The organism is Glaciecola petra, assembly GCF_031846345.1.
Classification (GTDB): domain Bacteria; phylum Pseudomonadota; class Gammaproteobacteria; order Enterobacterales; family Alteromonadaceae; genus Glaciecola; species Glaciecola petra.
On sequence record NZ_JAVRHX010000002.1, the window covers coordinates 576,715 to 634,385 of the forward strand.

Here is a 57,671-nt window from a genome sequence, read left to right on the forward strand (position 1 = left end):
CATAAGTTAGGGTCTATGGTCATTTTCATGGGAGCTGGTATTTTTATGATGACGCTTATTCCCAACCCAATGTGGGGGAGAATAGTGTTTGTTTGTTGTGCGTTGGCGATACTAACAATGGGCATTTTGCTGAAAAAAAGCGCAAAACTTAAGTAAAGTTTTTATAACTAGAAATTTGAATGTAATACTTTATTGCGTCTAATTTGATGATCGGGTGGGTGATATGTTGTTAAGAAAAAGCGGACAATTTTTAATAATAGGCTTTGTGCTGTTGAGTATAGCATGCAGTAATACGCCTGATTCGAATAAAGTAGAGTTAAGTCATGGGATAGACGAATCAGCAGGTGGCCTTGACTCTTATATAGTGAGTATATCCAATGCTACTTTTTATCTTGAAAAAGAAGGCGGTGGCTTATCTAGTATGCTCGATGCTGATGGTGTTGACTGGCTTGGCTTCAATGACACAGTTGGGTCGGGATGGAAAGGTGAGTATCGAGGCTTTCCTAATGCTGTGCACAAACAAGACGGTAATTACTTTCACGCCATGAATGCTGGCACCGATAAGTCAACATCTGTTGTGACCATTGAAACTGATCAGCATGTGCAAATAATGGTGACCTCAGGTAATGGAAAGTGGCAAAGTCAGTATGATTTTTATCCGGATCGCTTGGACTTTACCATGACGCAAGTGAGTGACGGTTATCATTATTGGGTACAGTATGAGGGAGTACCGGGTGGGGGCATGGATGATACTGATTTTTGGTATGCATCTATTGATGATAAAGCTCACCCTATAAATGAATCCTTTTTAGGCGACTTACCGGCGCCAGAGTGGTTTGCATTTGGAGATGCAAACGCAACACGTATGATTTACATTTTGCATCACGAAAATGACCAACACCCAGACAATTACGTGAGCAGGCCGTACATGACAGTTTTGGGTTTTGGTCGTAGTGAGAAAAACAAATTTCTCAATACCCCCCAGACATTTTCTTTGGGCTTTGCAGAATCTACCGATTATGGGGATATTGAAAAAAAAGTTATGGGCCTAATCAATTAGGTTTCGGACATATCTTCGGCTGCGTAGCCTACTCTAAATCCACCCCAATGCGCTCCATTTACATAAATTGGCACAGATAAATCGTGCATAATTTCACCGGTATCACGTTTATAAGTTTGCAATAAAAATGGCGTAGTGTTTTTACCGCATCTTATTCCAGTAGGGTCATCAAAAATTCTTTTCGTTCTACTCTTAGCCAGGTCGATATCATAATCGCCTGTAACCGGGTGACTAAAGCATTTGTTATGAGTGGGAAAGTACCCATTTGTATCAACCGCTCCAGCGTAAATAATAAAACTATTCTGATTTAAAACCGGTTCTTGAATAGTTGGGAAATTAGCATCAGAAAAGGTATCGTATTGAGTATGATACTTAGGCGGGTTGGTGTTGTTAATTTCGACATAATTTTTATCAAAAACCGCACTTTGGCTTAATGTTCCTGATTCAATAGCTTCTTGTAAACAATCTCCAATCTCTCTGGCAGCTTGCTGAGCTAGTGCAAGCACTTGTTGGTGTTGACTGTTAGTTGGCTGAGACCCCATGCTTGTGAATATTGTTTCACTGTGTTCACTTACTTTAAATGCTTTAACCGCAACATCTTTAAGCTGTTGAGTATGTCCATCAATCTCATGATATAAATTATCAGCGATTGATGAAATCCCTGTATTATCTTCTTTAATCATATCTATTTTATGGTTCAGTTTAGCCATATTCTCTTTAGCTAAATTCACAGACTCAATAGACTCGTTTAAGCGCAAGCTAGTATTGTTAACTAGCCCACTCATGATACTGCCAGCTTCAGAGACTTTTTCAATTGCGTTTACAGAAGCTGCACTTTTTATTGTTATTTGATTTAATACGTCTTCAATACCTTGAGTTGCATCTGTTGTTCGCTTTGCTAAATTTCTAACTTCGTCAGCCACAACGGCAAAACCACGTCCTTGTTCACCTGCTCTGGCGGCTTCAATAGCGGCGTTTAAGGCTAACATGTTAGTTTGTTCAGCTAGTTGGTTAATGGTTTCAACAATAGTGCCGATCGCGCTAGCATTTTTCTTAAGATCTTCTAACTGCTCTTTCGTATTTGATATTGTCATGTCTAACTGAGTTTGTTGCTCAGTCGCATTATTTAACTCAGTTATTGACTGATCAGCTAAACTTTGTGAATTCGTAATTCCAGATAAAACATTGTCGCTTAAAAAGAGTACATCTGTATTAGCGGTTTCTAAATTCTTTACTCGTTGCGCAATTTGTTTTGTTGCGTCGGACTGCTGTTCAAAAAACAATGCCAGTTTATCGATAAAGAATGAGACACTAGCGCTGCCAATTGCAATTCGACTAGACGCCTCCTCTATATTTCTTATCATTGAAAGACTATCAGCTTCTGCATTAGAGTCAGTATGTTTGATTTTTTTGTGTTGTAGCGCAACATTTGCCAAAGCCAGTTGAGCAAAAATTAGGATTGAACCCCAAGCAAAAAGCCCCCAAATTGACCATTGGGAGTCCTGCGCCAATAACAATAAGCTACTAGGTATTAACCATAGAGAAGCCACAAGTATGAGTTTTTTCATGCGATACCTGTTAGTTTTTTCTTTTATTCTTAAAGTAATCGGCAGTTTTTTCATTAAATAAAACAATTTTTACTGCTTATGTGCTTGACTAGCACAATACCTATCAATGAGCTTGTCCTTGTTGCAATGACAGGGTTAATACACTAGTCTCAATCTTCAAGAAAATAATAATCATCTTATTGTTGTATTAACCTTGTTGGATTTTTTGTGGAAACAGAATTTAATCGACGAAAAAACGATGAAGAATCGTTGGGCTCCAGCGGTGTAAACGTCACGCTTTTTGGGCATTTTGATGTAACAGATGAGGTTCAAAATACGGTTCATATTGCCGATAAAAAGGCTAAGGCTATTTTTGCCCTTTTGTGCCTTTCTCCGCAACATACTCTCGATAGAAAAACCTTAACGGAATTGCTTTGGCCAGGCCGCTATGCCGCTCAAGCAAAATCAAGCTTACGCCAATGCATTTTAAAACTGAGTAAAACTTTCGAAACTTTTTGCCCCGATTTGTTGTGCGTTTCCAGAGACGAAATTAGTATAAATAATACCTTGATTGAAAGCGATTTAAAGGCGCTTCTAGATCAGATATCAAAGGGTGACTCGGATAATGCTTTAGCTTTAGCTAAACAAAATAAAAACCTCAATTTTATTGAAAACATTAGCATTAACCAACAATTCGATGCTTATGTGGCGAAAACTATAGAGCAAGTCGAAGCGAACATTGAAACAACAGTTAATCAGCTTAAAACTAATGCTAAAGATGAGCATACCTTAGCTAAAGCGCATATCTTGCAGAAGCTTTGGCATGCCCGTATTGCTGGGCGCAGCAAAATACCAATCGCTGTATTGCCATTTAGCCTCATGCCTGACAATGCCGAGCAAGCCTACATTGGTCAAGGCATGACCGACGAAATTATTTATCTATTGAGCCAAATTCCACAGCTACAAATGATAGGACGTCGCTCGTCATTTCTAATCGCAAATTCAGGAAAATCGGTCCAAGAAATTGCCAGCACTTTAAACGTGACTTATCTGATAGATGGCACAGTTAGGATAAACAAAGATGCGATTAAGATAGATGTTCAGTTAATTGATGGTAAAACCGGTTTTCAAAAATGGTCAGGGCAGTATCAAGGTGATGTTCATAAGCTCTTTTCTTTACAAGAAAATGTTGCTGTCAATTTAGCCAACGAATTAGAGGATGCGCTCGGGCTAAGCCTCATAATTCCAAAAATTAATCAAATGACGATAAGCCAAAAAGCTTACGATTTATATTTGCAAGGTCGAGCTTTAACCAAACGAATATTCGGCGAAGGTGTTTTAGAGTCGGCAATTAGCCTATTTGAACAAGCCCTAGAACTAGATGCTAATTTTTCAGAATGTTGGGCCGCGCTTGCTGAAGCAAATGCCTATGTGATGGTGTTTACGCCTTGTTTAGACAAAGCGCCATACATGTCTCGACTAGCCAACTGTGCTGAAAAAGCTTTAAGTATTGATTCTAAATGCGGACTGGCCTTAACCATGAAAGGAGTTTGTTTATGGGACCAAAACAATCCATGTGAAGCGATTAAACTTGCCTACCAAGCCTATGAGGTTGCGCCTAATGATGCGGCTGTTGTATCTAGGCTAGGTTCGTTTTTGTTGTATATTGGGCTTACTGAAAAAGCCTTTCCGTTTGTCGCAAAAGCGGTCGCTTTAGAGCCACTCGATGGCAGGCATCTAATTCACCTTGTTCCTGCCTTGCTCAATCTTGGCAAAGTTGATGAAGCGATTGACGTTGGTCAAAAAGCTACATTGGTTGGCATGCCATCAATTACCTTAGCTTATGCCACTACAGTAAAAGGCGATCATGATTTAGCGGTTAAGCAATATTCGCAAACTCGACTAATGATGAACGCCATCATGAATGTACCTTCTGGCGAAAGGCCCATGACCGAAGAAGAACTAGACAATTATTGGCATGTTACTGCTAACGGGGTCTGCAGCGGTCGCGAAGATGCTCGCCAAACCTATTGCCAACTGCTTGATCACATGTATGCAACCATTCCAGATAGGTATGATTTATCTATTGTGATGCCAGCTGTGTGGATGGGCTATGCTGAAATGGTATTTAAAACCTTAGAAGAAGATATTAACCCTGCTAACTTCGCGGCCTTACCTTACCTTTGGGGCCATCATGCACCCGCCAGCAAAATTAGAGAACATCCTGATTTTGAACAATTTTGCGATAAAATAGGCCTGATAAAAGCATGGGAAACTTTTGGTTGGCCGGAAGTATATCAACAGAAACAGTCTGATTTTGCATAAAAACTGATTTATTCTCGCTTTTGCGAAATAACGTTAACTCCTGTCAACCGATAACTTCGTTGGATGGGCCTTCAAAAGTAGGGTAAACAGTCCAGCGACAAATATCAGTGCGGCGCTAGCGCCGAACATGGCTTGATAGCCGCCGAAATCCTCAAGGAATGGTAAAATGGCCGAAGCTATGGTAAAGCCAATCGTGGAGACGGCCATGAACACTGCAAAACTGGTTGCGGCCACTTCCTGCGCTGTCACTCGCATGGCCAACACAAGATTAGCTAAATAAAATAAGTAATAGGGTATGTTTTTGAAGGCATACCAAAGGATAAATAGTTGGTCATCATTCCATAGCGTGGTGTCAATAAGATACCAACCCATAGCCGGAGCGGCGACAAGCCCAGACCAAAAAGAGATACGTTTTGCGCCAAAGCGATCCACCGCCCAACCGCCAAACATAATGCAAAAAATGCCGGCAACAACATTGGAGATGGCCGCAAAATTGGCAAACTCGGATTGCGTCCATCCCAATTGACGAATAGCAAACAGCGAATTGCTGGTGTCGCTAAGGCTTTGATGGATACCATAGGTGAGAAGCACTGCGACCACGACAAGGCTTTGCGGCTTGAGCAAATTACGCAAGGTTGTGGCTAAGATGGTCACCCAATTTTCAGCCTCGATGACAAGATCAGGGGACCGTCGTCCTCGCGTCCATGGCAAGAGCTTTTCGCCCTGGCGCTCACGGATTGACGCTCCAATGCCGGCAGGAATAATAAAGAAGGCCGCCATGCCGATCATCGCAGTGGCCAAGCCATAATGCTCAAGAAGATAGCTGGTGAGCGCCATTCCTATGGCAATCCCAAACACTTTGCCCCCGAACATGAAGCCGTTCATTCGGCCCATTTCTTCATCCGGGGTAAGATCAACCACCAGCGCGTCGAGCGCGACATCTTGCACTGCTGTAAGAATTGAAAGCGATAGAATGATTGCGATGATCATCGTAGTTTGACTGGGCAAAGGATCGAGGACCGCAACTAAGATCAACATTGCAAAAATCCCGGTTTGCGAACCCACCAACCACGGTCGGCGGCGTCCCATGGGGAGCCATGAAAAACGGTCCATGAATAATCCAGCAAGAAATTTGAAGCTCCACGGAAGGCTGGCGGCGGCAACCGCCATCGCGACCACTTCGGTCGATTGTTCGTTAGCGATTAGCCAAGCAGGCAAGGCAAAAAAGAAGATCCCCTGTGGAAAACCTTGTGCAAGATAGAGCAGGGTTCCAAGCAATAAACGTAGCTTGGGATGATCCGCAAAAGCCGGTAGGCTAGAACGCTCGAGCCAATGGGCGGCTACTTTCTTCATTCTATGATGTCCTTAATCAAAGACAAAATGTAAAGAGATGAAAGCAATAAGGGAGAAACTAAAAAGACGACTTTTAACTGAGACCTTGACTGAATTACACATAGTATTCATCTGTGGTGATTTGATTAACTTAAGTTACAGTAAGCTAAAAATAAAATGTAAACCATGCACCGATCGTTAATTTATCGTTAATATTGAGTGTGAAAGGCTTATTACACCTGTATTTCTTTAAAGACAGCGTGGATATCTATCATACAAACAAAAATCTTGATGTTGCGCTTTTCACAATGCTCGCACTTTGGCATGTTTATTCTATTTTTTCGAACCACACGTTTCTAACTCTAGCGTTGCTGGCATGCATACCAAGAATGTTCCCAGACTCATCTCGACTAAATGTTAAATCTCGCATTGGATAAAAATTCACTTGATAATTATTACCCTGAAGAAACGTTATTTGATGTTCGCCATGACGAATATGAGTAAGTACTAACTTATTTTCTCGATTATATATACGATAGTAAGTGTCTAGTTCTGATGAAAAATAATGCCCTTGGAGTAAAGATAACTCCTCAACACTTTGAGCAATTGGCATCTCTGTAGAAGACTCTTTCTGTTGATTTTCTAATTCTTCTGGGTCTAGCTTCAGCAATATGTCTTTGATGCTATCTGCCAAAGACACAACCATACTTTGATTAAAGTTTGTAAGCACGGCAATTTGAATATCATGTTCAGGTAAAATATCTAAACGACTCCTAAATCCTCCTATTGCACCTCCATGTTGAATTAGTTTATGACCGCGGTAATCCTCTGAAAATACACCCAAGCCATGAGCGATATTTTCTCCAGAATTCAGTACTCCATTTTGACTCATTTGCTTAAACAGGCTTTCGTCATTCAAATTACCTAACGTGAAATTTTGAGCCCACTTAAGTAGGTCCGTCGTAGTTGTGTATATATTGCCTGAACCATAGTATGCCCAGTAAGGTGCAACGCGTTGAACTTTGCCGTCATCAATAATATAAGAAGAAGCTGCATTTAACAGTACTTCGTCGATATCATCAGACACAAATGTGTTTTGCATATTAAAAACTTGAAAAACGTTTTCCTGCATCCAAGTTCGGAAAGCAGTCTCAGTTACCCTTTCGATTATCATTGCAGCGAAAATAAACCCCGTGTTTGAATACATATATTCTGAACCGGGTTCAAAATTTAGCGCATTGCCCTGAGTGATAACACGCATTAAATCATCATGCGTTCGTCGATCGTCTGCACGCCAACCAGCCATACCAAGTATTGCATGCAAACTTCTTAGGCCATTGGTATGCTGAATAAGGTGTTTTATAGTAATATTCGCATCATAATCTGGGACTTCAGGTAGGTATAATCGTATATCATCATCTAAAGATAATTTGCCTTGTTGTTCTAATAAGAGAATTGCATAGGCGGTAAACTGTTTTGAAACAGAAGCGATATTGAACCTAGTTTGCAGAGTATTTGGCACATTATATTCTATGCTCGCTAAGCCAAACGCTTTGTTGTAAATAAGCTTACCCTCTTTGTATATCCCAACGGCCCCTCCTGGGTGGCTTGGGGTATCCCATTCCACAAATAATGCATCTATATCATTTGTAATATCTGAAAAGTCAGAAACTGGCTCAGAAGACGGCTTGTCTTGAACGCAACCTGCGTTTAGTAATAATAAAACACATAAGATGACTGAATAAAATTGATGCATTTTTACAACTTCCTTTCTAACAATATTTTATGTTTGTTGGCGGTTTCTATAAATGTTGGGCTATTTTACAAAGTCAGTCATATATATTTCGGCTTCCAATAGCCATGATTGACTTGCATTGTTGAAGCGCCATTTAGCCGAGTAAGAACCTGAGAACAGCAGATTGTCGCCTCTGCTTCCTTTCCATTCTCCATACTCCATTGCTAAAAAGCCTAAGTTAGAAATAGTCACACACTGAGTGGTTCTAAGGTATATGTCTCGTTCGTCACCCTTATCAAAATCAGATTGCCAAATATCCAATTGAGCTTGCTTTCCAGTAAACAACACACTGTCGCTACCTGTAACTAAAATCACTGACTCAGACAAGATAGCAGCAATTGCGTCAGCATCAGCCTCTTTAATCGCCTTATTGAAAAGATCTCTCTGCTGGACAATCTTTTCTGTTATTTCATTTGTGTGGCATTGAGGACTTGAAGCACTTGATGTGGCAAAAGATACTAAAAATAAAAAGAAAGTAAGGGAATAACTAATCTCTCGCACGGGGTATTTCTCCTTAAGATGAAAAACTCATAATAGTCTCGCGATTATTATGAGTATAAGTTTTATAGACTCTTCAAGTTGGCTGTCTCAAATGTTCGATTAATTGGCGTTTTAACACTATCGCGAAATACTACTGGCCGTGTTTGGGCTGTTAAGTAAATCTGTAAACACTTGCCAACGACGTTCTGGGTTGTCGGCAATTGCTCCTTGTCTTTCCATATAAGCCGCTACTGTATCTTTACCCATATTGTAGTTGATTACATAACTTCGATAGCTGTCGACAAAACTAAAAAAGCTCTCAGCATGCTCTGGGGAGCGCATAGTATATTTTATTACAAGAGCCTTTGTTTCTTCTCGCGTATGTACTCCGTTTAAATAGGCTCTGGCAATTTCATTGCTGGCATAATTGAGCTTACCCACTAACGCGAGGATTTCATAATATAAATCAGCATCCTCAGGATTTAATCCGGCTAATGGAAATAATACGTCTTTTTCGTAATTGATGCGCTTGTCACCCGGGAAAGCGATATCTATACCATAGTTTGCAGTGCCTTCGGCGATGAATGCTTGAGGTGAAAATAGTGGCAATATAGAAAATTCAATCCAGCCTTTTTCATTGACTAAGTCTTGTTCCAATAGAAGATTGTAAACGTGATGTCCAGGGTAACCTTCGTGAGCTGCTAAATCGATGACGCGCTGAATAGGAATAGGAAAGTCAGTATTTACTTGGATTAGGCTTTGTGCGTTTCCTTGATAATAGTTATAACCTCCCCAAGGTTTATCTTTTACAAACTCCAAGACGAAGTTTTCATTCGCTGGTAGCTCGATATACTTTTTGGTGCGAACACGCGCTTCTTTGATTGCTGTTTGAAACACCTTCTCTAGTTTGTCTTCTGGAATTTCAAACGCTTTGCGATAAGTATTATACCGTTGTGTTAACGGCCCATCACCGGGCACCTTCGCGTCAAGTTCTGCCAATAGTTGGTCAAAGTGAGACCATTCAAATGAAGGGGGTTTTGCGTCATATAATAACAGCGCTTCTTCATCAAAACTGTAGTTATTACCCGCGATAATATTAATTTTGGCGCCAATAGCAGTTAGCTGTTTAACTAGCATATTGTGTCGTGCTTGTTGCAAAGGCGTATTGCCAGAGATATCCACCAAGGCTATCTGTGCTGACAGCTCAGATACGCGCGTTAACAGCCGTTGATGAGGAAATACTGCATCTTCTTTTAACTTAGCTGGGCGCCATTCTTCCGGGCCATAATAAGCATCTACAACATCTTTATCGTATAGTCCTACTTCTAGCACTAGTTTGACGTATGACTCCGCTATACTATCAATGCTAGCCGTGGTTTCAGCCTCATTTTTCAGTGATTCAGTATTTACCGAATTACCGCATCCAGTCAAAAAGATAGTCAATATCAAACAAACGATTACTTTGGTTAAATTAGTGGATGTATGAGTCATTTTGTTTCCAAATTTATAGTATTAAACATTTAATATCCTATCCTTTAATAGCATCAAATAATATCTTGGCTAAGCGCTGTAAGATATGTGTTTAGCGCTGACTTGAACTGGCCTAGGTAGCTCACGTATATACTCTGTAGTACTGCAAGATTAGAAGTGAGACCAATGAGCTCGGTATTGCCACAAATTTTAGCTGGCGTTAGTAACTCATACTGATTGGGATCGTAGCTATCTGAGTCAACCCAATTTATAGTACCTTGGCCAGTAAATGCAACACCGGATGCTCGGTGCGCTGCTTCATTGGTATCTTGTTTTACCCGAACATACCGTTGCCATTGTCGATCGATGAATCTCATTTCATTGGTTATCGTCTGAATGCTAGCGCGAACGCTGGGAGACTGAATAAGTGACAAGTTTCCTGTATTCACGGCTTGTTCAGCGTTTGACAATGAAAACCGGGGCGGTGGGAAATCTGCAATACTAACAATCAGGATCTTAAGCTTATCACTCATCGCAATACACGTGTCTTTGTTTTTCAGTGCTAGTGTGAGTTGTTCTGCGTTATTCTTAATAAGTTTATGAACTATTATGTAGTCTGTTAACTGTTCTTGCGTTTCTTCAGCCTCAGAAATCATTCGCCCTACCAAGTCATTTGCGCGTCGCTGGTCAGCCTGCCCCTCATTCCAATTGGCCACTTGAATACCGATAAAAACACCAATGACAACGATGAAAAAATCGATGCTAACAGCGAACCAATTCTGTTCTTTTACGTGTTTTGTTATGCGACGTAACAGCATTTTGATCAATATATACCCATGTTAGGCTGATGTAATCAGCACATTATCGTTGAAACGTCCCATTCTCAATCACTTAAGCGTTAATAAAGCGTTAATTATGCAAAATGATAATCAAACACCATTGTGTTTATCTGCGTAATTAATACTCAGCAGGGCACATTGATATTTAAGATTCGGTTAAATGGATTTGGTCACAAAACATTGCAGGCATGCCGCCCACTCTTTTCATTATTCGAAATTTTCGAGTTCTTGTTGCACATTTTCTCTCAGTTCTTTAGCCGTTTTTATGTTGGTAGGCAAAAACTGTAAAGCGCTGGTTTGTGTTGAATACCAAAACCGCAATGTCAATAAAATTTCTTGGTCAGATTGAATACTATCTAGAATACGTCGGTTTTGGTCTTCGCTTATTGGCGATTCACAAGTTTTCAGTTTTTGAGTACTGATGTTATTATTGATATTGTCATTCGAATAGCAATTCTTCCAAATATAATCTGTCACTATTGATGGCATAAACCCCCTAACTCTTTCCCTATATGCAGGAACGTAGCGCATTAATTCTGTACCAATATCACTACCATTAAACGAATAGTATTCAGCGAGTTTTTGGCGAAGGGCATGATTCTCTAACAAAGATAATTGACCCGCTTGTTGTAATTCGTTGTAGGTAATATCGTTTACCTGAAATGGGTCAATTTGACTGGCCTGAAAAAAGCCAAGGACTGCGTTCCATGAGGTTTGAGTATTTTGTTCAGGTTCTTCAAGATAGCTTAACGACTGTTCAGTGTAGTTTTTAATCGTATGCCAAAAGGCTTCTGTATGGCGCATTCTATCTAAGTCATCTTGCAAGTCGCTGCTGAGTCTTACAAGGTACTTTTCAGCCGTTTTTTGCTCGGTAATAGCAGCTTGCCAATTAGTAACCTGAAGACCGAGGAATATACCCACAATAACCACCAATACATCAACACTTACTGCAAACCAGTTTTGCTTTTTTACGTTTTGGGTAAAGCGGCTGATAATCATGAATTTATTTAGTCTCCGTAATGTCTAATTGCAACTCAATTTGTTCCAGCAATGGCTTCGCGCTGATGTGAGCCGCGCCCAGCATTTGAGCCCAGCCAAGCTGAGTTCGTAAGTCGCCAAGAGTTTTGGGTTATCCGATACTACACGGAAGAACTCTGCCTTATCTGTGCCATGATAAGGGGTAAGGCCTTATTCCAATTTTCATTATGAGGGTGCCTTAGTTATTTTATTATTTGTTGTTGGTGCAAGACTGAAAATGCTAGTTTACGGAAGGATTGTTATGAATGGACAAGTATTAACAAGTTCGCTTCCTATCACAGCATCAGAATTGAAAATATCAGCATCGATTAACCATTCACCGCTCTCCTGCTTTTTTCGAATTTCAAGAAACTTTCCAACATCTACCCCAAAACCACCTTTATCGTCAGGGATAAAGACGCAAGAACGCCCCCTGACATAGGCAATATGGTTGCTGCCAGCTATTTCTTGGATCTCAAACGCTATACGAAACCCACTTTCATACTTTTCTTGCCATGAAGCAATGTTCTGCCTACCTATTACGGCAAGGCTGTTGGGAGGCATCAATGTGGCGTTTAATGTAAATAAATCGGCGAGTTCTTTCCAATCATTTTGGTTATAAGTGTTAACCCATTCTTTCGATGAGGCTCGAATGTCATCTATATCCTGTTGCGATAACTCAGCAGACTGTGATTGAAACGCTAAACCAAAAGAAAATGTAAGTAATAGAGTAGTCCTAACAAGGACAATGTTTTTTAATAAAACCTTGACTGAATTACGCATGGTGTGCACTTTTTTACTTTGACATATGTAAACAATAATAAGCTAAATACAGACAGTTAACCATGCACCGATCGTTAATTTATCGTTAATAATGCATATTGATGACCCATCGCTATTGTGTTTATCTGCGCCAATTACTACTCTTATTTTACACATTAGTTAACTAAAGAGAGCGCGTAGTAAAACACTTACGGTTCGCCTCTTTGGGCACAAGACTTTGTATAATTGACATGGTTCGATTAACAAAAGGATAAATCATCAGTGACTAAGAAGACGCGTGGGCGAATTACCCTTGAAGCATTGAGCACTATTGGCGTAGTTATAGGGCTTGTATTTGTTGGCCTTGAGTTGCGACATTCAAATAATCTATCGCAGGCAGAGGCCTTAATCTCTTTAAATGGCTTAACCATCACGATGGAAATGTCGAAGTATGAAATGCCTACTTCAGATGATCTGTGGATTCGTTTTCGAGATGGCAAACTCGACAATGACGACGACATATCACCTAAGGATGAAGAGATTTTGACAACCTACTACGTTATGCAAATAAATCTGACAGAGGCTGCTTGGAAGTTTCGCGATACCGGAATACTTGGTGAAGCAGAAACACAAGGTTATCTAAAATCTGCCTGTAACAGTTTTACACGCAATGACCTAGGTATAAATTTTTGGCAAACGTCACGTGGTAATTTCACATCGGGCTTTATTGCAGAGCTTGAAACTATTTGCGTTGATTTAAAACCTATTGATTAAGGTCGTTTTACGGCGGAGAAAAGTACTGCACACAAACGACAAGTTCTTCGATAAGCCAAGCAAATGATCCGAAAAATTGGCGTATGGAACAGAGTAACTTTAGTGTTCATTGCAGGGTTCAGGCTCCGTCGTATCAAATTTGGAAGTTTCAGCTTCAGATACTACTACTACCCGATTTTTCGGCAGTCCCTCTGGCTGCCCCCAACAGTTTCTTCGCGCATCTATACGCGCCATCGGTGCGTGAATCATCACTTCAGCATCGCCATTGTTCAAAATCCTATTAGCTCTTAATAAAACATTGTATTCACTTTTTTCAGCCCAACCCTTAGCTAGTAAAGAATGATCGCCAAACTCTAGTCCAGAACGACCTGCACCTTCAATTCTGCTGTCGGTGATTTTAAGCTCATAAGAGCCTACAGCAGGCATTAGGTCGGCTTGAAACTGTGAACCTCCTAGCCAAATGTTTGCGGCCACATCCTCAAAACCTTCAATAGCTCCCGCATTTCGAATTGTACTTCCATCTATTTCGATTCTGATTTTGCCCTGGTTGGGTCTTGCTGGATCAGCGGGCTCAAGATTAACTAGAGTGCCTTCAATATTCATTTGGCCCGCGTCCTCAATTATTGAATCATGAATGTAGAGGTCTATCTGAGAGGGGCTTTGCATGACAGCGGCCACTATTCCGTCTTGTCCAGTAGCGCCGCTGAAAGATTTTTCGACGCGGGCGACAGCGCGAGCTCCGCCACTAGCAACAATCATAATGTTTCTGCCAGAACGACTGAATCTTCCCCAAACTTGAGAATCAAATACTTCCAAATTTACGTTTGCGTTAGAACCTTGAACAAGTGCAGAAATACCTGCGTCGAAAAATCCAATTTTAGAACCTCCCTCTACTTGGGTGTTGCTCACTTTAATGGAGCTGCGTGCAGAATTAGATGTTACCGACACGATGCCGAACCCAGCGGCCTTACTGATTAAAGATGAAGTCACAGAGATCTTGGTTTCTGTCTCAGACTGGACAAAAACCATGGCGCCATGAGGTAATGCTCCGGGAAGAGTCGCATACTTTTCTTCTATGAAAGATTCAGACCGATTCGCAGCATGAATATCAACACCATCAATACTGATTGAAGCAGTATTGAATCCGTATATACCGCTAGCAAAGGTCTCTTCAATCCTTAGGTTTGAAACACTGCCATTATCGGCAAGTACGATTCCGCACCCAGCATTTCGCGTCAAATTAGAGTTTGTTATACTAGGTTTGCGACCTGCCTCTGTTAGGCCTATTAGGCTTTGTCGGCTCTTGAGAGCAATTCCACCGTCTAAGCTTGAGTCACTTGGTAATACAAAAATTGTATCTCCAATATTACTGATATTTTCAATAACAATTAATGAGCCTGTTGGACTCGCAATACTTCTACCATCGCCGTCGGCACCGGCTTTTACGAACCAAATATCAGCCGATAACTTTGCTTGAACGGACGCCGAAACTAGGAAAATCACCAACAATAGCAATACGGGAATACTTCTAAAGATAGCATTGCTGTTCATAACTGCCATAGCCTTAACTGAATCGGTCTGTACAATAGTATTGCACACTGCCCAAGATCAGGTATTTTCCTTTTCTTTTATTGCCTTTTCTATTGTGAATTTACTTGCAAATAATGTAAGAGGTTTTATCATTTTCAACCTTTACTTGATGAGATACAAATCCAACTTTTGTAGCCGCCAAAACCTCGGCTTCATTTTCTCCTTGGAAGTAGACAATATTGTTTGATTTCTTACTAGCATTATAGGCTTTTAAAAACATGCTGGGATTGGGCTTATAGTCTTCCGCTGTATTTGGCAAAATTATGAGTTCAAAGTCATGCCAAGGAAAATCCGTTAAGTTTGAATTAAGGTTTGATTTAACATTTGCCTTCAATACAAATAACCGTTCATCAAAATTGTTTCCCCAAGAAACAGGGATATTTGATATTAGTCCTAATTTATATCCACTTTTTTTAAGCATAGCTAAGTAATTTAAAGCGCCAGGTAAATAGGAAAATTTTTTCTCTCCTTGAGTTGTATCAACCAAAGTGTTTCCTAAATCAAAGAACACCCAATCATTATTATTTGAGACGTTCGTAGATAAGAAACAAGATTGATCTTTATGAACCTCATCAACAGAAGTGCCTGAGTCTGAAGACGTCGCTGTAGTCGTGATGCCTAATTGCAACTCAATTTGCTCCAGCAATGACGTCGCGCTGATGTGAGCCGCGCCCAGCATGGTAAGATGCCCCTGAGCCCAGCCAAGCTGAGTTCGCAAGGTCGCCAAGAGTTTTGGGTTATCCGAAACTACACTGAAGAACTCCGCCTTATCTGTGCCATGATAAGGGGTAAGGCCGTATTCTAAGCCGATTTCTATCGCGGTGCCTCTGGCTGGTCGAAAGGTGACATCTTGCGCTTTGACCAATGATTTTGTGAGATAGCGGTAATTCTGTAAATCTTTCACCAGACCGTCGTCCCGAAGCAATCCTAGCTCTCCGCCGCTCGCCAATGCGTCAAACGCGGTGGTGCTTGGTTGAACATTGCCCACGAGCACAGAGACCCCCCATAATTCGCCGTCGAGACTCTCTACCCTGTCCTCAAACTCTTTTGTTAGGTCGCCAAAATACGCGTCAACAAACTCCTCGTATTTCACACCATCGATGTTAGCGTGCGCAATGAAATTGTTTGTGCCTAAGAGCGAGGTATTTTTCAGAATGTGGTTAATGACTATAATTTTTGCATACGCGCCGTCTATTGCGACCTCATAACTGGCGATGTCGGATCGTATGTCATTCGCAATATTTTGCAGAATAAGCGTTTCGCGGTGGCGATCACCTTGCTCATCATTCCAGTTTGCGACCTGAATACCGATAAAAACACCAACTACTACTATCGTGAAGTCAATCACAACGGCAAACCAGTTCTGATCTTTTACGTGTTTTGTGATCCGACGTAACAGCATTCTAATTCTGAAATTCCTGAAATATAGGGATGATAAATATCCGCCCAAATACTCATTATCCTATCGTTGAAATACCCTATTCTCAATCGCAAAAGCGTTAATAAAGCGTTAATTCTGTTGTTTGGCGTTGCGTGTAGAGATGGTTGTTAGTAGTGTTACTAACAACAAAAGGTGAACAAAAAACAGCCTGAGCTTGGTCGAGGAAAGAACATGACAACACACATACCCCTGCGATGTATCGCGTTATTTTCATTAATCTTATCTGTAACTTTTATCGCAGCATTTAGCCAAGCACATGAGCATTCGAGCAACACTAATCTCGATCCTGAAATTGACAAAAGGTTTGAACAACTTAGCGCCTTTGTAAACAAAGAAATGACTGAAAAAACAGTGCCGGGTGTTGCTATTGGCGTTTTGTTTAATGGCGAACATAGAACCCGGGCATTTGGTATCACCAACATTAACAATCCGCAGCTTGTCACGGACAAAACCTTGTTTCAGATTGGCTCGATAACTAAAACCATGACCGGAACCATTATGATGCGGTTGGCCGAGCAAGGAAAACTGGATTTAGATGCCAACGTTAGACAATATTTGCCTAATTTTAAAGTGAAAGATGAACAGGTTTCCGCCAATGTGAAAGTCCGTGATTTATTAACTCATATGAGCGGCTGGGTTGGTGACCATTTCAGCACTAAAGCAGGAGCAGGCGATGATGCTCTGTCGCGCATTTTAGCTGAAATGACAGAGCTCGAACAATTGGCGCCCTTGAATAGCGTTTATTCTTATAACAATAGTGCTTTTTATGTTGCGGCGCACATCATTGAAGTTGTGACTAAAGACACTATTCAGAACGTAATGCAATCAATGATCTTTGATGACATCGGCATGCATGATTCATACATTGTGCCAAGTGACGTGATGACCAAACCTTACGTTGTTGGCCACAATAACGCTGCCAAAGGCATATCAGTTGCCCAGCGCTGGGCTTTATATCGTGCAGCCTGGGCCGCTGGGGGTGGCATCATGACGGCAGGTGATATGCTTAAATATGCCGCATTTCACTTAGGTGATGGTACCAATAGCGATGGCGATCAAGTCATGCAGCAGGCATCTCTGTTGGCTATGCAAGCCACTCAAGCGGCCAAGGTTGGTACAAAAGACGCAATAGGTATTACTTGGCATTTAAGTTCAGTCGGAAATCTGAAAGTTGTAACACATGGCGGTGCTACCAATGGCCAACAGGCATACTTATTACTCATCCCAGAAAAAGACTTCGCAATTACTGTATTAACGAATGCGGGTAATGGACGAGCGTTACATCAAAAAGTGATTGCCTTCGCACTTGAACAATACTTTGATGCCAGAAACCCTGAACCTATATTACAGACACGGACACATCAAGAATTAGTAGAGTACGCAGGATTATATAGCCGTCCGTTTAGAGACTTAAAAATTACGGTAGTGGACGGACAGTTAATGATTCAAGCTATTCCAAAACAAAGCTTCTTGGGCAATGAAATTGCACCACCGTCGCCATTACGGGCGTTCAACTTCTTTGAAACAGATCGCATTGTAGACAAAAGCGGTAACTTTAAAGCCGAATTTATACGCAATGAAGATGGCTCTATTGGCTGGATAAGAAGTTCGCGCATTTTTGTGAAGCAATAATGAGCAACATTATCTCTGAACTAAGGCGCCGTAATGTTTATCGATTTGCTGGCACTTATGCCAATCTCGACCGTTCCTTAATTCAATCTCAACTCGACGATCCACCAGACATTTGGTGGAGCCCAGATGAATTACTAAAGAGTGATTACTGATGTTATTACGCTCGATTTCAAAACACGTTAAAGATCAGAACTGGTTTGCAGTGGTGCTAGATTTCCTCATTGTAGTCGTGGGAATTCTGATTGCATTTCAAATCACCAGTTGGAATGAGTCGCGGCAAGATAGAGATGCAGAGCAGCGCTATTTGGCCGAACTCGCCAGAGACCTCGAGGCAGATATTGCTGAAATTCAAGCGGCAAAAAAATTAAGTTTATCGAGTCTGGCGATAAGCGAGTTAGTATTGGAGATCTCAGCACCAGGTTATAAACGTCCTTCGTTTTGGCCGGCGATTGAGGAAGTTGTGGCACCGCAAGAAAGTTTACTGTCATATCCTTACTCCGCCTTAGTTACTCGTCCTTACCTAATAAGCACTAACAGCACATTTGAAGAGCTGATTCAGAGTGGCAGCATAAGCGTTTTGACTAATAGGACGTTAGTTAGTGATCTAACTAAGTTTTACAAAGACTTGCGAGAGAATACCAATGATGAAAAAGCCTTACACAATCAAACCAATATCACTATGAATTATTTTAGTGATTTAGGTATCGGACTCGGAGATAGCGCCACACTAGAAACATTGCAAGCGCTTGCCATCAAGGATACTCGGTTCTTAGGTAGGGTAAAATCGATAGCATTCTTTTCTAATTGGCAATACCTAAGACTAAACAGGATTGAATCCGATGCAAACGCTTTATTATCCACTGTCAACGCTGAGCGTGACAACAAACACGAGGCGCCAAAATGAAGATTAAGGCTATTGTTACAACAACGCTCTTTGGACTGAGCGGATTGTTGAGTTTTGCTCTTGCTCAAAACAACACCAAACTTATTGAGTCTACTTCGACAAGTGTCAAAGCTGCCATTTCATGGCCGGAAGAAAAATGGCAACAGTCGACGCCTTCCGCCGAAGGGATTGATAACGAGGTGATCAAAACCTACCTTGAACGCATGCGTGCTGGCTATTTTGGCCCGCTAGATCATTTCATGTTGATCCGTCATGGACGAGTGGTCGCTGAGGCTCAATTTGAGCATGATTATGCCGCTATTTATAAGACTCTGGGGCCGGATGTGATCCAAGTAGGTGTCAATAATGCCGACCTACAATACAATTATGATCATCCCGATTTTCACCCCTATTACCAACAGAGCGAGCTGCACACGCTCCAGTCTGCGACTAAAAGCGTGACCTCTGCAGTTTTGGGTATTGCCGTTGATAACGCCCTCATCGACAGCATTGATACCTCTGCAATGCACTATTTTAAGGACTACATTTTCGATAAAAGTGATATCAGGCGAGCAAAGTTGACTATTGAAGACCTGTTAACCATGCGTTCGGGAATCAATTGGCAAACAGAAGGTGGCTATGATGACCCGAACCACAGCACAAATGCGTTGGAGTCATCACAGGAATGGATACAGTACACTCTTAGCCGCCCAATGGACGCAGAGCCTGGTACCGTTTTCGAATATAACGATGGGGTCAGCGTACTGCTTGGAAAAATCATCCGTGAGGCAACAGGAAAAAGGATTGATGATTATGCAAAAGAGCACCTATTCACGCCTATCGGCATTAATGATTTTCATTGGAAAATCACACCCGACGGCGAAGCGGATACCGAAGGTGGATTATATTTAAGTACCCATGATTTTGCTCGTTTTGGCTACCTTTTCTTGCGTGATGGTCAGTGGAATGGCATGCAAGTCATCTCGTCAGATTGGGTCAAACGGTCAGTCGCCCCAACAGTCACCGATATTGCACCAGACAACGACCAAATCAATGACGCTTATGGTTATCAATGGTGGGTAATTAAACACCAAGATGGCAAACCTGCTATCTATGAAGCCAAAGGTTTTGGAGGCCAGCGACTCGTTATCGTGCCGCATCTGGACTTACTTGCCGTGTTCAATGCGTGGGACATTCGAGGTCGCCATGCGACCCCTGCCGTGAACGCTTTTATCGATGAGATTATTCCTGCGACCAAGACAATTGGTGTTATGCCATGATCCTGCGTCGTATTACCCAACACGTGAAAGACCAAAACTGGTTTGCTGTTGGGCTTGACTTTCTCATTGTGGTGATTGGCATACTCATCGCATTTCAGATTACCAACTGGAATGAAAATAACTCGCATCACAACGCCTACCTTCAAGCATTAGAAAGACTCGACAATGAAATTTCGAGCAACTTAACGGTTCTCGAGGTGTTAGATAAGACCATTAATAAGGAGTTAATGGTTGTGCAATCAGGTCTAGATGCACTCATTACCTGCACATCAGGTCAAGACAGCATTGAAGCTGTCAATGCAGCTATGAGTGAAACTAGAGGTGTTCGTGGACTTTACGTACGTACAACGGCTCTAGCTGAATTGACCACAAATCCAATCTTACTGTCTGAACAATCGAACACAGTACGAGCACGTTTTGCTGATTTGCTTTTTTACCATCAAATTGCTGATGAGACTTTGACACCATTTCAGCCAAACCCCATTGTTACAAGGCCAGCACCTTCGTCGACTTTAGCGATTAAATCAGCAGAAAAATACACAGGTGAATATTTTGGAATAGATTATGAGGTTTTTCGCTACCCCATCGCGCTAAATGTAGCAATGGAAAAAGCTTGTCAAGATCTCGAACTACAAAAATGGCTACATTCATGGGAAGCTTGGCACACAAATGTGTTGATTCTAGTCAGTAAATTGCAGCATGAATACAAAGAAACACAAGCATTGTTGCGGCAGTTGAAATAGTACTGATGAGATACTTCTGCTACGCCAATCAATTACCCTTCACCCATGACAGACTGAGATGTCGACTGAATTATTTCAACTTCTATACCCGGAAATATTCTACAGTTAACCGTTGCACTGACTGATTGTGATAAGGCATTTTCAGCATGTCCTACATATAGCATTGTGGCTACACAAGTGGTACGAATTAAACTGGCATAAGATGGTTTTGTTGACTAATAACTCGGTACTCCGCATGCCTGACTCTTCATCTCCAGTAAACGCAATGATCAAGTCACGAGTTGGCACAAAAACTTCGGCTCTTAGTCTTAAAAAAATAGTCGTTAGCGCGGTAACTCCCAACTTATTGTCAAACGTACCTCGACCAAAAATGAAACTTGCCCGTGACTCGCTGCCGTTCGGTAAGAAATAACTTCATGATAAATTTCGAGAGCTTTGCGCTGATAGGCCTTGTCAAAAGATACATTTTGTTGGTTACCAGAAGCCTGATTCTGCTCGTTTTGTTAATACATCGCAAAAGCAAACGGGAAAAGAACACTCAGCTTGATATATGGACATGATGTTTACATTTTTACCGAAGTGGATTAGTTTGAGTGTTTTAATCGCAGAATTGAGCCTCGGCACCTTTCAGTTGATGGATACACAACGATGAATATTTTGACCAAGACCTTTGTTGCACTAGCGGGCCTAATGCATGTAGTGTTTTTCGTGATGGAAAGCGTTTTATTTAACAATGAAAAGGTGTATACCCGGTTTCAGCTTGCCACAGCTGAACAGGCAGCCCTTGTGGACCCCTTCATTTATAACCAGGGTTGGTATAATTTGTTTTTGGCTATCGCAGCATTTGCTGGCATTATGCTAGCGGGGAAATGGCTAAAAAACGTGGGTGAAACCTTGGCTATCTATGCATGTTTATCGATGTTGTGCGCTGCACTCGTGTTGTTTTTCAGTGTGCCAGACATGCTACGCGCTGCCTTTATTCAAGGAGCGTTTCCTTTTTTAGCGCTCATTACCTTTGCCATCGCTAAGCGAAATTTAGAACCGGCCAATAAATAATTGTCCCATTTTCGGTTTAAGTATTACTAAATCAGCCGAGTAAGATTGCTTCATTCATGCTTAGTATTGCTAGAGAATAATTAATCTATTGCCATCAAGCGCTTCTGAATTTGTTCTAATACGACTTTGTCTCCAAAATTCTGACAATGGCCAGCCATGGGCGTAAATTCGACCACTGCGTTAGATACTGGATTAACCGTTGATTTTAAAAATTGCGAAAATTTTCTTGTGGCTGGGTTGAGGAAAAAATGGTCCATGTCGCCCATCCAAATATAGATTTTATCTTGTAGTTTTGGCCCAAGCTCAGCCCAATTTTCTTCAGTGTAGAGTTTTAAGTCATACTTTTTCCACGCTTCAGCTACTTCTGGGTTAATTTTTCCAGTTTCTGGATCAAACAGTGCAAGGGGTAAACCGTCTTCGCCTTTTGGGCTATACAAAGCGGTGTGCGCACTAAATTGGCCGCCAGAGGTTCTGTAGTCATTTGACACGCCTTGCACATTTTCAATTTTTATAAATTCTTGTAAGGTCACAATAGGGTCGCCAAAAACAGTCCTTGCCACCGGTCTTAAATTATTCCATTTATTGTAAAATATATTCTCGTCTTCATAGATGTTAGCCAATTGATAGGCTGAGAAATCTATCGAATCGGGGCTGTATGAAAATACTCCGTTGAATGAATCGGGGTAATACAGTTGTAGCGCCAAAGACACCCAGCCACCTGTTGAACAGCCATCAGTAAAGCGATATTTACCACTTCCTTTTGCCCTGAATTCTGATTCTATAGCAGGAATTAACTCGTTAATTAAGGATTGGCCAAAGGGACCATTGTTAGCTGAGTCTAATTGATAGTTATCACCAAATGGTCCAGCGCTGTCTAAATACACGGTAATAATTTGCGGAGCGCCATCACTTTCCCACCACTGCATAAACTCTTCGGAACCAACTGGCCTCTCCACTCTTGTATATCTGCCGCCATAGCCAGCAACATTATAACGAATGGGGTAGGTGGTTTGGGAATTTTCATAGTACGAATGAGGCAATAAGACAGAGGCAGTAATCGAATATGGGCGCCCCCAAAATTCGCTTAATACTTTACTTTGAATAGTGATTTTTTTGACTAGAGGATGGTCGACTAATTGTTCAGCTTGAATACTTTTCGAGAGTTCTATATTTTCGACAAAGTCGGCAGTAATGTTGATGGTTTTGACTTCACTGTATAAGTTACCTGGCGAGTTTATATAAGGTTTAGATGTGTCTTGATGCCACAGTGCTTGCAGTGAGTACTCGCCTACCGGTATGGAATCCAGATCAAAAGATGCCGTGCTCATTAGCTCGGAATCATTGTTTAAGATCATGCCATTAGAATGAGAGGAAAACGCAACATTTCTTGCAAATATATAGTTTTTATGTTCGCTAAGTGGCCACAATTGTTCGCGTGGTTCGCGGCTGTCGTTTTTGCTTAAAAATAGAAAAATTCTTCCTTCTGTTGCAGCAGTATCTTGAAATGATGAGGCCACTTTTATCCCAAATTCACCTGAAGCAGTATTTGAGCTTTGTGTTGTTGGTTGCAAGGCATTATCTGTAGCTGTGCAACCTGCAAATATCACTATAAAAGTAAGTGCTAAAAAGGTTCTCATTTTTTATCCTTATTCTGAACGTTTATAACTGAGCAATGCACTCTACTTCTACTTTTGCATTAAGCGCCAAGCCATTTGCCCCAAAAGCACTGCGAGTGGGCAAGTTGTCAGTAAAATATTGTTTATATACAACATTAGCTTTGGCCCACTCATCGATATCAGCAAGCATCAATGTACACTTAACAACATCGTTATAATCCAAATCGTAGTCTTTTAATACACTACCGATATTCTTTAAGGTTTGGTGCATTTGCGACTCAATAGTATCGCCAGCTAGAGTCATGGTGGTGGGTAAATTGCCGATTTGCCCTGACATCCATAGCGTACCATCGACCTGTTTTGCATTTACAAAGGGTAGGCCAGGCATGTCTCCACGAAAAACAAATTGACCATTTTTAATCACGTGCCTTATCTTCTTTGTATTCTCAATGTCAGCCGATGGGTCTTCATCCAGAATGACTAAGTTTGCTCGTTTTCCAGCCGCAAGATAACCATGAGTTTGCTCAATACCTAAAGCCTGAGCATTAATCAAGGTGGCACTTTGAATAGCTTGTAATGGAGTCAGTCCACCTTCATTTACTAATAAGCTAAGTTCTTTAAATAAAGGTGGCAAAGCATCGTTTTCTAAATCTGCAAAAGCATCGGTTCCTGCGCCAATTTTTAAGCCTTCTTGGGCAGCTAAACGTAATAAAAACTTAGCTTGTTGATAGTTCTTTTTTCTCACATCGTTGGCGCTTTTGGATCTTTCAAAGACCGACATGGTTGCGTCAAGTATCACATCATTCTTTTTAATAGCATCGAAAAGTTCATCGTAACTGCCAGCATCCATAGAACGTTCGAATAAATCATCCGACAATTGTTTTTTACCTATTCGCCAATCACGGAAATTAGCAATAACTTGACCAGCTAAATCAGGGATATGCGACATCACTTCGACACCAGCTTGCACAGATTCAAGCGGAGTGGCGGGCGAAATAAGAGTATGTGCCCAAACCTTTAAACCGTGTTCTTTAGCGCTGGTGTATAATGGAGGTAACACATCCGCTGGCAAATCCGCATATACCTTTATACCAGTTGCGCCAAGCCCTTTTGCTTGAAGAACAATAGCATCAAAGTTTGACTCATTATCAACTGACCGCATCCAAACGGTGTTACCTGACTGCCTGCCTTTAGCCGACGCTATAGTGCGTGGGTCATCAAAAAATGTTTGGCCGCCAATAATTACAGAAAAATAAATATCTGGCGATTGAATTTGATCAATTTCGGCTAAACGTTTTAGGTTTGCTAGCGTTCGCCCGTCACCGCCCATATCTCTTACGCTAGTTACACCACCACGCAATAAGTGTTGTAAACGCGCCTTAGTCGTTGAGAACTTGTCCCACGTATCTGGGTTGGTAGCATGATGTACATGAGCGTCTATTAAGCCAGGTATCGCATATTTGCCGGTCATGTCGATATAAATTGCATTTTCTGCTGTACTTTTGTAATCACCTTTTTCAATAGATGAAATTTTAGCGTCGGAAATGACAATCGTCATATTTGGTTTTAGCGCTAGGGTTTTAACATCAATAATATTAATGTTATGTAGCACCAATTCATTCACTTTAGCTATGCTGAAGTTAGAGATACAACATAGGGTTATGGCAAAAGTAACAAACAGCTTCTTCATCGCTTTTCCTATTTTAATTTATAAACCGTAGATAGATGCGCCTATCAAATTCCAGTGATATAACAAATATACTGCAAATACTGAAAACATTGCATACATGGTATAGGTGATTCGTCGCCAAATAGGCCATTGTGAACCAAACCATGCTGGTATTACGCTCAGTATATGGAGCAAGGCAACAAGGCAAAGCAAAACGCTTAGCGCAAAAGCGACTTTAACACTTGTAGGTGGAAACGATGTGTCGTCTATAGTGGTAATATCTAACTCGGAAAGTGACATGGCCGCGAATGCCAAACTAGCGAAAAAAGTACTCCATGAGACAACCGACGCGATGTTTATCCATGCTAACTTTTTACCAATCGGAGTGAGGGTTAATCCTCTTCCATATCGATAGTACATGCCAAGTAAACTCGTCATTGATAATAAAACTACACCACCAAAGCCCAGAAATAAAGCGCCACTTGTTGAAATAAAAGAGATCCGTTCAAGCGTCGAAGAGCCTAAACTGCTATGTAATCTGAGTACTTCACCTGCTTCGTTTGTTACAACACGTATGCGTCTTCCACTTTTACTTACCCAAATTTGGTCGTTTAGTGGCGCATAGCGGACGCTTGGTGTGCCAGGAAATACCAAATATCCATCGTCCGTAGCAGTAATTTGGATGTCGCTAGCTAAAGAAAACATTGCAGCGCCACTGGTAAAGTCTCTTCGATTGTTTAAATAGTTTCCGGCAACTAGTTTGGCCGCTTCAGGATTTCCTTCAATCGCTAAAAATTTATCGATTGTGCCAGTTTTGCTTATTTGTCGCGCAATTGACCACGCTAAGCCTTCGCCACGAGCACCAGACGAATTCATGTTTGAGGAGACAAACACACCCATATCTAGCTCAGGTATTATAAACATCCAGCTTAAAAACTGTGTCGCGCCACCGTGGCCCACGGTAGCAAAACCGTCAACATCATTGAGCATGAAGCCCCATCCCATGTCGTCGCCGCCTATTGCATCTTCAAACGCAGGCTTTTTAATCCGCTCCCAAGATTCTTGAGAGAGTAATCGCCCGCCTTTATATTGAGTACCATCAAGTAACATACGCATAAAAATAGCCGCGTCTTTTGCATCCATGGCCACAGCGCCCACAGGCTCTTGGGGGCGAACCGCCATATAATTGATCACTACAGGAGTGCCATTTTCTATTTTGTGTGGCTTAGCCATGCGTTGCTCAAGGGCAAGAGGATTACGCTCAATACCAGGGTCTCTTAAGGTGGTAGATTGCAGACCGACGGGTGCTAATATGCGTTGTTCTACAAATTCATAAAATGACAATCCGCTAACTTGCTCTACTACATAAGCGGCTATATTGGTGCCTGAGTTTGAATAACTAGTGCGTTCTCCTGCTGGAGCAACTCTGTTGGGAATGCCAGTGGCGACTGCTTCTTCAATCGAAACATTGCGATTAGGATCGAGAAAGTCCTTTAAACTGTCTTCAAAACCAGGTCGATGTGACATCAAATCGCGCATGGTAATTTGACGATCAAAAGCATCTTCTATAGCAAAACCATCGAAGTAATTATTAACCGGCGCATTTAAATCCAACTTGCCTTCTTCGGCTAGCATATGTGCCGACAACCACACAAATAGTTTTGATATAGACCCTATTCTAAATAAAGTTTCGTCTGTATTTAATGCGCCTGTTTCGGCATTTGCGATGCCATAACCTTTAGTAATTTGTTGCTCACCCAACACGACTGATACCACCATCCCAGGTGGGTCAAAGTCGTTTATGGATGCGTCGACATAACCATCGATAAAGTGGCGTAAAGCATTAATGTCAATCTGGGAGCTATTGGTACTTTCTATCGGTTTTTCAATTGTCGTTTCGTTTTGAGCATTTAGCGTAAAACAAAAGGTAAAAAATAGGCTTATAAAGCAAAATATGTTGTGTTTTTTGCGTGATATTATTGTTTTATTGCAAGTCATGTTCACAATCCTCTGCCTGAACTAATAACACAGACTAGCAATTATTGAGTGGTATATAAATCCTAAAAACGTCAATAAAGCGTTAATAATGTTTGTTCACCTATTACATATTCTGTAGTGTCGCTCTTGCTAGAGGAGTCTTCGCAGCGTAACCCGCTATGTTATGCAGTTGGATGCTCATAGCCTGTCATGAAAGACCGAATTGATAAGCGCTTCAATTATTGTTGTTAAAACAAATCCACATCGCCAAATTGACTGCTATGAGCAGGTTGTTTTTCAGATTCATTTTGCAGTATCGCTATTTTGTCATAAATAGCTTGAGCTGATTGTTCCAACAATTCAAAATCAACCCCTGATTGCTCGACCAATAGTTCTGTTTCGATCAACTTTAAAAAGAATTGTTCTTGGGCTTCAGTTAATTCTAATTTATCAAAACTTGTATTGATATTACCCGCAACATTTTGGATGATTTTATCAGTTTTATCTGTTTGTAAGGTAAGCGCCGTATGCAGTTCTTGGACTATATTTTTAGTTTCTGTTTGCAGCTCAGTTAACAGTAAATGTTCACCTATTGAAAATATTTGTTCTTCTATACATGGGATGAGCTTAGCGCCGATATCTAATACACAATCGTAGGCGGTATCTCCCATATCACTCATCGATTTTACAAAAAGTGATGCATGGTCGTCATTAAATACTAGCCTTCTTCCAAATCGAAAAACCCGGCCTTGATCTCTAACAACACTAAATACTTGTAAGGTACGTTCACCTACAACATCTTTGTTTTCTTCGAAAGTACTAATATTACCTTGCGTGTCGGTTATTTGGAGTGCGCAGTGAATGCCTCGGCTGGAGAGTCCGTTTAAAACAGTTTGTGCTAAGGATTCAATACTTTTTGAATGATTAATTTCAGACAATAAATCAAATGCGAAACCATAATATGATGCTTGAGACATAGCAACACCAAGGACATCACGAGAATCTTGGTCGTTTTTTTCTAGCGCTTGATAGTTGTTTAAGGTGGCAACTATTCGTTGTAAACTTTCGAAAAATAAGACTACATTGTATGGTTTTACAAAGTAGTCGTATGCGCCGGCCGCAAAAATATCACGAATATCGTCTTCTTTAGATGTTTCGCCTATTGCAATAACAAGCGGTGGTGACGACATTGATTGGCTTGATATAAGTTTGCAAAGCGACAAACCGTCATACGCCTTTGTTTGCACATCCATAATGATAATGTCGTATTCATCAGCAAGTATTTCAGCCTCAGCTGTGTGTAGATCCTCTACAACCTTTAAGCTGAATTTTTGAGCCAGCATGAGTTGTAAAACTTCACGTGAAATTTTGTCTTCTTCGATGAGTAAAATATTGGCAGACTGCACGCATACATCCTTATGTCACTGACAATCCTCAGGTTATATCATAAGCTTAGGTCTATGTGTAGGCGATCGCTTATAATTTTTTACAATATTAGTAACTTGGAAACATATATAATTTTACTCTTCAAACTTAACGGCTGTTCCATATGCGAGCAACTCAGCGGCACCTTGCGCTATCATAGACGTTGTAAAACGAACATTGATTATTGCATCGGCATCCAATGCTCTGGCGTCGTCTAACATTCGATCGATAGCTTGTTCCCGGCTTTCAGCCATTAACTTGGTGTATTCGTTGATCTCTCCACCTAAAATATTCCTAAAAACGGCCAAAATATCCTTACCCAAATGACGGGCTCTAATGGTGTTGCCTCTCACCAATCCCAAGTGTTGTTTGATAGTTTTACCCGCAAATTCATTGCCAGGTATAATTGCTATGTTTTTCATAGTTTTACTCCTTTGTACTTATCTGTTTTTCTAGCGATTAATTGTTGCCTTAAAACTGAAATGAAAACGCCAACCAAGCCGCCCCATATCAGACTATTCACTAGCTTTTCACCAAGCCCAATACTAGGGTTAGTCATAAATGTGAATGTAGCAAATGCTAAAGCAATACAAACGCCGATTATCATTGCACTAAAACCTATAATTTGTAGTGTCTTTGACTTTGGGTCATTTAACATGGCATCAATTTTGTCTTGCTCTATTTCAGGCATTGCAGTGCCTTTTACCGCTTGCTTGAGTATGTTGATATTGGCCAATGCCTGTTTGCACGATTCGCAATTTTCAATATGCACTTGCACCAGTTGACTTTGTTGTTGAGTGAGTTCGTTGTCGGCATAACCTGACAGTAACTCGGCTATATGTTCACATTTATTAAGATGACTCATGCAACACCTCTTTAGGATGATAACGTAATTAATTTATTGCCAAGTGCAGCTCTCGCTCGGTGTAATCTCGACATTACAGAGCCCTTTGCTATACCAAGAATTTCAGCAATTTGTTGGTAGGAAAAATCGTGGTAGTCCTTCAACATGATTATTTCTCGATATTTAATATCAATGTCTTGTAAGGCCTGGTTTAGCAGTGCTTTTTGTTCTTCAATTATTAAGCCTGACTCAGGATTAAATACCTTCGAATTAAATGCCTCTTGTTCAGCTTCGTTGCTGATTTTATTTGCTGCTTGTCGTTTGTTTTGTCTAAGCTTATCTATGGATTTGTTACGAACTACTTTATAAAACCAAGGGCGAAAATCAGGGCTTTGGTGACTAGGAGCCGTTTTGTAGCTTAACGCTAACGCTGCAGCATCCTGAAGGATGTCTTCTGCGTCAGCAGGCTCACCCACAATTTTAGTGGCAAGCTTAAAAGCATCTTTTACCAAATCAGCTAGTTCTTTCACTGTTTATTCCCTCAATCTTGAGTTTCGTCAAATCGGCTTGCCAAAATTACTGGCTGAGCAAGAAAAACAATCGATATACTTAAATAACGTTTTACCCTTGGTATTTATTCCATATTTTTTTCAAAATTAGGCAATTTGATATAAATACATACAAATTCCCTTTGGTTTTGTACCCAAATGATAATGAAATTTGCTATCTAACTTACCTTAGTCGTTTAAATAATGTTAACAAGTTGAATAATAATTGTGAGTTATATAGTCTTTCTGTCAGTTAAATTTAAAGGGATCACCAAAATGAAAGGCATACTTGCTTGTTTATCAATTTCAATATTGCTGAGCTTACTTATAGCGTGCAACGAACAAGACAACACTGATTCCTCTGCTACTACTATAAAGCGTGTACTCATTTTTTCTAAAACAAGTGGTTGGCGACATCAATCTATTGAACATGGCACAGAAAAGCTGAAACAAAGTTTGACCAATAAAAATATAGCAGTACATAGCACAGAAGATCCTTCTATATTTAATAATTCAGACTTAGCTAGTTTTTCGGCTCTAATATTTTTGAATACCACTGGCGACGTATTGAATGAGGCTCAGCAAATCGCGATGGAGCGATACATACAAGCCGGTGGGGGCTATGTAGGGATTCATTCGGCCAGTGACACTGAGCACTATGGTGACTGGTATTGGTATCGTCGTTTAGTAGGTGGTGTATTTGCCGGTCATCCATCTGTACCTTCCAATGTGCAGAAAGCACGCATTAATGTGTTACGTAAGGATCATCCTTCTACCCGTCTTTTACCTGACAATTTTAGTATTGCAGATGAATGGTATGACTTTAAAAGTTTGTCTGAGCGACGTATTGACTTACTGAGTGTAGATGAAAAGTCTTATAATGGCGGTGCTCATGGGGTTTATCATCCCATTGCCTGGTATCATGAGTTTGATGGAGGCAGGTCGTTCTACACAGGTTTAGGGCATAATAAAGACAACTACGACAACCCACTTTTTATGCAACATTTATTGGGTGGGATAGACTATGCGATTGGCGAAAATAAAAGAGACTATAGTTTGTCTCGACCAGAACCCAATCGTTTTACCAAAGAAGTATTGCTCGATAATTTGATTGAACCAGTCAGCTTAGCCGTAAGCAATGATGGCGCTGCAGTCGTTTTTGTTGAGCGGAAAGGCAGTGTTAAGTGGTTTGATACCCTCGAAAATTCTGTCAGTGAAATTGGACAAATCGAGGTTTATTCGGCTGAAGGATTTGGTGAGTTTGGTTTGTTAATGGTCGCGCTCGATCCCAATTTCACCACAAATCAACACCTCTATTTAATGTATAACGCAGCGCCAACTGATCCTGAAGCAAATGGCCCTTTGCAACGATTGTCGCGATACACGCTAAAAGATGGTCGCCTGGATTTAAGCAGCCGGGTGGTTATGCTAGATTTTGCTAATGATGATACTTGTTGTCATACCGGTGGTAATCTTGAGTTTGACCAACAAGGCAATCTATTCATCGCGATAGGCGACAATACTAATCCTTTTGAATCGTTTGGAGTAGGACCAGGTGATTTTAGGGATGGAAGAGCTGCCCATGATGCTTACCGCTCAAGCGCTAATACTCAAGATTTACGTGGAAAAATTTTACGCATTACCCCTCAAGAAGATGGTTCTTATACGATTCCTGAAGGTAACTTATTTAGCGACCCAGCAGATGGTAGAGCTGAGATTTATGTCATGGGGACACGCAATCCTTATACTATTGCCTTTGATGATAGTGAACAAACATTATACTACGGTGATGTAGGCCCTGATGCGCCGGCTTTTGAGGCGGAGCATGGCGCTCGAGGTCATGATGAAATTAACAGAGTGCGTCAAGCGGGTAATTTTGGATGGCCTATGTTTATCGCCAATAATAAAGCGTATAGACAATACGATATGCAAACGCAAACTGCGGGTGCTTGGAACAATCCTTTACAGCCCAATAACTTATCGCCACGTAATACCGGCACTGAAAAGCTACCACCCGCTCAAGGCGCCTATGTGTATTATCCTTATGCACAGTCAGATATTTTTCCAGAGTTAGGTTCAGGCGGCAGAAATGCTTTAGTTGCGGGTGTTTATCGCCATGACCCAGAAAAAGTAGCGCAGAACACACAAGCCTTTCCAGAATATTACGAAGGTGGCTTGTTTATTTCAGACTTTATGCGGAGATGGATTAAAGTTGTATTTAGTGATGACCAGGGTGATATTTACAAAATTGAAGAGTTTATGCCAGATGCAGAATTTGCCGCACCGCTTGACTTGACGTTTAGCAAACAAGGCATCTTATATGTTCTTGAATATGGGTCAAAGTGGCATGCAGGAAATATTGATGCACGATTATCGAGAGTTGTTTTTAATGGATATGGTAATCGTTCACCACAGGCTATTGTAAACTTGTCTACGAGACAGGGTGCATCGCCATTGAATGTTGTAGCGACTGGCGAAATGTCGAGTGACCCAGATACCGACCCTCTCACGTTTACATGGCAAGTGGTTAAATTGAGCGAACAAGAAACCCCGCAAGATGCCGATTATGCCAAGGCGATTATGAGTGCCGATGATAAACACGCTGAGTTTAGCTTTGATGAAAAAGGGCGCTACGGTGTCTTGCTAAGTGTGGCTGACGATAAGGGGCAAACTAGTCAAGCATTCGATACTATAGAAGTGGGGAATGCTCCACCTGAAGTGAACATTACCATAAACGGAAACAACAGTTTTATTTGGCCAGAAGCAAAAAATGCTAGCTACACAGTGAGTATAAATGATTTAGAGGATGGTGTTGTTGATGAAGCGTCTGACGCCAAACAAAGGGTATACATTAGTTTGCTCAAACAACAAAGTGAAAGCGCTGATCAGGCCCTTGGTCACCTAGCAAACGATCCACTTGGTCCGGGTAGAGCGTCTGCCAAAAAGCATTTATGTTTAGGTTGCCATCAGGAAAAAACTGCATCCGTAGGACCTTCATTTCAAGAAGTCGCCGACAAGTACCAAGACTTGGACGATCCGGTAGCTTATTTGGTCAGTAGCATTGCTAAAGGCAGCTCTGGCAAATGGGGTGAGCATCAAATGCCCCCCCATGATTTTTTAGCGGATGACGTTCGAGCAGGGCTATCGACTTATATTATGCAACTTAAATCTAAACCGCCGAGTTTGGCAATGCAGGGTGAATTACCCACGGTCGAAGAAACTGCAGACTATATTTTAACCGCCAGTTATATAGATAGCGGCGCCCCGGGGCTATCTGTGATTGAGAAGCAAGTCTCTCATAGGTTTTGGTCACCCACTATCACTGCTAAGCAAATAAACACAAAAGAACAAAAGAGTGACAATATAAGTTTTTCTGGGGGCAATATTGCAACCATCTCTATGACCGGTTCGAATAGCTACATTTTGCTGGGGGAATACGATTTAAGGCAAGTAAAAGGTATTAGCATTTTGCAAAAATTTCAAGATACGCTTGACGAAAATGCTCTGTTTGAATTGCGATTAGATGAACCAGCCGGAGAAGTCATAAGTTCTGGCAAATTTATTTATGCTGACGGTTTAGAAACGTATAATGATGTGAGTATTAATTTGAATTTTGGCGCGATCAACCAAAACCGAAAGATTTACTTAAGTGTAGTTAACGCTGAAGCACCTGACGATCGCTTAAGCGCTTCAATATACTCAGTTACTTTTTTGCAACGATGATATGACAATGCGTCTTGCGTATTAAGGTTGACAGATAATTGCGACCTGATTATACAGGGCGTGTTGCACGCATTGTATTGCTTATGTGATTCGGGTGAGCATCCAATTATTGCTATTTGCATTATGAGCTTGGATGTTTAGGAGGTTCCCGCTTTCGCCTCACAGCATCCGGTTGTCAAACTTTTTTCCAAGCTCAGAGTGCGAGTAACCCTAATTAGTTAAACAATTTTTAGGTTATAATAAACTACATACATAAAAGAGCACCAACTAGGCAAGCGTTATGAAATCAATCTATCATCTTTTATTTGCACTGTTTTTTATCAGTGCATGTGGCGGAGGCAGCAACGCTAACAGTCCTGAAACACCAGCACCAACGCCTATACCGCCAACTATAGAGCCTCCCTCACAGCCACCCATGCAAAACGATACAAGTATTTATAACAAACCAACAAATTACAATGTCACCGCTATCAGTATAGAGCATTTGAAATCGGAAATTTCATCTGCTTCAGCAGGTGATGTTATTGCTTTGGCGAATGGAACGTACGTGGATGTTGAGCTGGATATTACAAAAGATGGCGTAATAGTGGTTGCGGAGACGAGTGGTTCTGTCTTTATTGAAGGTTCATCAACAATTGAGTTGAGTGGTGACGATATTATTTTTGAAGGCTTTACTTTCATTAATGGTCAACCTAAGCAAAATAAGGGCGCCATTATTATCAATGGGCATCGCAATAGGGTGACTAATTGTAAAATTGACCATTTTGATAATGAAGGAAATGATTACAAGTGGATATCATTTAATAATGATGCAACTTATGGCGAAATTGACCACTGCACATTTACAGGTAAGCAAACAGAAGGCGCATTATTAGTCGTTTGGCGAAATAACGAAAATGCTCAATATCACAAAATTTATCGCAACATATTTTCTGATCATCAATATAATCCAATAAATGATGTTAATAACGACACAAATGGTTGGGAGGCAATTCGCGTAGGCACAAGCGCTCAATCACAATCATCATCTTACTCAACGGTAGAATATAATTATTTCTTTGATATTAACGGTGAGATAGAAATTATCTCAAATAAATCAGGTCACAACACCTATCAATATAATACCTTTGAATCTAGTTCAGGTATGTTAACCCTGCGTCATGGTAATAATTGTGTAGTAGACAGTAATTACTTTTTGATTGATAACACAAGTGGTGGTGGGATTAGAATTATCGATAAAGGCCATACTATAACCAATAATTATATTGAAGGTGCAAAATCCAATAGTAACGCGCGCGGCGCGATCGCACTTAGCTCAAGTTTAAAAGACGGGGTATTAAGTGGTTATTGGGAAGTCAGTGATGTGACGATTGCCAACAATACTGTTATCAACTCTGCACAAAGTTTGCACTACGGCTCTAATTCCAAAAGGTATCCGCCAAAATCAGCAACTATCCGTAACAATTTGATCAGAAATAATATTGATGGCGATGGAGAAGCTGATTTTATTAAAGTGGCGGAAAGTCGTGACGAGAATAATGCAGGTGAACTGTTAAATATTGTCAATCCGACCTATGAAAATAATTTCTTTTTTGGTTCACCTAATCTTGGTTTACCCGAGGGGACTCCAGCAGGAATTGAGCTAATTGAAGTAGAGTTGAGTAAAAATAATAATGGTCAGTACTTTGCAAGTGAAGACTCATTGAATGTAGGTGCACCAGAAATAGAAAGGCTTGGCTTTGATAGCTCGGTAGGAAGCAGCTTTTAGTCGGCTAGCCAGGGTTCGTTTTGTACTCTTAGCATTACTTCTATGCGGTTATTGACTGAAAGCTTGTTTAATATCGAAGACACATGATTTTCAATTGTTCGCTGCGACCTAGACATGGTTGTAGCAATCTCTTGATTACTGGCTCCAGTGACTAATAGTCTTAGCACATATTGCTCTTTTGAAGTAAGTTGTGCAGGGTGTTGACGAGTTTTACTGTAAGGGCCCCGCTTAGCTTTGCTAAGTGACTCATGAAGTCCACGATGATTTGCTAATTTTCTCAACTTTTTCAAAGCAGCATGGGCACTAATAGGTTCAAGTAAATCGATAGCTTTTTGCATAAATTTATCGCTTTCATCTATTTGCATATATGCCAGCGCGGCATGATAAGGCATGCTTAGCGAATACCAATGTTCTGCGGCACTTACAAATTCACCATCAAATTCTAGTTGATAGGGTTTTGCTGCTCGTAGATAAAGTGTCTGTTGTTGTTCTTCGCTGATTATTTTTAAGCCAAGACGTTTGTGCCATGTGATTAACTCGCCTATTTGCCAAGTATTAAGGACTTCGTTAGCGATTTTTGAAATTAAATCGATATGCTCAGCTACAGAGTTAGGGCTATCAAACAACCATGCACGCTCTATAAATGCAAAGTGTATGGGGACAAGGTATTGATATTCATTTATCGCGTTCGCATTTTTTAAGGCTTCTTGCAGGTTATCGACACATTCATCTACCCCCATGCGAAGTTGTGTTTTAGCCAATACTATAAGTGAAGGTAGTTGCATTAATACGGTCTGGTTTTTTAGCGATTTGACGCCTTTGGCAATTGTTTCTGCATTAACAAGTCGACCTTGTTCAAGTCTTAACTGTGCCTGCAAACCAACTAAATAATACGTCCAAGCATCGAGTTCGTGAGCAATGTCAAACTGTATACCTTGCGTGGTCATTTCTTCGGCTTTATCGAGAAGCTTAAATCTAACACAGTAGTCTGAATAGTTGGTGTAGACTCTTGCTGCTTCTTCATGAATGCCGTTCTCAATAGATACCTCAAGACTTTCTTGTAACAATGCTTCTCCACTCGCATCGCCATGCATGACGAGCGCTGAACCGACATTAGTAAGGGCATGTGCTCTTACTAGGGGATTAGCAAATTGTTTTTCTATTGCTAACGCTTTTTGTCCCCAAAAAATTGCGTTTTGGGTTCTATCATTTAGCATATCTAGTTGCGAGCGCATTGAATATGCCATAGCTAATTCGCTAGAAGCAGGTAGTTTTTCAAACTCACTAATTGCCTGATTTGCAAGTTGCTCTGCTCGCTCAGATTGACCTTGGTACCAATATAAACGCGATAAATTGCGTAGATTTTCAGCCACTTTTTCTTTACGGCCTAGTGCACGATATAAGGTAATAGCGGTGCGGCGAGCATCTATAACGGATGTATCGGTTTGTATGGTTAAGCCAGCTTCATATGCCCAACTTTCATATAACTTAGCAGCCAATTCAGAATCGGCATATTCAATATATTTGATAGCCTTTGAATAATATGATGCCGCCTCTTTATGGGCACCCAATTTTGCTGCTTGCATGGCAGCTTCTGGCGCATATTCGAGTACTTTTACGTGGTCTAGGGCTAATTCTGCATGGTGAACCAACCATGCTAGATTGTCGGTTAATTTAAGTGCCTCAATAGCTAATAATATGTTTGCATGGGTTTGTTTTTGAATATGAATAGGCACTGTTGATAATATGGCCAAGCGACTAAGCTCGTGGTTAAATCTAAATTCATCGTCGATGTCGGTATTGAGAAATTTTCTCGACAAACAGCTTGCTAATGAATTTTGGTTGTCTTGTGGAAATAGATGTTTAATAAGGACTAACGGAATACTATAAGGAATAAAGCAAAGTGTGGTTAACAATGATTTTTCGTCATTATTGAGTGAATTAAGTCTGGCTCCAACAGCGTCTCTTACACTAGAGGGAACATCTTTATTAAGCTGTTGGTCAGTCGCTAATATTTCAGATATAAAAAACGGATTACCAGAAGATATTTCATGCAGTTTTTCAGGATCACTATGCTTCCCTTTTGCAAGGGATTTGACGCTTTCTAAGCTCAAGGGTGTTAATTCAACTCGCCTAGCATGTGCAGAAGGTACTAAGTTTATTACTGTCGAAAAAGGATGCTCTATGGTCACCTCATCAACACGATAACTTAAACATAGTAAGCAGGGCACAACACTTATACGACGCACAATATATTGCAACATATCTAGCGTTGCATTGTCCGCCCAATGTACGTCCTCGATGATAAGCAAAGTGGGCTTGTCGAATTTTTCTAAGCGATTAAAAAAGGCCAATATTATTTGACTTGCGGTTTTTGCTGTTTTGTCATTGCTGTTTAATACGGGAAAAAGTTCAGGTGCGAATTGCCTTGCGAAATCGTGAATCGGCGCAAAAGGGCGAGGCGTAAATAGAGGATCACAACCGCTCCAATATACAGTGTAAGCATCCTTGGATATTTCACGCATATGTTCAAGCAAAGTAGTTTTACCCATGCCTGCTTCAGCACCCAATAACAGCACTTTACCGGCGCGTTTGCTTTCAGCAAGCGCATTGTTAAAAGTGTTTATGGCGGCTTCGCGCTCTAACAGCATAGACGTCCTTTTTGAAAACATATTTTTAGCTTGCGAAATACTACTACGGAAGAGCACTGATTTGTATAAAAAGCCGACAGCAGTTTAAAAATCTATACCTATGTATTTATTTTACTAATCGACTCAACGATATTTTGATTAAATTATTGTTGCCATAGTTGTTTATTCGGGTTGTTCTTATCAAACAAAATTTTCAAGGTTCTAATTCGGGGTTTACCCTAGTTGAACTCATAATAGTCATCGTTATAGTGGGTATTTTGGCGGTCACGGCGGCGCCAAGGTTCATTAATTTCAGTGAAGATGCCAATATTGCGGTAGTCGAAACGGTGGGCGGTACATTTGCAACAGCAATAAAGCTAGCGCATTTTAAATGGCAAATTGCAGGTGGTTCAGGCCCGATAGACAATTTGGACGTATATGGCACTGGCGAAAATACTCTCGACATCAATGCAAATGGTTGGCCAGCTCAATCCTACATCCCGTTTGAAACAAACCCGCGTTTAGATAATACAAATGATTGTATGAGTGTTTGGCGAGCAGTTTTAGATGATAATTCACCCACGGTTAGCACCTCAACTAATATGGATTTTCAAGTGTCATATTCAAGTAACACATGCACTTATGCTCTTGTTGACCAACCAGAGCTTTCTATTTTTTATGATTCAAACACGGGGACAGTGACGGTGGATAGCACGCCTTAATAAATTTTGGCAATATCTCCAACTTGCATGGATACTCGACCTCGACCCAAATAGGATAAAAATAGAGCTATGGCAGCAAACCTAAGACAGTCTCTAATATAATATTGATAGGAGCCTCGGCATTAATTGGATGCAAGTTTTCGTTTGCCTGAGCTGGCTCCATGGCGTCAAATTGACTGTTAATTAACTGAGCTGGAAAAAAGTGTCCTTGCCTAGTATTTAGTCGCTTAGTCGCTTCATCGATAGACAATTGCAGATTGAAAAAAGATACATTAATAGGCAATGTTAGAAAGCGCTTTCGATGCTCTGCTTTTAGACCAGAATAGGCTAAACAACACCCTTGCCCAGAGCGTGTTTGTATCAAAACTGCTTCTAACAATCTATCTACCCAAGTTGTTCTAATTAACTCGTTTAAAGGTTCGCCCCTTTGCATCATTTTCTTTGCCATGTCACTGTGATAATCGTCAGCATCTAAAAAGGGTAGTGCCTTTTCTTGCGCAAAAAGCTTCGCTATCGTCGATTTTCCAGAGCCACTAACGCCCATAAATATATATAGATTAGGCTTGGACATTTTCAGCTCGTTGTGGACTGTCTTTTATTTCTGTTGTTGGAATATAAACGCTAATGAGCGCCTTGTTTTGACTACCATCAAGCATAATTTCCGGTGCTGACATATGGTTTGATATCGAAGCATTTTGCAGGGTAAATTCGAGATCTTCTATATCAGTTCTGCTTTCGTAGTGAATGTTTACCGCCTGTCCGAATGCTTTAAATTCGACGCTACAAGGCAACATATGTGAGGGTATACAAGGATTAATTTTTATACTTGTAGACGTTTTAGTGATTCCGTACATTAATTCGACAACACAGCGGAAAAACCAAGCACATGTGCCAGTATTGAAAAGATGACTACTTTTACCTGCAACTTCAGGATATTGATAATAAGCACCACGGTAGTAGTTTGGAATAAAATTAGGCAACTGTTGTTTGACTAATGCATCGTCATTATCTACAAGCATTGACCGCAGCACTTCATACCCTCTGTCAGCAAAACCTTCTTTGAACAAAGCGAAGGCGTAAAAGCTTGCAGCATGGTTATAAACAGATCCATTTTCTGCGCTACCAGGGAATTTTTGCGTGACCCTGCCAATATCCGCGTCCATCTGTGTATAAGCAGGTGCAAGCATGGCAATGCCGTAAGGCGTTTTCAATTTGTTATCAATTGCTGTAAATATAAGATCAAGATCTTGTTGCTTGCTAGCGTGTGATAGCATCGCCCACGATTGGGGATTTAAAAATATTTGTCCTTCTTTGTCTGCAGCAACTCCAAATATACGGCCATTGTCACAAATGCCCCGGGCATACCATTGTCCGTCCCAACCCTGTTGATTAACCGCATCATTGAGTTGTGTTTTTCTACTCAGCCAATGTGCGTTGTCTGCTAATTCTCCTTGTATCTTAGCAATAGAAGCAAAAATACCAAATGCATAAGCGCTGGCCAAACTTAACCAAAAAGAAACGCCTTTGCCTTCTTTACCGACCATATTCATTGGGTCACACCAGTCACCCTGTTGAATAAGACTCAAGCCTCGATGGTCTAACTGCGAATACAAGTATTCTGCGGCAAGTTTCAAGTGTTCATAAACTGAATGCGCGGTGGGTAGATCACTAAACCCAACTTGTTCATTTAATATATTAACGTCGCCACTATGTTGTAAATATGCGTCTAAAAATATAAACAACCATACATTATGATCACTGTGGGGAATTTGGTTTATGTATTTTAGTTCAGCGTCGGGGTGCAATAAAATGCCATCGGGCATCGCACCGTTTGAATGCTGTTGTGCTAAAGCGAAAAGAAAATGTGTTTTGGCGTGCGAGGGTGAAATGAGTACGCTAGCCATGTGATCTTGTAAAAAGTTGCGTGTTTGTGGATCACGAGTAAGGCGATTTGATTGACTGTGATACTGAATTTGACGCGGTAGCCATGTATTCACAAAATTATCGAAAACCTTGTCTTGAGTAGAAAACAAATAGGCCGGTGGTTTAACAAAATCTTGTTTGTCTGAAGAGGTGTTCGATAAATATGTTTTCTTTAGCGTATTGGCATGTTCGACATTTTTGGCTGGGCCAAATAGCCACTTTATATTGTGTTCCTTAGCACTTGGCAACACTATTTGGTGATGTAAAACAGCAACAGGCGTTTGATACAAGGCAACTGAGTTTGCTAGTTTCTTTTGTTTTAAAGCGCTAGGTGCATGCAATCCGCCTTCGCCTTCAAAGGCTTTCAATTGCGCTTCATAACCCAGCACCGAGGCATTTGTCATAAGCACAGTAGTGTCTAAAAAGTCTTTATTTTTGTAATAATCTTCTACTTTTTGATACGGCGTGACGTAATTAGCAATAATCCCGTTTATACTTTCATCGAAGCACGCTGACTGATTCATCCAAGAGGTATAACCAATAGAAAAGCAAGGGTAAATGTCGACTTTTATTTGACTATGACTTTGGTTTATTACTGACATTTCCCAGCATTCAATGGCATCGTTTTCTGCTAATTTCACTTTAATTTCGACGTGTAAACCGCGCTGTGTAATGCGCCACCCTATATTGTTAGTCCCTTGAAAAAATTCAAACTTATCTAAGGATACTCGCATAGGCTCGTAAGGAAGTGAAAACAAGTGCTGATCGTCAACTTTTATATAAAAGAATCGACCAGGATGGCTAGCGTGATAATGATGCTCTGGTTGCATGAAGGTTTTGGCTTCAATAGATTGGCCATATGAATATTTAGCAGGTTCAGGTTGCATATGCTGGGCGCTAGCATAACCCCGACAATTCATTTGTAGCATCATATTATTGTTCCACAAGAAGCCCGATGCATCGGGCATACTTATTGGACAATGTAGTTTAATTTCAGATGCATCTTCGTCTAGGGTAAATAGTGCTTTGTTGTTACTTTTTATATTGTTGTTCATCGCAAACTCACCCTCAATAGTTTGGGTCACTGCGACGTTCATCGAGTACTTTTTGACATCGAATTAACTCGTCGTTAGACAAGCTATACCGAGTAATCATGAATACTGAAAGTAATGCAAAAAAACCGGGGATAATACTAATTAGCAACACAATACCTAGCAAAGAGTCGGGACTTTGCTCAGCGTTTGCAACATAACCTAAACTAGAAAGCACATATCCGATAGTCGCGCCCGCAATCGCGCCCCCTAATTTTTGCGAGAAAGCTGCTGCGGCAAAAATCATAGCAGTAGAGCGCCTTCCGTTTTTCCATTCTGAATAGTCTGCTGTATCTGCGTACATTGAAAATACCAACGGTGACTTTGGACCTAAGCATAAACCAATAGCAATCTGTAGTATAAATACCAACACAGTGTCGCCTGAGGGGACAAAGTAAAACAAGACTGAAAAAAGTGTCACCAAAGACATCAAAATAAGTAGCAGCCGTTTCTTGTCGACGTATTTAGTTAAAATAGGGGTGATTGCTGCACCAACCCCAAAAGAAATTAGGAATACCGCCGTAAATGTACCGATTAAGTCCTCTCGCTCAACCACATATTTGAAGTAATAAGTGCCCACACTGCTTCTAATTGAAATGGTAAGCATAATGATAAGTGCGAGACCAAATAATACTAACCACGGTTTATTTTGTGATAGATCTTTAAGATCTTGCACAAAGCTAACAGTTTGATTTTTGGGTGGTGCAATGCGCTCTTTTACTGAAAAGAACGTTGTTGAAAATAGTATTGCTGTAATAAAACCATACAAAGTCATAGTTAGTTGCCAGCCCAAAATTTCGTTTTCACCGCCAAGATAGGCTACTAGTTCTGGTGTCATGAATGCGACCAGAGTACCGCCTAAACTTGCGCCGATGAAACGGAAACTACTCAATGAAGTTCTACTTTGAGTGTCTTGTGTCACTACCCCTAATAACGCGCCATAGGGCAAATTAATAAAGGTGTATGCCAGCATCATGAAAATATAAGTCGCATATGCCCAGACAAGTTTTCCACTGTCGTCTAAGTCGGGCACAGTAAACAGTAAAACGCCGGCCGCAGCGATTGGCATTATTCCCCACAATAAATAGGGTCGAAATTTACCAAAACGTGTGTTGGTCCGATCGGCCAAAGTACCCATTAAAGGGTCAGAAAAAGCATCAATTAAGCGAGTTACCAACATAAGTGTACCTACTGCAGCAGGTGACAAGCCAAACACGTCGGTGTAGAAAATAAATAGGAACGCATCAAATACGCGCCAATAGAAATTTGAGGCTACATCGCCCATGGCATAGCCGATTTTTTCTTTTATTTTTAATTCTGACATTATAGCCTCTTTATTATTGAAAGCGCTTTCAAGTAAAGGTCAAAGAAAAAATAATAGATCAATATAAATAGGACTTATGCGCATATTTTTTGTTTTATTATTTTTAGAAAGCGCTTTCAAAAATAAGTGATTATTTTTTAAAAATCAACTAATATTATTCCATGGCAACTATATATGAAGTATCAAAACTCGCTGGTGTGTCGCTTGCAACTGTGTCTCGCGTCATGAATAAAACCGCTAATGTGAGTCAAAAAACAAAACTAAAAGTCGAGAAAGCAATGCTTGATTTGGGCTATAAGCCCAACTCTGTGGCTATATCACTTGCTTCCAAACGTTCCGATTGTGTGGGGATTTTAGTCACACAATTAGATGGCATGTTTTTTGGCAGCATGATGAATGGCATAGAGTCAGAATTAACAAAGCAGCGTAAACATTTAGTAATTACTGCGGGTCACAATGTCGAGCATGATGAACGTGCAGGTATAGACTTTCTGAAGAGCCGAAACTGCGATGCTTTAATTATTCATGCAGAAGTGCTCAGCGATGAATACTTAATTGAATTAAGCCAAGGTGATACACCGATTTACATACTCAATCGTCATATTCCTGAAATTGCAGAGCGCTGCATACATCTGGATAATCAATATGGTTCTTACTTAGCGACCAAGCATGTTATCAAAGCTGGTCATACCGAGGTACTTCACATTAGCGGTCCGCGTTATCGCAAAGATGCGCAAGAGCGCATTATTGGGTTTAAACAAGCAATGTACGAAGCAGGTTTGCCGGTCAACGAAAGTCACATTTTTGAAGGTGATTATGGGCACTCAGGTGGCGCTGCAGCAATTGATTATTTTATGCAACAGCGGCTCAGTTTTACCAGTATAGTGTGTGCTAATGACCACCTTGCGGTGGGGGCGATGGCAAGATTGCGAGATTTTGATAAAATTCCGGGTGAGCAAATTGCAATTATGGGGTTTGACGATATGCCATTTGCAGACTGTACCTACCCTAAATTAACCACCATCAGATATCCTATTCGTGAAATGGGTAAGTTGGCCGCAGATTATGTGTTGAAAGATGTTTATAAAGTTCAACAAAAAATTCCACCCAGTTCATTTGAACCAACCCTAGTTATCAGGGACTCGGTGCTTAACCTGAGCAAATAGCTTACGGTGTATTGGTATTATTTAAACCGTCGATACCCAAAATTTCTTCTTTTTTATATATCTTCCCTACACCATTTTGTTGGGCTTCAAATAATAAGTCGTCGGCGGATTGAAATAATTGTTCTGACTCTCCGCCTCCAGCCGGCGCAGCAACTGCTACAGCGACCGTACAGTCAATACTATTAGCACCCACCTGCTGATTGACAATAAAATTAGGGTGTGCAAATTTAGCCATTATTTGCTCAGCTTTTAAATTGGCACCTTCCAAACTGCAGTCTGACAACAATAAGGCAAAGCAATCTGATCCTATTGATGCAAACAAATCACCAGGTCTGCTGCCGATACTAGATAAGCCGTCTGCGATACTAGCGGTTAGGCTATAATATTCATCTTTTCCGTAGGATTCTCGATACAGCGTCATATTTTCTACTTTAACTAAGATAAGAGACAAATGATGCCAATACCGCGAACATCGTGACCATTCTTGCTTAAGTACTTCTCTAAATTTACTGGCATTAGGTAAGTGAGTGAGAGGGTCTATAAAAATTAGAGATTCTAAACGTTTAGTTTTTCGATATACCGCGACATGTCTTTTAATTCTGGCAATCAGTTCACTGACTATAGGTGGCTTAGTTACAAAATCGGCGCCGCCTACTTCAAAAGCTTGTGATTTAATTGTTGGGCTAGAGAGAGCTGAGAGAAAAATAATCGGTATATCGCGAGTGAACCTATTTTCTTTAATACGATCACATAACTCTATACCATCTTCGTTTGGCATCACGATATCTAAGATGATTGCATCAGGTAGCGGTGCTCTGTTAAGCAAATCCCAAGCTTCACAAGAAGACTTTGCAAATACCATAGTGAAGTGTTTTGATAAGCCATTCGCGTAAAGTTTCAATTCGATTTCGTTGTCATCGACAACCATCACACGGCAGTTGTTATGCTTTTCATCATCTTCTGTTAGTGCTTCCATCAATTCCACGAGCCTTTGCCTCTTTGTTTCGCACTGATCGATGTAACAAACCTAGCCACTGCTTCTGCTTTATTCCCGCGGCTATATTTGTTGTCGAAACAGGCCTTAAAGCATTTAATCAACGCGTAAAACCAACATCGACAAGTATAAAATCAGCATGGTGTTTATATTTATAACACTTGTATAGCGGAAAACAACTAAATAAAAGTCTTAATTTTACGTAATACATAAAGTCCTCTTTCTATCTGACAAAAAGGCGACCATAATATTTTTTCATTATCTTTTATTTACTTATGAAATTTCGAGATATAATAAAGTCAGACTAACACTAAAATTTGCTCACAAAGGCAGATTTTCAATAAACGAGATTTGCGAATTTGTCTGACTTAATTCCCGCAATAAACATAAGTGCTGACCAATGGACGATTGCCGATGCAGAAAAAGTATATGGCGTGTCTAATTGGGGCGGCGGTTATTTTAAGATTGGTGCCAATGGTAATGTGCACGTTATACCCGATCAGCAACAGTCGAGTATGAAAATAGACTTTTCTTCTGTAATAAAAGAAATTCGTGAAGAGAATATCCAATTTCCGGTAGTGATTCGCTTCCACGACATACTGCGCTCTCAAGTTATGAATCTAAATGAATCTTTCAATAGTGTCATTGAAGAAGCTAACTATAAAGGCACTTATAAGGGTGTATACCCGATAAAAGTAAATCAAATGCGAGAGGTGGTTGAAGAAATAGTGGATGCTGGCGCACCCTATGATTTTGGTTTAGAAGCGGGTTCTAAGCCCGAATTACTTGCTGTATTAGCCTACAATACAAACGAAAATGCACTCACTATTTTAAATGGTTATAAAGACGAAGAATTTATTCGCTTAGCCCTTTTAGGTCGAAAATTAGGGCGTAAAGTTGTTGTCGTTATTGAAAAATATAGTGAACTTTTAATGTTGGTTAAAATAAGTAAAGAGCTCAACATTGAGCCAATTGTTGGTATCCGTAGCAAAATGAGAGCAAAGGGGCAAGGTCGCTGGCAAGGCTCAAGTGGAGATAAGGCAAAGTTTGGGCTGACTGTGGCTGAAGTGATTAAATCTGCGCGTTATTTAGAAGCACAGGGTATGGGTCATACGCTAAAACTATTGCACTTTCACATAGGCAGTCAACTACCAGATATTAGAGCTATTAAAGATGCAGTCAACGAAAGTGCTCGGATTTATGCTGAATTACATAAAATGGGATTTAAACTAGAATATGTTGATGTGGGTGGAGGCTTAGGCATTGACTATGATGGTAGCCAATCAACTAACGACTCTTCTCGTAATTATAGTGTACGTGAATATGTAGCGGATGTGGTGTATGGCCTACGCGAAATGTGTGATCTTGAAAATGTGCCCCATCCACATATTGTATCGGAAAGTGGACGAGCCCTTACGGCCCATCATAGCTGCGTGATTACTGAGGTGGTTGGCGAAATAAAGCCAGAAGGGGCTAGCATCAGCACTGAACTTATTGAGGGAGAGCATATATTACTGTCCAATATGCGTGCACTGCTTGTTGGAATGGATGACAATATAAATTTGCAAGAAACTTTTAACGACGCGTCGCAATGGAAAGAGCAAGCTGCAGAGGCATTCAAACTGCGTGTAATCGGCTTAGAAGAACTCGCCAAGATAGAAACACTTTATTGGCAAATATTGCGAGATGTACAAACAAGAAGCGCTGAGAAAACCTTTACCCCAGAATACACAAACGTATTGGATTCGACATTGTCTTCTCAGTATTTGTGCAATTTTTCGGTGTTTCAGTCAGCTGTCGACAGTTGGGCAATTGGGCAGCTTTTGCCGGTTGTGCCGTTAACTGGTCTGGATACACCGCCGGTCAAAAACTGTTCTCTTGTAGATATTACATGCGACAGCGACGGCAAAATAGATCAATTTGTAATTGACCATGCAACCAGTAGCGTCCTTCCAATGCCAGCGGTGTCAGAAGACGAAAAATGTTATTTGGGCTTGTTTTTAACAGGCGCATATCAAGACGTAATGGGTGACATGCATAATTTGTTTGGCCGATTAAACGAAGTACATATATTTAGTCATGATGACGACCCTGAAGACTTTTATATCGAAGAAATCATCAAAGGCACAACAGTAGAAGAGGTTCTGTCGATTATGCAATATCATCCGCGTAGCATGGCGCTAGATATGAAACGCCTAATAGATAAACAAGTCGCTAACGGAAAGATTCGCCCTCGTGAGGGCGTTAAATGGACAGACTTTTATGAGGATTGTTTAAGTGGATATACTTACTTAAATACCGATTAATGCTTTGTTAATAAAAGGCTTCAGTTACTAAGGTCATGACCAAGGCCATTATTTTCTTTGTGGTGAACGCGGTTTCGCCCTTCTCTTTTTGCAATATACAAAGCTTCGTCGGCTGCGCGTATAAGCTCTTTCGCTTTTACTTTTTTAAATGGAACTAAATTAGTCACGCCTACACTTACTGTCACACTCTGCAACGTAGTCAGTTTACTTGCTTTGTGTGGTAGCCGTTTGTCTTGAACGTGTTGTTGTATTTTGTTGGCAAAGGCTAACGCGCCAGTGATATCTATATTGGGTAGAATAATGGCAAACTCTTCACCCCTGTATCTTGCGCACAAATCACCTTTCCGGTTTGCAAGTTGTTCCACTATTTCCGCAATAGAGATAATACAATTATCTCCAGCTACATGGCCGTAATAATCGTTATATTCTTTAAAATAGTCGATATCAAACATGACTAAACACAATGGACTATGGTTGCGATGCGCTCTGCCAATTTCAACATCTAATACTTCGTCAAAATAGCGTCTATTAAATAAGCCTGTTAAACCATCGCGGCGAGAGATATCTTGCAGTTGCTTCTCAATGAGTTTTCGCTTTTCTATTTCTTGGCTATATTGAAAGTTTAATGAGACGGATTTTTTAAATATTTCATTCACTTTTTTGAGAAGTGACAACACAATAGCCGAGTAAAAAAACAGCATGACCGCAAATATAGTACCAATATCTCCAGCGGCTAATAAAAAATACAATGTAGTAGGAACGGTAATTGGGATAAAAAAGCTAAGAACAATATAAACACTTGCACTATATAAAAGCGTTGAAACTGCACTCAGCGCGATGATTGCCATGCCAACCGAAAAGACATATTGTTGTTCACTAAGTGGTGTAAAATAAATAAAAGCAAAACTATACAAACATGCCATTAACGATGTCATACCTGCTAACGCATGCATCCACAGTCGGTTATTTTCGCTGTTATTATAACGCTTGAATACGCGATGTAAGGCAAGCCTAGCCGCAACAAAAAATACAACTGCCGCACCCCAAATTAACAGATGTTCTAAAGGGATGATTTTGGCGTACCAAACTATGATAATCACCGCTGTTAACAAGTGACTTATGGCAACACGATTAGACTGGCCATAAAGTAAGCCCGTTATTTCATGATTGGATTGTTCGGCCACACTTAATTGCATAGAAGCAAATTCCTTTATTTACTGTTTTTTGCTGTTTTAATATCGGCAAAAACATAAAGTGTATGATAGCGTTAATCTGAATTTTTTACAGCTTGTTCCCAAAATTGCGCACTTATTGTATTAATTACGTTACTCTCAGCGTTCATCAGAATCGCGACACCAATATCTAGGCTTGGAGCGAATGCCACATCTGCGCGATATCCCTGCACCCATCCACCATGGTAATTTAATTTGATTCCCCTAAAATTATATATTCGCCAACCCAAACCATAATGAGCGGTTCTTAGGTGTTTTCGCCATTCTCTGCGCCGCAACTCGTTGCGTGTTTGTACTCTTGGCTGAGTCATTTGCTCGACCATCACAGCATTGAACACCTTTGGTTTTTCTAACAACAAAGCGCGTAACCATTTTTCCATATCTTCAAGACTTGCATTAATACCTGCGGCCGGCGAAAAGCGATAATAATCGTCTTTTACTTTTACTTGTCGCCATTTTTTGCGAGAAATCGCAGCGTGGGGTCTTGCCCAATTGTTGGACGCTTCGAGGGCTTCTCTACCCACTGTGGATTGCATGCCTAGCGGTTCAAATATGTTTTCTTGTAAAGCCTGAGAATATGAAGAATTTAACTTGTTATAGTATTCTTCAATCACGCCAAATAGTGCATTTTGATAAGTGTAACAATAACCGGGCTTACAAATACTTTCTAACTCTCCAAGTTCGCGCAATATTCTTGGCCGTTTATAGTTAGCTTCTATTAAATTATCGTATGCATTGGGCATAAAGCCTGCTGATTGACCAATAATATGCCTTAGCAAAATAGGTTGCTGATAGTTATCAAAATTATACTCTGGGGTGAGTGTAGAAAGTGGCGTTTGCCAATTTAAAAGCTTGTCTTTATTGGTATTGCTAGTTTTTGCGACTAGTCCAGCAGTGAATGTTTTGGAGACCGAGGCTAGCCTGAATTTTGTTTTTGCATTAATAGCATCGTTGCTGCTGTTACCTGTTTGTTTGGTTTTGCCATAAAACCTAAATTCAGGCTCATGCCCCTTTTTAACAATGACAATAGCCACACTTGGAATATTATGATCTTGAGCTTGTGAAAACGCATTTTTAATGTAGGTGTTAATCCATTGTTTGTCTTTAGAGTTAAGGGCTTTTTTTTCCTCGTTTTCGAGGCTTTCCAAAACTTGCGAGGTATCTGGCATAGCGTTAACAGGCATTAGTAAAAACGCAGACAGAATAATTGCCAATGAGATATTTATTGTTGTTTTTAGAGCCATAAACTTAATATCAAAGTTTTCCTTTATTAAAGCGCATGTTGATGGCCTTTTCGAATTTAACAATGAGTGCCGAAAACAACGTGTTATTCAGGTCAATTGCTTTATTATTACCTTAGTTTATCATCATTTTTTAGTAAATATAGCCGTATGTTATCTGCACAAGTTTGCCACCAAGCAAGAATAAGTCGCGACCCACGCTTCGATGGTTTGTTTTTTGTATTAGTAAAGTCGACCAAAATATTTTGTCGTAATACTTGTAAAGTGCGTTTACCTTTAGAAAAAAATGTATCTTATTCTGAGCGAGCCGAATCAGCATTGGCGCAAGGATATAGACCTTGCTTGCGTTGCCGCCCCGACAGCGCGCCACTTTCATTTGCTTGGCAAGGAGTGAATACAACGGTTAGTCGAGCGATTAATCTACTTAGTGAGAATTTGGCTTGCAATATACATGACATCGCCGAGAGGTTGGGGATCAGCGAAAGATATTTGCACAAACTGTTCACTGAACATTTAAATTTATCACCAAAGCAGTTTGTCCTCTATCAACGTTTGTTAATGGCCAAAGGTCTTCTGCAGCAAACACATTTATCAATAGAGCAAGTCGCGCATAGTGTGGGTTTTTCAGGTGCCAGGCAATTACAGGTGCACAGTCAAAAAATAATGAATTTAACCCCAAGCCAAATTAGGAAGACACAAACAATTAACAGAGGTGCTAATAAGTTAGACAAAGATATTAGTTTATCGTTGTCTTATCGTCCGCCGTACCAATGGTCAGGCGTTCGTGATTTTTATGCGCGACGACAAATCAATGAAAATGAGTATGTTGGCAATAATACGATGCGTAAAATACTCAATATTGAGGGCTATCCAATTCTTGTGAAATTAGAGCACGTGGGCGAAGAGAATAAATTCATGTTGCAATTCGACGCAGCGTATTCTCGTCATGTGATGTGTATTACCCGCGTCGTCAGACGTATGTTAGATCTTGATGCCGACCCAAACCTTATAAGAGTAGCGCTTGAGAATGCAGGCCTACATCATAAAGAGATTGTTGCCGGTATACGTATTCCAGGTGTTGCCAGCCAATTTGAGGCGGGTTGCCGGGCTATTCTAGGACAGCAAGTGTCTGTCGCTGCAGCAGTTAATAAACTTAATCAGTTTTTTAATCATTTTAAAGTACAAACAGACGGTGCATTTCCTTCGCCTGAATTAGTCGCGAATGACGATTTGATGTTTCTAAAGATCCCTAATGCAAGGAGACAAAGTTTAATCAATCTAGCTAGGTTCTTAATGGCAACACCTGATGCAGACCCTTCAGAATGGCTATCGATTAAGGGGATTGGACCTTGGACCGTGAATTATGTGCTTATGCGTGCCCAAGGTAGCACAGATATTTGGCTAAACACCGACTTAGTCGTAAAACAACAAGTTACAAAGCTAGCTGACGCAAAACGTGAACTAAATGACACATTAGCCTCACCTTGGCGCAGTTATTTAAGCCTTAACCTATGGAGCATGAGCGACTAATGTTTATATCGAAAATAGAGACACCACTTGGTGACCTACACATAACTGCCAATGAACATGGTGTTACGTATATTGGCTTTAGTGACGATCATCGTCAGATTTTGAAAGCTTCTGAACTTGATAGGTCTGCGAACAAAGGCAAGAGCAATGCTATAAGTGAAGCGGCAGCACAGCAGTTAGTCGACTATTTTGCCGGTAAACGAAAAACCTTCGACCTACCTTTGGATCCTGCAGGTACTGAATTCCAACAACAAGTATGGCAACAATTAAAGCATGTTAAGTATGGCGACACTGCAAGCTATATAGATATAGCGACCGCTATCAATAAACCAAAAGCAAGCAGAGCCGTTGGGGCTGCAAATGGCAAAAATCCAATTTCTATTGTGATACCATGCCACCGTATTGTCGGCAGCAATGGCACCTTAACTGGATATGCCGGTGGCCTTGACCGAAAATCCTTTTTGTTGTCATTAGAGCAATCACATTGAGAATTATAGATTTTATTGAATTATTAGTGCTAGGTGCTATTTGGGGTTCATCTTTTATTCTGATGAAGTGGGCAGTGCCTGAGTTTGGGGTTTTTGCGCTTGTGGAGGTTAGGGCAATTGGGGCAACCTTGTTATTGCTTCCTATTGTATATGTTCGCAAACAGCATAAAGATATGTTCAGCTATTGGCAGCAATTATTCATTGTAGGTTTACTAAACACAGCGGTGCCATTTTGTTTGTTCAACTATGCTATAGAGCATGTCGAAGCCGGGCTGGCGGCAATTCTTAATGCAACGGCACCGATGTTTGGCATTATCATCGCATACTTATATTTAAAAGAAACGATAGGTAAATGGGGCTTAGTAGGTGTTTTGCTCGGTTTTTTTGGCGTAATTTTAATAAGTGTGGAGCAAACCAGTGTTCCGTCTTCAAATAGCACAATATTAAACAATAATAGCGTGCTAGCTGATATTGTGCCTATTTTAGCATTGTTACTTGCTACGCTTTGTTACGGTATTGCTGCCGTATACCTCAAAAGTAAATTAGGTCACATTAAACCCTTCGCGATAGCAGCGGGAAGTCAACTTTACTCATCACTAATGCTACTGCCTTTTGCATTATTTACCTTACCTAGCTCCATGCCAAGTATGTCTGCAATTGCGAGTGCGCTTTTCTTAGCATTTGTTTGTACCGGCTTAGCTTATGTGCTTTATTTTGATTTAATCGCTAAGATTGGCGCTTCTCGGGCTATTACAGTTGGATACTTAGTGCCCTTATTTGCAATAATTTGGGCTTATATGATTTTGGACGAAACCTTGTCTACACAGGTTTTAATTGGTGGTGCGTGCATATTGTTTGGCGTAATGATGGCAACCAATATGTTGGCTATAATAAAGGCGAAAAGAAAAAGCGTGGCCACCTCAGACGTGTAAGTAATGTGTAAAAAATACTGACAATCAGCGTCATTATTTGTAAACTGGCGCCCTTTCATTTTTTGAGGATTGAAAATGGCGCTATCCGTTATCATTTTGGCTGCAGGTAAAGGGACCAGAATGAAATCTGACCTTCCTAAAGTGCTGCACAAAATTGCTCACAAACCTATGGTAGAACACATAATTGATACAGTATGTGAATTAGGTTGCGATACTGTGAACTTGGTTTATGGGCATGGCGGTGATTTATTAAAATCCTCACTTTCGCACAAACAAGTTAATTGGTGTTTACAGGCTGAGCAGCTAGGTACTGGGCATGCCGTTATGCAAGCCGTTGATAACATTGGCGATAAAGACGATGTTTTAATTTTAGTTGGCGACGCCCCCCTCATTTCAGGTGACACGCTTAAGCGCTTAATTAACGCTAAACAAAGCGCAGAATTAGCGCTATTAACGGTAGACTTGGACGATCCAACAGGTATGGGTCGCATAGTCCGTGATAACACAAATAACATTACCGAAATTGTCGAGCATAAAGATGCTAGCGATGAGCAGCGTCGCATCAACGAAATTAATACTGGCATGATGATCATGCAGGGTAATAATCTTAAACGCTGGTTGGGTCAACTATCTAGCGACAATGCACAAAATGAATATTATCTTACCGACGTGATTGCAATGGCCGCTTCAGAAGGTTTACAAATATCGTCGGCACAACCAGACTGGCATCGCGAAGTTGAAGGCGTTAACAACCGTGTGCAGCTTGCGTCTCTGGAGCGAGCCTATCAATTTAAACAAGCCGAAATACTCATGCATTCTGGTGCAAGTTTAGCTGATCCAAGCCGCATAGATGTGCGTGGAAACATAAGCATAGGTAAAGACCTGAGTGTCGATGTGAACGTTGTTTTTGAGGGCAATGTTGTCATTGGAAACAATGTATCAATTGGCGCAAATTGTATCCTTCGTGACTGTGAAATTGGCGATAATACAAAAATTGAAGCATTTTCTTTAGTCGAACAAGCTAAGGTCGATAACAATTGTACATTAGGTCCGTATGCGCGTTTGAGACCAGGTGCAGACCTTCGAGAGGGTGCCAAAGTAGGTAACTTTGTTGAAGTCAAAAAAGCCGTTATTGGTAAAGGCGCAAAAGTGAATCATTTAAGCTACATTGGCGACGCCGATGTAGGTGCGGGTTCAAATATAGGCGCAGGTACAATTACCTGTAACTATGACGGCGTGAATAAATTTAAAACGACCATTGGCGAGGGTGTTTTTGTAGGGTCTAACTCTTCACTTGTTGCTCCTGTAAATATTGATGCAGGTGCAACGATTGGTGCAGGAAGTACCGTAACAAAAGACGTTGAAAAGGACAGTTTAGCGATCGCCCGCGGTAAGCAAAGAAATATTTCGGGTTGGCAAAAGCCAGTTAAAAAGAAATAAACAAAATATAGGAATATAACCGTATATGTGTGGAATTGTAGGCGCTGTTGCAGAGCGCAACGTAGTAAACATCTTGTTAGAAGGTTTAAAACGCCTTGAATATAGAGGATATGACTCAGCTGGTGTTGCTTTAGTTAACGGCAATGAGCTTTCTATAATTCGTCGTACGGGGAAAGTAAGCGCTTTAGCCGAAGCTGTGGAACAAAGTAAAAGCACTGGCTTAGATAAAGGCACAACCGGCATTGCTCATACTAGATGGGCAACACATGGCGGGGTTACTGAAGCAAATGCTCATCCTCATGCTAGCCAAGACCGATTTGCTGTTGTGCACAATGGTATTATTGAAAATCATAAACCCCTGCGCGCTGCACTAACTGAAAAAGGCTTTAATTTTGTGTCAGACACAGACACCGAAGTTATTGCCCACAGTATAGCGAGCTATATGCAAGACGGCGGTGACTTATTCAACGCCGTGCAACAGGCCGCTGCAAGCTTTGAAGGTGCTTATGGTACGGTTGTATTAGATAAAACCACGCCAGACAAACTAGTTGTTGCTCGTTCAGGAAGTCCATTGGTGATTGGCTTAGGTATAGGCGAAAACTTCCTTGCATCAGACCAAATGGCATTGCTGCCAGTTACGCGCCGCTTTATCTTTTTAGAAGAAGGTGATGTTGCTCAAATTACTCGTACCAGTGTTGAAATTGTCGATGCAAATGGCGAAAAAGTTGAACGCGAAATTATTGAGTCAAACGTGGAGCATGACGCGGGTGACAAAGGTGGATACCGTCATTATATGCTCAAAGAAATTTATGAGCAGCCACATGTTCTTCGCAATGCGCTAAAAGGTAGAATCACCAGCGATGGCTTAGTTGATGGCATTTTTGGTGCCAACAATGCCAAGAGCGCAGATGAGATTTTCAGTCAAACCCAGTACGTAAAAATTATCGCTTGTGGAACTAGTTATCACGCCGGTGTAACCGCCAAATACTGGTTAGAACAATACGCTGGTGTGCAATGCGACGTAGAAATTGCATCAGAGTTTAGGTATCGCAAATCATTTGTACCCAAAAATAGTTTGTTAGTCACCATTTCGCAATCTGGCGAAACAGCAGATACATTGGCAGCTTTAAAACTGGCCAAAGAAAGTGGCTATATGTCGAGCTTGAGTATTTGTAACGTAGACGGTTCGTCGTTGGTGAGAGAATCAGCCTTAAGCTTCTTAACGCGCGCTGGTGCTGAAATAGGTGTGGCGTCAACCAAGGCTTTTACTACTCAGCTTGCCGCACTTTTGATGTTAACTTTGGCAATTGGCAAACACAATGGAATGTCTGCTGAAACGGCCGACGATATTGTTAGTGCCTTAATAAGTTTGCCAGCAAAACTGGAAGAAACACTCGGATTAGCTGACGAAATTGATGAATTAGCAGAAGAGTTTTCTGATAAGCATCATAGCTTATTTTTAGGACGCGGCGACCAGTACCCTATCGCAATGGAAGGTGCGCTTAAATTAAAAGAAATTTCGTATATACATGCCGAAGCATATGCATCGGGTGAGCTAAAACATGGCCCGCTTGCGTTAATCGACGCCGATATGCCTGTAATTGTTGTTGCTCCAAATAACGAGTTGCTAGAAAAATTAAAATCAAATGTGGAAGAGGTGCGCGCTCGTGGCGGTTTAATGTATGTATTTGCCGATAAAGACGCCCATTTCGAAGACGACGACACTATGCGGGTTGTAAATGTTCCTCATTGCATGGAATCGGTCGCTCCAATTGTGTATACCATCCCACTTCAGCTATTATCTTACTATGTCGCTCTTATCAAGGGCACCGATGTAGACCAACCAAGAAACTTGGCCAAGTCGGTTACGGTAGAATAAAAAGCGCTTCGGCGCTTTTTTATTATCATCTGATATTTATGCATGCAAACCACTGCACAAATATATACCTAAGCTTGTTTAAGTAATCACCTGGTCTCGGCCCTGGTTTTTTGCCTCGTAAAGCTTATCGTCGGCACGTTTTATTACGGCGTGTAAATTTTGGTCGGTATGTTTATCAAACTGAGCAATACCCATAGAAAAACTGATGCCATGTTTTTCTGGCAAACCATCGATAACTTTATTATTCCAGTCTGCTCGCAAACGCCTGAATACCAAGCTTGCTTCTGTTATTGAAGTGTTTGCCATGACTAACAGCCATTCTTCACCGCCGTATCGACCAAAACGATTTTGCTTACGCAGTGAGTTCAAACAAGTATCTGCAAAAGCTTTGAGTACATTGTCACCTAATTCATGCCCATATTGGTCATTCAATTTCTTAAAAAAATCGAGATCAATCAGTGCGATAGTTAAGGTCATATCGGTGTGTTTAGCTTCCAGAAATCGCTCTTGTGCAAACTGTAATATAGCCCGCCTATTTGGGCTGTTAGTTAAATCGTCGCGCAAAGCCATTCTTTTAAAACGATTACGGTTTTTTGTTTGGAATATCAGGAGAACAATAACAATAGTTAAAAAGGCTGAACCTAAGACAATTATCACTATCCACATATGCTGCTGACTTTGTTGCTCCTTAATCTTTAGTTGATTGACTTCATTCTCTTTTTGCAAAATTTGATTTTGATTTTCTTTTATTCGGGTTTCAAACTCAACTTTATGCCTTTGGGCTTGTTGGCTATTTTCTATTTCATATAACTTTCTTAACAGTCCAAAGTTCTCGTTTAACTTTTCATTTGCAGTTTTATAGTCTCCTTTTTTTTCGGCAACTTTGATAAGAAGTTCATTGTACGATAGACGGTAACTTTCAGAACTTCCAGACAACAAAAATTGTTCAGATTGTCGGATAATTTCTTCGGTTTTCGCTATGTTATCGCTACCTATGTAAGCTTCGCCCTGTGACAACATTACATAAGAAAGTGAATCAAGGTCACCCGCCTCTTCAAAAACTGGCTTAGCTTCCTTCAGCAAATCTAGCGCTTGTGTCCAGTTTTCTTTGTCAACAGCAATTTTGGCTAAACCGAACTCAGCCCAGGCAACGCCTATGGTATCGCCAATTTCTTTA

47 protein-coding genes (2 of these 47 only partly in view) are annotated in these 57,671 nt (G+C 40.8%); 20 read left to right on the forward strand and 27 right to left on the reverse strand.

Going from position 1 to position 57,671, the window contains the following annotated elements:
• Positions 1 to 156 carry the final stretch of a sodium:solute symporter family transporter gene (locus RM552_RS10350; RefSeq protein WP_311368756.1) on the forward strand. 1,590 nt of this gene lie to the left of the window's left edge, so 156 of the gene's 1,746 nt are visible here — the last part of the coding sequence; its start codon lies off the left edge, out of view; its stop codon occupies positions 154 to 156.
• A gap of 67 nt (positions 157 to 223) precedes the next feature.
• Entirely contained in the window at positions 224 to 1,060 is an 837-nt protein-coding gene (locus RM552_RS10355; RefSeq protein ID WP_311368757.1) for a hypothetical protein, read from the forward strand.
• On the opposite strand, the gene RM552_RS10360 is transcribed toward RM552_RS10355, so the two are convergent.
• A complete protein-coding gene (locus RM552_RS10360) occupies positions 1,057 to 2,628 on the reverse strand; it encodes a methyl-accepting chemotaxis protein (protein ID WP_311368758.1) in 1,572 nt (523 codons plus the stop codon). The genes RM552_RS10355 and RM552_RS10360 overlap by 4 nt on opposite strands.
• Positions 2,629 to 2,835: 207 nt before the next feature.
• Between RM552_RS10360 and RM552_RS10365 the strand changes: the two genes are divergently transcribed.
• On the forward strand, positions 2,836 to 4,932 hold the full coding sequence (locus tag RM552_RS10365) for a hypothetical protein (protein WP_311368759.1): 2,097 nt from the start codon (positions 2,836 to 2,838) through the stop codon (positions 4,930 to 4,932).
• 33 nt (positions 4,933 to 4,965) lie between these two features.
• Here RM552_RS10365 and RM552_RS10370 read toward each other — a convergent pair whose 3' ends face one another.
• From RM552_RS10370 to RM552_RS10400, 7 genes are all read right to left on the reverse strand, one after another.
• Complete coding sequence (locus RM552_RS10370) at positions 4,966 to 6,285, reverse strand: MFS transporter (protein ID WP_311368760.1); 1,320 nt, start codon at positions 6,283 to 6,285, stop codon at positions 4,966 to 4,968.
• Between the two features lie 307 nt (positions 6,286 to 6,592).
• Positions 6,593 to 8,020 carry a serine hydrolase domain-containing protein gene (locus RM552_RS10375; RefSeq protein WP_311368761.1) on the reverse strand — a complete coding sequence of 476 codons (1,428 nt, stop codon included), beginning with the start codon at positions 8,018 to 8,020 and terminating at the stop codon, positions 6,593 to 6,595.
• A 60-nt stretch (positions 8,021 to 8,080) separates the two neighbouring features.
• The gene (locus RM552_RS10380; RefSeq protein WP_311368762.1) at positions 8,081 to 8,560 is read right to left on the reverse strand and encodes a DUF4440 domain-containing protein; all 480 of its coding nucleotides are present in this window, start codon (positions 8,558 to 8,560) and stop codon (positions 8,081 to 8,083) included.
• A 117-nt stretch (positions 8,561 to 8,677) separates the two neighbouring features.
• Positions 8,678 to 10,030: a hypothetical protein gene (locus RM552_RS10385; protein ID WP_311368763.1), complete on the reverse strand. Its 1,353-nt coding sequence runs from the start codon at positions 10,028 to 10,030 to the stop codon at positions 8,678 to 8,680.
• A gap of 53 nt (positions 10,031 to 10,083) precedes the next feature.
• Positions 10,084 to 10,827, reverse strand: coding sequence for a hypothetical protein (locus RM552_RS10390; RefSeq protein ID WP_311368764.1), 744 nt, complete (start codon positions 10,825 to 10,827; stop codon positions 10,084 to 10,086).
• A gap of 228 nt (positions 10,828 to 11,055) precedes the next feature.
• Entirely contained in the window at positions 11,056 to 11,847 is a 792-nt protein-coding gene (locus RM552_RS10395) for a hypothetical protein (protein ID WP_311368765.1), read from the reverse strand.
• A gap of 264 nt (positions 11,848 to 12,111) precedes the next feature.
• The gene (locus RM552_RS10400) at positions 12,112 to 12,648 is read right to left on the reverse strand and encodes a YybH family protein (protein WP_311368766.1); all 537 of its coding nucleotides are present in this window, start codon (positions 12,646 to 12,648) and stop codon (positions 12,112 to 12,114) included.
• A 261-nt stretch (positions 12,649 to 12,909) separates the two neighbouring features.
• On the opposite strand from RM552_RS10400, the gene RM552_RS10405 reads away from it, so the two are divergent.
• A complete protein-coding gene (locus RM552_RS10405) occupies positions 12,910 to 13,401 on the forward strand; it encodes a hypothetical protein (protein ID WP_311368767.1) in 492 nt (163 codons plus the stop codon).
• A gap of 99 nt (positions 13,402 to 13,500) precedes the next feature.
• On the opposite strand, the gene RM552_RS10410 is transcribed toward RM552_RS10405, so the two are convergent.
• Positions 13,501 to 14,952: a hypothetical protein gene (locus tag RM552_RS10410; protein WP_311368768.1), complete on the reverse strand. Its 1,452-nt coding sequence runs from the start codon at positions 14,950 to 14,952 to the stop codon at positions 13,501 to 13,503.
• A 100-nt stretch (positions 14,953 to 15,052) separates the two neighbouring features.
• Positions 15,053 to 16,393, reverse strand: a complete 1,341-nt coding sequence (locus RM552_RS10415; protein ID WP_311368769.1) for a hypothetical protein — start codon at positions 16,391 to 16,393, stop codon at positions 15,053 to 15,055.
• Between the two features lie 210 nt (positions 16,394 to 16,603).
• Between RM552_RS10415 and RM552_RS10420 the strand changes: the two genes are divergently transcribed.
• The 5 genes from RM552_RS10420 to RM552_RS10440 are packed head-to-tail and all read left to right on the forward strand — an operon-like array spanning position 16,604 to position 20,970.
• Positions 16,604 to 18,064, forward strand: a complete 1,461-nt coding sequence (locus RM552_RS10420; protein ID WP_311368770.1) for a serine hydrolase domain-containing protein — start codon at positions 16,604 to 16,606, stop codon at positions 18,062 to 18,064.
• Complete coding sequence (locus tag RM552_RS10425; RefSeq protein ID WP_311368771.1) at positions 18,064 to 18,216, forward strand: hypothetical protein; 153 nt, start codon at positions 18,064 to 18,066, stop codon at positions 18,214 to 18,216. The genes RM552_RS10420 and RM552_RS10425 overlap by 1 nt, the downstream gene beginning before the upstream one ends.
• Positions 18,216 to 18,968 (forward strand): DUF6090 family protein, encoded by a 753-nt coding sequence (locus tag RM552_RS10430; RefSeq protein WP_311368772.1) that lies wholly within the window; start codon positions 18,216 to 18,218, stop codon positions 18,966 to 18,968. Before RM552_RS10425 ends, RM552_RS10430 begins: the two co-directional genes overlap by 1 nt.
• Entirely contained in the window at positions 18,965 to 20,227 is a 1,263-nt protein-coding gene (locus tag RM552_RS10435; RefSeq protein WP_311368773.1) for a serine hydrolase domain-containing protein, read from the forward strand. Before RM552_RS10430 ends, RM552_RS10435 begins: the two co-directional genes overlap by 4 nt.
• The gene (locus tag RM552_RS10440) at positions 20,224 to 20,970 is read left to right on the forward strand and encodes a DUF6090 family protein (protein ID WP_311368774.1); all 747 of its coding nucleotides are present in this window, start codon (positions 20,224 to 20,226) and stop codon (positions 20,968 to 20,970) included. Before RM552_RS10435 ends, RM552_RS10440 begins: the two co-directional genes overlap by 4 nt.
• Before the next feature lie 32 nt (positions 20,971 to 21,002).
• Here the strand turns inward: RM552_RS10440 and RM552_RS10445 are convergent, their stop codons facing one another.
• Positions 21,003 to 21,134, reverse strand: coding sequence for a hypothetical protein (locus tag RM552_RS10445; RefSeq protein ID WP_349254628.1), 132 nt, complete (start codon positions 21,132 to 21,134; stop codon positions 21,003 to 21,005).
• A complete protein-coding gene (locus tag RM552_RS17750) occupies positions 21,112 to 21,342 on the reverse strand; it encodes a M20/M25/M40 family metallo-hydrolase (protein WP_432277211.1) in 231 nt (76 codons plus the stop codon). Before RM552_RS17750 ends, RM552_RS10445 begins: the two co-directional genes overlap by 23 nt.
• Positions 21,343 to 21,618: 276 nt before the next feature.
• Here RM552_RS17750 and RM552_RS10450 point away from each other — a divergent pair, with 276 nt between their 5' ends.
• The gene (locus RM552_RS10450) at positions 21,619 to 22,026 is read left to right on the forward strand and encodes a DUF1304 domain-containing protein (RefSeq protein WP_311368775.1); all 408 of its coding nucleotides are present in this window, start codon (positions 21,619 to 21,621) and stop codon (positions 22,024 to 22,026) included.
• Between the two features lie 80 nt (positions 22,027 to 22,106).
• Here the strand turns inward: RM552_RS10450 and RM552_RS10455 are convergent, their stop codons facing one another.
• The 7 genes from RM552_RS10455 to RM552_RS10485 form a co-directional block, all read right to left on the reverse strand.
• Positions 22,107 to 23,663, reverse strand: coding sequence for an alpha/beta hydrolase-fold protein (locus tag RM552_RS10455; protein ID WP_311368776.1), 1,557 nt, complete (start codon positions 23,661 to 23,663; stop codon positions 22,107 to 22,109).
• 22 nt (positions 23,664 to 23,685) lie between these two features.
• Positions 23,686 to 25,332, reverse strand: a complete 1,647-nt coding sequence (locus RM552_RS10460; protein ID WP_311368777.1) for an amidohydrolase family protein — start codon at positions 25,330 to 25,332, stop codon at positions 23,686 to 23,688.
• Between the two features lie 18 nt (positions 25,333 to 25,350).
• Entirely contained in the window at positions 25,351 to 27,309 is a 1,959-nt protein-coding gene (locus tag RM552_RS10465; RefSeq protein ID WP_311368778.1) for a serine hydrolase domain-containing protein, read from the reverse strand.
• Positions 27,310 to 27,536: 227 nt separating this feature from the next.
• Positions 27,537 to 28,694: a response regulator gene (locus RM552_RS10470; protein ID WP_311368779.1), complete on the reverse strand. Its 1,158-nt coding sequence runs from the start codon at positions 28,692 to 28,694 to the stop codon at positions 27,537 to 27,539.
• A gap of 114 nt (positions 28,695 to 28,808) precedes the next feature.
• Positions 28,809 to 29,135: a YbjQ family protein gene (locus tag RM552_RS10475; protein WP_311368780.1), complete on the reverse strand. Its 327-nt coding sequence runs from the start codon at positions 29,133 to 29,135 to the stop codon at positions 28,809 to 28,811.
• Complete coding sequence (locus RM552_RS10480; RefSeq protein ID WP_311368781.1) at positions 29,132 to 29,578, reverse strand: anti-sigma factor family protein; 447 nt, start codon at positions 29,576 to 29,578, stop codon at positions 29,132 to 29,134. The genes RM552_RS10475 and RM552_RS10480 overlap by 4 nt, the downstream gene beginning before the upstream one ends.
• An 11-nt stretch (positions 29,579 to 29,589) precedes the next feature.
• Positions 29,590 to 30,087: an RNA polymerase sigma factor gene (locus tag RM552_RS10485; protein WP_311368782.1), complete on the reverse strand. Its 498-nt coding sequence runs from the start codon at positions 30,085 to 30,087 to the stop codon at positions 29,590 to 29,592.
• 294 nt (positions 30,088 to 30,381) lie between these two features.
• Here RM552_RS10485 and RM552_RS10490 point away from each other — a divergent pair, with 294 nt between their 5' ends.
• A complete protein-coding gene (locus RM552_RS10490; protein WP_311368783.1) occupies positions 30,382 to 33,828 on the forward strand; it encodes a ThuA domain-containing protein in 3,447 nt (1,148 codons plus the stop codon).
• A gap of 280 nt (positions 33,829 to 34,108) precedes the next feature.
• Positions 34,109 to 35,596, forward strand: a complete 1,488-nt coding sequence (locus RM552_RS10495; RefSeq protein ID WP_311368784.1) for a polysaccharide lyase 6 family protein — start codon at positions 34,109 to 34,111, stop codon at positions 35,594 to 35,596.
• Here RM552_RS10495 and RM552_RS10500 read toward each other — a convergent pair.
• A complete protein-coding gene (locus RM552_RS10500; RefSeq protein ID WP_311368785.1) occupies positions 35,593 to 38,247 on the reverse strand; it encodes a helix-turn-helix transcriptional regulator in 2,655 nt (884 codons plus the stop codon). The two genes, RM552_RS10495 and RM552_RS10500, sit on opposite strands and share 4 nt — an antisense overlap.
• Positions 38,248 to 38,405: 158 nt before the next feature.
• On the opposite strand from RM552_RS10500, the gene RM552_RS10505 reads away from it, so the two are divergent.
• Positions 38,406 to 38,948, forward strand: coding sequence for a prepilin-type N-terminal cleavage/methylation domain-containing protein (locus tag RM552_RS10505; RefSeq protein WP_311368786.1), 543 nt, complete (start codon positions 38,406 to 38,408; stop codon positions 38,946 to 38,948).
• Between the two features lie 67 nt (positions 38,949 to 39,015).
• On the opposite strand, the gene RM552_RS10510 is transcribed toward RM552_RS10505, so the two are convergent.
• The 3 genes from RM552_RS10510 to RM552_RS10520 are packed head-to-tail and all read right to left on the reverse strand — an operon-like array spanning position 39,016 to position 43,286.
• Entirely contained in the window at positions 39,016 to 39,519 is a 504-nt protein-coding gene (locus tag RM552_RS10510) for a gluconokinase (protein WP_311368787.1), read from the reverse strand.
• Positions 39,506 to 41,968: a GH36-type glycosyl hydrolase domain-containing protein gene (locus tag RM552_RS10515; protein ID WP_311368788.1), complete on the reverse strand. Its 2,463-nt coding sequence runs from the start codon at positions 41,966 to 41,968 to the stop codon at positions 39,506 to 39,508. Before RM552_RS10515 ends, RM552_RS10510 begins: the two co-directional genes overlap by 14 nt.
• Complete coding sequence (locus RM552_RS10520; protein WP_311368789.1) at positions 41,940 to 43,286, reverse strand: MFS transporter; 1,347 nt, start codon at positions 43,284 to 43,286, stop codon at positions 41,940 to 41,942. The genes RM552_RS10515 and RM552_RS10520 overlap by 29 nt, the downstream gene beginning before the upstream one ends.
• Positions 43,287 to 43,447: 161 nt before the next feature.
• Here RM552_RS10520 and RM552_RS10525 point away from each other — a divergent pair, with 161 nt between their 5' ends.
• Positions 43,448 to 44,452 (forward strand): LacI family DNA-binding transcriptional regulator, encoded by a 1,005-nt coding sequence (locus RM552_RS10525; protein WP_311368790.1) that lies wholly within the window; start codon positions 43,448 to 43,450, stop codon positions 44,450 to 44,452.
• 1 nt (position 44,453) lies between these two features.
• Here the strand turns inward: RM552_RS10525 and RM552_RS10530 are convergent, their stop codons facing one another.
• A complete protein-coding gene (locus tag RM552_RS10530) occupies positions 44,454 to 45,428 on the reverse strand; it encodes a GGDEF domain-containing response regulator (protein WP_311368791.1) in 975 nt (324 codons plus the stop codon).
• Positions 45,429 to 45,805: 377 nt separating this feature from the next.
• Between RM552_RS10530 and speA the strand changes: the two genes are divergently transcribed.
• Positions 45,806 to 47,752, forward strand: a complete 1,947-nt coding sequence (speA, locus tag RM552_RS10535) for a biosynthetic arginine decarboxylase (protein WP_311368792.1) — start codon at positions 45,806 to 45,808, stop codon at positions 47,750 to 47,752.
• A 20-nt stretch (positions 47,753 to 47,772) separates the two neighbouring features.
• On the opposite strand, the gene RM552_RS10540 is transcribed toward speA, so the two are convergent.
• Positions 47,773 to 48,948 (reverse strand): GGDEF domain-containing protein, encoded by a 1,176-nt coding sequence (locus tag RM552_RS10540; protein WP_311368793.1) that lies wholly within the window; start codon positions 48,946 to 48,948, stop codon positions 47,773 to 47,775.
• 71 nt (positions 48,949 to 49,019) lie between these two features.
• The gene (locus RM552_RS10545; RefSeq protein WP_311368794.1) at positions 49,020 to 50,228 is read right to left on the reverse strand and encodes a serine hydrolase domain-containing protein; all 1,209 of its coding nucleotides are present in this window, start codon (positions 50,226 to 50,228) and stop codon (positions 49,020 to 49,022) included.
• 147 nt (positions 50,229 to 50,375) lie between these two features.
• Here RM552_RS10545 and RM552_RS10550 point away from each other — a divergent pair, with 147 nt between their 5' ends.
• From RM552_RS10550 to glmS, 5 genes are all read left to right on the forward strand, one after another.
• Positions 50,376 to 51,755 (forward strand): DNA-3-methyladenine glycosylase 2 family protein, encoded by a 1,380-nt coding sequence (locus RM552_RS10550; protein WP_311368795.1) that lies wholly within the window; start codon positions 50,376 to 50,378, stop codon positions 51,753 to 51,755.
• Positions 51,755 to 52,243, forward strand: coding sequence for a methylated-DNA--[protein]-cysteine S-methyltransferase (locus RM552_RS10555; protein WP_311368796.1), 489 nt, complete (start codon positions 51,755 to 51,757; stop codon positions 52,241 to 52,243). The genes RM552_RS10550 and RM552_RS10555 overlap by 1 nt, the downstream gene beginning before the upstream one ends.
• Positions 52,240 to 53,175, forward strand: a complete 936-nt coding sequence (locus RM552_RS10560; RefSeq protein ID WP_311368797.1) for a DMT family transporter — start codon at positions 52,240 to 52,242, stop codon at positions 53,173 to 53,175. The genes RM552_RS10555 and RM552_RS10560 overlap by 4 nt, the downstream gene beginning before the upstream one ends.
• Before the next feature lie 75 nt (positions 53,176 to 53,250).
• Positions 53,251 to 54,615 carry a bifunctional UDP-N-acetylglucosamine diphosphorylase/glucosamine-1-phosphate N-acetyltransferase GlmU gene (gene glmU, locus RM552_RS10565; RefSeq protein WP_311368798.1) on the forward strand — a complete coding sequence of 455 codons (1,365 nt, stop codon included), beginning with the start codon at positions 53,251 to 53,253 and terminating at the stop codon, positions 54,613 to 54,615.
• A gap of 25 nt (positions 54,616 to 54,640) precedes the next feature.
• A complete protein-coding gene (gene glmS / locus RM552_RS10570) occupies positions 54,641 to 56,494 on the forward strand; it encodes a glutamine--fructose-6-phosphate transaminase (isomerizing) (protein WP_311368799.1) in 1,854 nt (617 codons plus the stop codon).
• A 78-nt stretch (positions 56,495 to 56,572) separates the two neighbouring features.
• On the opposite strand, the gene RM552_RS10575 is transcribed toward glmS, so the two are convergent.
• Positions 56,573 to 57,671, reverse strand: partial view of a tetratricopeptide repeat-containing diguanylate cyclase gene (locus RM552_RS10575; protein WP_311368800.1) — the 3' portion only. It continues 788 nt past the right edge of the window; the window shows 1,099 of its 1,887 coding nt (coding positions 789-1,887); its start codon lies beyond the right edge, outside the window; it ends in the stop codon at positions 56,573 to 56,575.

What these genes read in the sequence shown, in the direction of transcription:
- RM552_RS10355 (WP_311368757.1), top strand. Translation starts at nt 224, where the DNA reads ATGTTGTTAAGAAAAAGCGGACAATTTTTAATAATAGGCTTTGTGCTG.
- RM552_RS10360 (WP_311368758.1), bottom strand. Translation starts at nt 2,628, where the DNA reads ATGAAAAAACTCATACTTGTGGCTTCTCTATGGTTAATACCTAGTAGC.
- RM552_RS10370 (WP_311368760.1), bottom strand. Translation starts at nt 6,285, where the DNA reads ATGAAGAAAGTAGCCGCCCATTGGCTCGAGCGTTCTAGCCTACCGGCT.
- RM552_RS10375 (WP_311368761.1), bottom strand. Translation starts at nt 8,020, where the DNA reads ATGCATCAATTTTATTCAGTCATCTTATGTGTTTTATTATTACTAAAC.
- RM552_RS10385 (WP_311368763.1), bottom strand. Translation starts at nt 10,030, where the DNA reads ATGACTCATACATCCACTAATTTAACCAAAGTAATCGTTTGTTTGATA.
- RM552_RS10390 (WP_311368764.1), bottom strand. Translation starts at nt 10,827, where the DNA reads ATGCTGTTACGTCGCATAACAAAACACGTAAAAGAACAGAATTGGTTC.
- RM552_RS10395 (WP_311368765.1), bottom strand. Translation starts at nt 11,847, where the DNA reads ATGATTATCAGCCGCTTTACCCAAAACGTAAAAAAGCAAAACTGGTTT.
- RM552_RS10400 (WP_311368766.1), bottom strand. Translation starts at nt 12,648, where the DNA reads ATGCGTAATTCAGTCAAGGTTTTATTAAAAAACATTGTCCTTGTTAGG.
- RM552_RS10410 (WP_311368768.1), bottom strand. Translation starts at nt 14,952, where the DNA reads ATGAACAGCAATGCTATCTTTAGAAGTATTCCCGTATTGCTATTGTTG.
- RM552_RS10415 (WP_311368769.1), bottom strand. Translation starts at nt 16,393, where the DNA reads ATGCTGTTACGTCGGATCACAAAACACGTAAAAGATCAGAACTGGTTT.
- RM552_RS10420 (WP_311368770.1), top strand. Translation starts at nt 16,604, where the DNA reads ATGACAACACACATACCCCTGCGATGTATCGCGTTATTTTCATTAATC.
- RM552_RS10425 (WP_311368771.1), top strand. Translation starts at nt 18,064, where the DNA reads ATGAGCAACATTATCTCTGAACTAAGGCGCCGTAATGTTTATCGATTT.
- RM552_RS10430 (WP_311368772.1), top strand. Translation starts at nt 18,216, where the DNA reads ATGTTATTACGCTCGATTTCAAAACACGTTAAAGATCAGAACTGGTTT.
- RM552_RS10435 (WP_311368773.1), top strand. Translation starts at nt 18,965, where the DNA reads ATGAAGATTAAGGCTATTGTTACAACAACGCTCTTTGGACTGAGCGGA.
- RM552_RS10440 (WP_311368774.1), top strand. Translation starts at nt 20,224, where the DNA reads ATGATCCTGCGTCGTATTACCCAACACGTGAAAGACCAAAACTGGTTT.
- RM552_RS10445 (WP_349254628.1), bottom strand. Translation starts at nt 21,134, where the DNA reads ATGCTATATGTAGGACATGCTGAAAATGCCTTATCACAATCAGTCAGT.
- RM552_RS10450 (WP_311368775.1), top strand. Translation starts at nt 21,619, where the DNA reads ATGAATATTTTGACCAAGACCTTTGTTGCACTAGCGGGCCTAATGCAT.
- RM552_RS10455 (WP_311368776.1), bottom strand. Translation starts at nt 23,663, where the DNA reads ATGAGAACCTTTTTAGCACTTACTTTTATAGTGATATTTGCAGGTTGC.
- RM552_RS10460 (WP_311368777.1), bottom strand. Translation starts at nt 25,332, where the DNA reads ATGAAGAAGCTGTTTGTTACTTTTGCCATAACCCTATGTTGTATCTCT.
- RM552_RS10465 (WP_311368778.1), bottom strand. Translation starts at nt 27,309, where the DNA reads ATGACTTGCAATAAAACAATAATATCACGCAAAAAACACAACATATTT.
- RM552_RS10475 (WP_311368780.1), bottom strand. Translation starts at nt 29,135, where the DNA reads ATGAAAAACATAGCAATTATACCTGGCAATGAATTTGCGGGTAAAACT.
- RM552_RS10480 (WP_311368781.1), bottom strand. Translation starts at nt 29,578, where the DNA reads ATGAGTCATCTTAATAAATGTGAACATATAGCCGAGTTACTGTCAGGT.
- RM552_RS10490 (WP_311368783.1), top strand. Translation starts at nt 30,382, where the DNA reads ATGAAAGGCATACTTGCTTGTTTATCAATTTCAATATTGCTGAGCTTA.
- RM552_RS10495 (WP_311368784.1), top strand. Translation starts at nt 34,109, where the DNA reads ATGAAATCAATCTATCATCTTTTATTTGCACTGTTTTTTATCAGTGCA.
- RM552_RS10500 (WP_311368785.1), bottom strand. Translation starts at nt 38,247, where the DNA reads ATGCTGTTAGAGCGCGAAGCCGCCATAAACACTTTTAACAATGCGCTT.
- RM552_RS10510 (WP_311368787.1), bottom strand. Translation starts at nt 39,519, where the DNA reads ATGTCCAAGCCTAATCTATATATATTTATGGGCGTTAGTGGCTCTGGA.
- RM552_RS10515 (WP_311368788.1), bottom strand. Translation starts at nt 41,968, where the DNA reads ATGAACGTCGCAGTGACCCAAACTATTGAGGGTGAGTTTGCGATGAAC.
- RM552_RS10520 (WP_311368789.1), bottom strand. Translation starts at nt 43,286, where the DNA reads ATGTCAGAATTAAAAATAAAAGAAAAAATCGGCTATGCCATGGGCGAT.
- RM552_RS10525 (WP_311368790.1), top strand. Translation starts at nt 43,448, where the DNA reads ATGGCAACTATATATGAAGTATCAAAACTCGCTGGTGTGTCGCTTGCA.
- RM552_RS10530 (WP_311368791.1), bottom strand. Translation starts at nt 45,428, where the DNA reads ATGGAAGCACTAACAGAAGATGATGAAAAGCATAACAACTGCCGTGTG.
- RM552_RS10540 (WP_311368793.1), bottom strand. Translation starts at nt 48,948, where the DNA reads ATGCAATTAAGTGTGGCCGAACAATCCAATCATGAAATAACGGGCTTA.
- RM552_RS10545 (WP_311368794.1), bottom strand. Translation starts at nt 50,228, where the DNA reads ATGGCTCTAAAAACAACAATAAATATCTCATTGGCAATTATTCTGTCT.
- RM552_RS10550 (WP_311368795.1), top strand. Translation starts at nt 50,376, where the DNA reads ATGTTATCTGCACAAGTTTGCCACCAAGCAAGAATAAGTCGCGACCCA.
- RM552_RS10555 (WP_311368796.1), top strand. Translation starts at nt 51,755, where the DNA reads ATGTTTATATCGAAAATAGAGACACCACTTGGTGACCTACACATAACT.
- glmU (WP_311368798.1), top strand. Translation starts at nt 53,251, where the DNA reads ATGGCGCTATCCGTTATCATTTTGGCTGCAGGTAAAGGGACCAGAATG.
- glmS (WP_311368799.1), top strand. Translation starts at nt 54,641, where the DNA reads ATGTGTGGAATTGTAGGCGCTGTTGCAGAGCGCAACGTAGTAAACATC.